The organism is Methylobacterium sp. E-025, assembly GCF_022829705.1.
In the GTDB taxonomy this organism is placed as follows: domain Bacteria; phylum Pseudomonadota; class Alphaproteobacteria; order Rhizobiales; family Beijerinckiaceae; genus Methylobacterium.
This window is the reverse complement of record NZ_JAKSYR010000102.1, coordinates 226,381-281,186: the sequence shown is the minus strand read 5'-3', so window position 1 is coordinate 281,186 and position 54,806 is coordinate 226,381. Positions and strand designations below refer to the sequence as shown.

Genomic DNA, 54,806 nt, shown 5'->3' with positions numbered 1-54,806 from the left:
GCTCGTCGACATCCTCGGCGCCGACAAAGCCGGCAGCGTCGTCTACCCGACGCAGGAGGTGAAGGACGGGGCCGAGGTCGACCTCGGCGATCGCACCCTGCGCTTCGCCGCACACGCCACCGCGCACACCTCCTGCGATCTCTCGATGATCGACAGCGCCAGCGGCCTGCTGTTCACCGGCGACCTGCTCTCGGTCGGCCGCATCCCCTCGCTCGACGGCAACCTCAACGGGTGGCTGAAGGAGATCGAGGGCTTGCGGGGCTCGGGCGCGACCCGGGCGGTCCCCGGCCACGGCCCGGTGTCCGTCGCGCTGGCGCCGGGGCTCGATGCGCTCGCCGGCTATCTCACCACGCTGCGCGACGAGACCCGCAAGGCCATCGCCGCCGACGTGTCGATCGAGAAGGCAGTGGGGACCGTCGCGCAGTCCGAGCGCGGCAAGTGGGACCTGTTCGACAGCTACAACGGCCGCAACGTCACCGAGGCCTACAAGGAGCTCGAGTGGGAATGAGGCCCGGCACGACTTATCTTTCACGCCATCGGAGGAACGCCATGAAGTCCGCCCTTTCGTTGATCCTGAGCGCGAGCCTGTCGGCCGCCATCCTCGCCGGCCCGGTCCTGTCCGGACCCGTCCTGGCGGCCGGTGCCTCGGACACCGACGCCGAGCGCGCCGCGCGCTGGCAGGAGATCGCCAAGTCGGTGTTCGGCGACCGCAAGATCGCGCCGACCGACACCCTCATCCGGATCGACGCGCCGAACCGCGCGATGGATGCGGCGCTGGTGCCGATCACCCTGACCATGCCGGAGAAGGACAAGATCAAGGCGGTGCACTTCGTCATCGACGACAACCCGTCGCCCTACGCCGCGCACTTCACCTTCGGCCCGGCCGCCGACCCGAGCGAGCTGAAGCTCCGGGTGCGCGTGAACAATTACACCAACGTCCACGCCGTCGCCGAGACGAAGGACGGCGGCCTCTACGAGGCGGTCAAGTTCGTGAAGGCCTCGGGCGGCTGCTCGGCTCCCATGGGCATGAGCGACGAGGAGGCGATGAAGGGCATGGGCGACATGCGGATGAAGTTTTCCGGCGAGGCCCAAGCGGGCAAGCCCGTCGAGGCGACGCTGATGATCCGCCACCCGAACTTCTCGGGCATGCAGATGAACCAGGTGACCCGCGACTACACGCCGGCGCGCTACATCAACAAGCTCGTCGTCACCGCCGGCGACAAGACCGTGTTCACCATGGACGGCGACATCTCGATCGCCTCGAACCCGGTGATCAATTTCGGCCTCATCCCCGAGCCCGGCAAGCCGATCAAGGTCGCCGCCACCGACAGCCAGGGCGGCTCGTGGGAGCACAGCTTCAACGCGCCGAGCCCGAGCAACTGATGCCCGCGCGCCGATCCCATCGCCTTATCCGCGTCGGCACGGCGCTGGCCGCCGTGGGTCTCCTCGCCGCGGCTCCGGCGGACTCACCGGTGAACGTGCCGGAGCCGGCGGGCCTGCACGAGGGCGTGCAGCAGGGCTACACGCCGAAGACGCTGAGCGGCGCCGTCGTCGTCGACATCGCCGCCCTCGACGCGCTGATGCCGAAGCAGCCGCTGCTCATCGACGTGGCTTTGGCCGACCGGAAGCCCGCGAACTTCCCGGCGGACCGGCCCTGGCTTCCGGCCCACCGCTCGGTGCCCGGCGCCGTCTGGATGCCGAATGCGGGCGCGGCGCCCCTCGATCCCGTACGGGAGGACCTGTTCCTGAAGCGGGTCGAGGCGCTGACCGGCGGCGACAAGGCGAAGCCCATCGTCACCTTCTGCCATCCCGATTGCTGGGGCAGCTGGAACGCCGGCAAGCGTCTCGTCCGGCAGGGCTACACCGCGGTGCACTGGTTCCCCGACGGGATCGAGGGCTGGCAGGACAAGCACGAGACCGCGGTGGTCCGAGAGGACCCCGAATGGGCGCGCAAGCCGGTCTCCGCCGGCGAGCGGTAGCGCCTTCTCGAGCGCGCCGCATGCCGGCTCGCGTGGACGCGTCCCGCCCGGCCGAGCCTGACACCCTCCCGCAAAGGAAAAGCGGCGGGCGGGATTCTCGACGCCGGACGGTGTAGAGGAGGCGCGCGGGCGATCCTGATCGGCCGCGAGCCTCCGGCCCGTCAGCCGCGGGCGAGGTGACGAGAACGGAGTCCAAGACCATGTCGCAGGTCGTGCAGTCGCGGCGCGTGATGGCGGTGGATCTCGCCAAGCGGAAGGCCGAAGGCGCCAAGATCATCGCGCTGACCGCCTACCACGCCCACACCGCCAGCATCCTGGATCCGTATTGCGACTTCATCCTCGTCGGCGACTCGCTCGGCATGGTGATGCACGGCCTCGAATCGACCCTGCCGGTCACGCTGGAGATGATGATCCTCCAGGCCCAGGCGGTGATCCGCGGCACCTCGCGGGCGCTGGTGGTGGTCGACATGCCGTTCGGGTCTTACGAGGCGTCGCGCGAGCAGGCGTTCATGAACGCGGCGCGGGTGCTGAAGGAGACCGGGGCCGGCGCGATCAAGATGGAAGGCGGTGCCCGCTTCGCCGACACCGTCGCGTTCCTGACCCAGCGCGGCATTCCGGTGATGGGCCATATCGGCCTGACGCCGCAATCCGTGAACACCATGGGCGGTTTCCGCGTCCAGGGCCGCGGCCCGGACGGCGAGCGCATCCTGATGGAGGATGCCCGCGCGATCAGCGAGGCCGGCGCCTTCGCGATCGTGCTGGAAGGCATCGTCGAGCCGGTGGCCAACGCCATCGCCCGGTCGCCGGCCGTGACCGCGCCGACGATCGGCATCGGCGCCTCTGCGGCCTGCGACGGCCAGATCCTGGTGCTCGAGGACATGCTCGGCCTGAGCGACCCGGCGCCGAAATTCGTGAAGAGCTTCGGCTCGCTGCGCGCCCACATCGAGGAGGCGGTGCGCACCTACGCCGACGAGGTCCGGTCCGGGCGCTTCCCCGCCGAGGATCACACCTACGGGCCGCGTTGAGGGCCGGTTCACCCTGTTCGGGGCGAAAACCCTCGGTCGCGCATACCGGGCGATCGATCGGGCGTGGTCGTGCGTTACCCTCCCGATCATTCGGAGACGGCATGGACGCGCGCTGCATCACCCTGAACAACGAGGCGGTCCGCATCGGATCGGGGCGGCTGCTCAGCCACCTCCGCAGCGAGGGCTTGAATTACGACCTCTGGGTCACCGGCACCGATTGCGGGAGCACGGTGCACCTGCGGGTCGACGACCTCACCGACAGCCTGGACAGCCGGATCCGCGCGGTGCTGGTCGGAACCGCCACGACGCTGGACCTCGCGACCCGGCCCCACACGTGAGGCGCGACGCCGTCGATTGACGCATCCCGGTCGATCCCCGACAAGGCGGCCGCCCGACGCTCGGTCCGAGCGGCGCGGCATCCCCCCGCCGCGCCGCCCCGGCCGATGCTGTTCAACTCCTTCGTCTTCCTCCTCGCGTTCCTGCCCGCGGCGCTCGCGCTGCACGCCCTCGTCGAGCGGCATCGGCCGGGCCTGCGGCTGCCGCTGCTCGTCCTGCTGTCGTTCGTGTTCTACGGCTGGTGGGACGTGCGGTTCGTGCCGCTGCTGCTCGGCTCGATCCTGGCGAACTGGCTCGTCGCCCGCGCCTTCGTCAGGGCGCCGATCCGCTGGCTGATCCCGGGAGCGATCGCGGCGAACCTCGTCGTCCTGGCGCTGTTCAAGTACCTCGATTTCTTCGCCGATCTCGCCGGCCTGATCCCGGGGATCGAGGCGCCGCGGCTCGGCTGGGTGCTGCCGCTCGGGATCTCGTTCTTCACCTTCCACCACATCATGTACCTGACCGACCTTCGGGCCGGCCGCGCGCCGGCCTTCGGGCTGACCAAGTACGCGCTCTACATCGCCTTCTTCCCGCAGGTTCTCGCCGGCCCGCTCGTGCGCTGGAGCGAGATCATGCACCAGTTCGACGAGCGCCCCTATGCGCGCCCGGATGCGGCGGAGCGGATCGGCCGCGGGCTGATGCTGCTCACCGTCGGCCTGTCGAAGAAGGTCTTCTTCGGCGATCCGCTGGCGGGCTACGTCAACCCGGTGTTCCAGGCCGCCGCCGCCGGCAAGGCGGTGACGACCGCCGAGGCGTGGCAGGCCACCCTCGGGTTCACCTTCCAGATCTACTTCGACTTCTCGGGCTACACCGACATGGCGCTGGGCATCGCGCTGCTGTTCGGGCTCGTGCTGCCGCAGAACTTCGACGTGCCGTACCGGTCGGCGTCGCTGCGCGACTTCTGGCGGCGCTGGCACATGACGCTGTCGCGGTTCCTGCGCGACTACCTCTACATTCCGTTCGGCGGCAACCGCCGCGGCCTCGCCATCCAGGTCGCGGCCCTGTTCGCGACGATGACGCTCGGCGGCCTCTGGCACGGGGCCGGGCTGACCTTCGTCGCCTGGGGAGCGCTGCACGGGGCCGGCCTCGGGGCGGGCATCCTGTTCCGCCGGGCGAACCTTCGGATGCCGATGGTCCTCGGCTGGGCGCTGACGTTCCTGTTTGTGGTGCTGACCTGGGTGCTGTTCCGCGCCACCAGCTTCGAGGCGGCGCTGATCGTGTTCAAGGGACTGGCCGGCTTCGGTCCGTCCGGCACCGGCTTCAAGTGGCGGACCATCGCCGTCGCCGCGGCCGTGGCGACGGTCGGGCCGAGCGCCTGGGCCGCGGTCCACCGCATGCCGCCGAGCCGGCTCATCGCCGCCGCCTTCGCGCTGCTGTTCGTCGTCGTGCTCCTGAAGATCGGCGACGACGGCAATTACGACTTCATCTATTTCCAGTTCTGAGCCGATGCGGACCCCGTCGCCCGACACGGCCTGGCACGATTTCGCCCGTACCGCCGTGCTGACGGCGATCGGGCTCCTGTACGGCTACCTCGCCCTCGCGATCGCGATCGATCCCTACGACAGCGGGCGCTCCACGCTGTTCTCCGTCGGCGGCGTCCGGCCCCAGGGGCCGCGCACCGCGCTCGCGGTCCGCGGGCGCGACCCGGCCTTCACGGGGGCCGTCATCGGCAATTCGCACATCCAGCTCGTCGAGCCGGCTCGCCTCTCGGCCGCCACCGGCATTCCGTTCGTGCAACTCTCCGTGCCGGCGACGGGCCCGGGCGAGCAGCTGCTGGTTCTCGACTGGTACCTGCGCCATCATCCGAAACCCGCCGCCTTGGTGATGGCGGCCGACGACTTCTGGTGCACCGACGATCCGGCGCTGCCGCCCGGCAAACCGTTCCCCTTCTGGCTCCTGGAACGCGACCCCGTCGCCTACGCCTTCGGCCTGCTGCGCTTCAACGTGGCCCAGGAGGTCGTCGGCCGGATCGGGTGGCTGCTGCGCAGGAAGCGGCCGATGGCCCGCGCCGACGGGTGGTGGGATTACGAGCCGGATTATCTCAAGCTCGGGTTCGGCGGCGGCGACCGGCGCGCGCCGAGCGCGGGGCCGCCCGTGCCGGACACCCCCGATCCGCACAAGGCCGGCCCGTTCCCCGCGGCCGCGCGCCTGACCGTGATGCTCGCCCGCGTCCCACCCGCGACCCCCGTCGTGCTGGTGTTTCCGCCGATCCATGCCTCGGCCCTGCCGCGCCCGGGGACCGCCCGCGCGGCGGCCGAGCAGGCCTGCAAGGCCGCCATCGCGGCGGCGGTCGCGACCCATCCGCTCGGCAGCGTGCTCGACGAGCGCCGCGACACGCCCGAAACGCACGAGGATGCGCAGTTCTTCGACCAGAGCCATTACCGGCACCCGATCGCCCGGGCGCTCACCGATGCCGTCGCCGCGGCGATCGTCCGCCTTCGCGGTCCGTCGGCAATCCACGATTGAGCAAACCAATCTCCGTCGCACGCGCGCGACCGTGGCACCTTTGCCGCATCAATTGGCGCAGCGTGTGCAAGCACCGCAGCTTGAACGCGGGTGCGTTGTAGCAGCAATCCACCTCGACTATACGGCAGGCAATTATCGCCGCGGACCGGCCGTACGGGACTATGGAAGGGCGACGAATGGCGAAGGTGACGCTGGAGGACGGCTACGTTCCGTCCGACGACGAGCCCTTCATGAACGAGCGTCAGCGCGAGTATTTTCGGCGCAAGCTGCTCGGCTGGAAGAGCGACATCCTGCGCGAGGCGCAGGACACCCTGGTTGCGCTGCAGAGCGAGAACGAGAACCACCCCGACCTCGCCGACCGCGCCTCATCGGAGACCGACCGGGCGATCGAGCTGCGGGCCCGCGACCGGCAGCGCAAGCTCACCGGCAAGATCGATGCGGCCTTGGCGCGGATCGAGGACCGCTCCTACGGCTATTGCGAGGAGACCGGCGAGCCGATCTCGCTGCGCCGGCTCGATGCCCGGCCGATCGCGACCCTGTCGCTGGAGGCGCAGGAGCGCCACGAGCGCCGCGAGCGCGTCTACCGCGACGACTGAAGTCTCTCGCGGTGCAGCATGCGGTTTTTCAGTAACCGGACGGTCTCGACTGTGCCGTCGCCCTGAAATCGCAAGCTGAGCCGCGGGAACCCTCGGGCTTGACCGTGCTTTACCCGATCACATCATCGGAGGCACGTCCATGGACAACGATGTTCTGATTCCGGTCCTCGCCATCGGAACGATCGTAGTCGCGACGGTGATCGCCGTCTGGCAGCGGACGCGCGTCGCGAAGATCAAGCACGATCCCACCCGCTCGGCGGTGATCTCGGGGCACGGCGAGGCGCCGCGCCCCAACCGGCCCGGCACCGAGCACACCTGATCGGAGCGTTCGGCCCTGATCAGAACGGCAGCAGGATGTCGACGATCTGCTGGCCGTAACGCGGCTGCTGCACGTCGGTGATCTGGCCGCGTCCGCCATAGGCGATGCGCGCCTGGGCGATCTTGGTCGATTCGATGGTGTTGTCCGACTCGATGTCCTCCGGGCGGACCACGCCGGCCACGATCAGCTCGCGCACCTCGAAGTTGATCCGGATCTCCTGCTTGCCCTCGACCACCAGGTTCCCGTTGGGCAGGACCTGCGTCACGATCGCGGCGACGTTGGTCGACACGGTCTCGTTGCGCTGGACCGAGCCGACGCCGTCGTTCGAGGAGCTCGACGTGGCGGCGAGCAGCTTGTCGGGCGACACGCCGGCGGCGAGCACGGCGGCGTTCTTCTCCAGGCCGCCGGCATTCGGCAAGCCGAAATTCTCGGTGTTGCTGCGCGAGCGCTTGGTCTCGTTCGAGATGTTGGCCTGATCCGTGACGTTGACCTTCACCGTGACGAGGTCGCCGATCCGCGCGGCGCGCTGGTCCTTAAAGAAGGCGCGCGAGCCGGTGCGCCAGAGCGAGTTCGGCGCATACGAGACCGGCTGCACGTCGGGCATCGGCAGGCGGACCGGCTTGTAGCCGGCCTGCGCCGTCGGATCCTCGATCGCCGACAGGTTGGGCTGCGCGCCGACCTGGGACAGGCGGTCCATGGTGTTGCAGGCGCCGAGCCCGGCGCAGGCGACCAGCGCCGCGGCGAGGGGCAGGGCGCGGCGCGGGGAGCGCGAAGGATGACGCATCGGATCGTCTCTGCCTGATCTTGATGGGTGCGGTCAGCGAAGCGTGGTCGGCGGCTCGGCGCTCGCCTGCCGCTGCGGTGGGGCCGGGCCGACCGAGACGCGGCCCGGGCCGATCACGATCGCCTGGAGAACCTTCTTCGAGGCGATGTTGACGACGTTGACCGTCGCGCCCAGCCGTCCGGCATCGGTGGCCTGGCCGCGCATCGCCAGGCTGATGCCGGGGGATTCGTAGACGATGGTCACCGCCTCGCCGCGGGCGACGAGTTCCGGCGGGGCGGTATCGCCGGTGCGGAGGATCGCGCCCTGGCTCAGCGTGCGCTGCGCGACCTCGCCGACCAGCGTCGCGCCCGAGGCCAGTGCGTCCGGCGGCGAGCCCTCCCGCGGGCGGCGCTCGATCGTCAGGTCGGCGGCGGTGACCGGCTCGCCGCGGTTGAGGGTGCGGTTGACGATGGCGACGTCGCGCATCTCGATCACCACGCCGGAGACCCGCAGCGAGGCCTGGCGCTCGCCGAGCGTCATCAACCCGCCGACGCGGCGCGAGCGCGGATCGTAGTTGAGATCGAGGGCGACGACCTGGCCGTCGAGATCGACCGGTGCCAGCAGCATCGGCCCGTCCCCGTCGAGGCGCACGCTCACCGATTTCGCGTCGACCCCGTAAGCGGTCTCGAGCGCGCGGCGCAGCGCCGCCTCGATCTCCTGGGCCCCGACCCGGCGCGCGGCGCGCTGCACCGCAACTTGGAGCCGGCCGCCCGTCTCGACGGCGCCGAGGTTGAGGGCCGCGACCGCCTCGAGGATGCGGCGGGCCTGAATCGTGCCGGTGGCGCCGAGCGCGGGCGCCCGGAACAGCGGGCGCTTGGCCGCCGAGCTCGGCGCGCCTTCGACGAGATCCTCGAGGGTGAGCACGTCGCCGCGCGCGGTGACGTCGCCGCGCAGGCGCATCGCCTCGTCGGCGAACGCCGGCAGCCTGTAGGCGCCGAGAACGGCCAACGCGAGGAAGGCGAAGGCCGCGCGCAGCAGCACCGCGACGCCGAGCGGGGCGGTGCGCAGGCCGGCGGAACGCGTGATCGGCCGCAGCTCGGCCTCCTGGCGCGGTTCGTCGTAGGCGGGGGAATGGAACATGACCGTCGGGCTCCGGGCGGCGCTAGCTGCGGAACATCTGCGAGGTGGTGGAGAGCATCTGGTCGGCGGCGGTGACGACCTTCGAGTTCATCTCGTAGGCGCGCTGCGCGGCGATCAGCGACGAGATCTCGGTGACGGCGTTCACGTTCGCCTCTTCCAGGTACGATTGCTGGAGGTTGCCGAAGCCCTCGCCGCCGGGCAGCCCGCTGACCGCCGGACCCGAGGCCGCGGTCTCGATGAACAGGTTGTCGCCGATCGATTCGAGGCCGGTCTTGTTGACGAAGCGGGCGAGCTGGAACTGGCCGAGCGATTGCGGTGCGGTCTGCCCGGGCAGCGTCGCCTGCACCGCGCCGGTGGCGCTGATGGTGACGGCGGTGGCGGTGTTCGGCACGGTGATGCCGGGATCGACGAGGTAGCCGTCCCGGGTGACGAGCTGCCCCTGCGCCGACAGGTCGAAGGAGCCGTCGCGGCTGTAGGCGGTGCGTCCGTCCGGCATCGTCACGCGGAAGAAGCCCTCGCCGCGGATCGCGACGTCGTAGTCCTTTTCCGTCGAGGTCAGCGTGCCCTGCGACATGATGCGGGCGGTCGAGACGGTCTTCACGCCCGAGCCGATGGCGAGGCCGGCCGGAAGCTGCGTGTTCTGGTCCGAGGTCGAGGCGCCGGCGCGGCGCAGGTTCTGGTAGAGCAGATCCTGGAAATGCGGCTGCTGGCGCTTGTAGCCGGTGGTGCGAAGGTTGGCGATGTTGTTCGAGATGACCTGGACGTTGAGTTCCTGGGCCGCCATGCCGGTGGCGGCGGCGTAGAGCGCGCGCATCGTCTAGCTCCCGCTCAGGCGACGTCGGCGAGGCGGCGGATCGCCGTGCCCCGCAGATCGTCGAGCCGCGTGATCACGCTGGAGACCATGGCGTAGGTCCGGTTCACGTCCATCAGCCGGGTCATCTCGAGCACCGGGCGCACGTTCGACTTCTCCAGCGCACCCGATTCGAGGCGCCCCCTGATCCCCGCGGGCTGCGGCTGCGCGCTCGATTCGTAGAGGTTGGCGCCGGCATTGGTCAGGGTCTGCGGGTTGGCGAAGGTCACGAGCCGCACCTTCCCGCGCACGCCGAGATTGGTGGAGACCGTGCCGTCGGGGCCGATCGAGAGCCCGGTCTCCTGCGGGTTGACGGTGATCGGGCCGCCCTCGCCCTGCACCGCGTAGCCGTCGCTGGTGACGAGGGTGCCCTGCGCGTTCACCTCGAAGGCGCCGTTGCGGGTGAAGCGCACGCCCTGCGGCGTCTGCACCGAGAAGAACGCCTCGCCCTGGATCGCCACGTGGGTCGGGTTGCCGTCGGGCTCGATCGCGCCCTGGCCGAGGTCGAGCGCGGTGCCCTGGTCGATGACGTAGGAGAGGCGGCGATCCGAGCCGGCGAAGGTGTCGGCGCTCGCCGTCGGCATCAGGTATTCCTGGAAGCGCGTCGAACGGCCCTTGAAGCCGGTGGTCGAGACGTTGGCCATGTTGTTGGCGATGACGTCGAGCTCGCGCTGAAGCGCCATTTGGCTCGACACGCCGACGAGGAGGGCATTCTGCATCGTGGACTCGATCCGTCGTGCCGCGGTGGCGGCGAGGGGATATCCGCATCCCCTATGCCAATGTGCGAAAACCGATTTTCGTTTTTCAAGGCAACGGCTTGGCTGGGCGATTGCGGGTCGGCCGGAACGACCGGATCGGTCCGGCGGCAAAGCCGACCCGGCAGATTGTGCCGGCTTAACGGCGCGTTAACCCTGCCGGCCGATACCAGAGTCTCGAAGGGACCCGCACCCGATAGGCGTGGGCCCGGATGCTCACCCGACGGATCGCGGACCACCGCTCATGGCCAAGAAGCCCAAGAAAGCGGATGCCGCCGAGGGTGCCGGCGGCGAGGCCGCAGCCCCGAAGAGCAAGAAGAAGCTCATCATCATCGTCGCGGCCGCCGTGATCCTCCTCGGCGGGGGAGGGGGCGCGTTCATGCTGAAGAAGCGCGCCGCCGCCGAGGCCGAGGCCGAGCACGCCGCCGAGGTCGCCGAGGTGAAGAAGCCGTCCATCTTCCTCGACGTCCGCGAGATGGTGATGAACCTCAGCCCTGAGGCCGGCGTCGAAAAGGCCAAGTTCGCCAAGGTCCGCATCGCCCTCGAGCTCAAGGACGCGAAGGTCGAGAGCGAGGTGAAGCCGCTGATGCCGCGGGTCGAGGACGCGCTGCAGATCTACATGCGCGACCTGCGCGGCAGCGACCTCTCCGGATCGCTCGGCCTGTATCGCCTCCGCGAGGAGCTGCTGAAGCGGGTCAACGTCGCGGTCTATCCCGCCCGCGTCGAGGCGGTGCTCTTCAAGGACGTGATCGTCCAGTAGCGACCGGCCGCAAACCCGAGCCCGACCGCGCCTCTCTGCAACCGAGCCCCTCATGGAACCCGACGACCCGAACGTGGAGGACGACTGGTCGGCAGCCCTGATCGAGCAGGGCGCCGAGGGCGGGGACGCGTCGCTCGCCGACGAGTGGGGCGCCGCGCTCGCGGAGCAGGGCACCACCCGCAACGCCAGCGACGTCGCCGCCGAGTGGGCGACGATGATCGAGGACGGGGAGAGCGACAACCTTCCCGAACTCGCCGGCAACGACCGCATCCTCAGCCAGGACGAGATCGACGACGTCGTCGGCTTCTCGCTGCGCGAGCTGTCAGCCTCGGGCGCCGGCGGCGTCCGCGCCATCGTCGATTCGGGCGTCGTCCAGTACGAACGCCTGCCGATGCTGGAGATCGTCTTCGACCGGATGATCCGGTTGCTGTCGACCTCGCTGCGCAACTTCTTCCAGGACAACGTCGAGGTCACCCTCGACAACATCACCTCGGTCCGCTTCGGCGACTACCTCAACGCCATCCCGCTGCCGACCCTGCTCGGGGTGTTCAAGGCCGACGCCTGGGAGAATTCCGGGCTGGTCACGGTCGAGTCGAACCTCGCCTACTCGACGCTCGACCTGCTGCTCGGGGGCAAGCGCGGCGGCTCGTCGAGCCGCCTCGACGGGCGTCCCTTCACCACCATCGAGATGCAGCTGGTCCGGCGCCTGGTCGAGATCATCCTCGGCGACCTCGAGCTGTCGTTCCAGCCGCTGTCGCCGGTGCGGTTCGCGATCGACCGGATTGAGACCAACCCGCGCTTCGCCACCATCACCCGGCCGGCCAACGCGGCGATCCTGATCTCGCTCCGCCTCGACATGGACGGGCGCGGCGGCCTGCTGCAGATCCTGTTCCCCTACGCCACCATCGAGCCTATCCGTGAACTGCTCATGCAGAGCTTCATGGGCGAAAAGCTCGGCCGCGACCACGTCTGGGAAGGGCACCTCGCCACCGAGATCTGGCAGGCGGACATGACGATGGAGGCGGTGCTCCACGAGATGACGCTGCCGCTGAAGCGCGTCATGGCGCTGAAGGTCGGCGACACGCTGATGTTCGACGCCAAGCCGAGCGACCTCATCACGGTCCGCTGTGGCGAGTGGGCGCTGACGCAGGGGCGGATCGGGCGCGTCGACGACAGCATCGCCGTGCAGGTGACGCGGCCGCTGCGGCGCTCGCGCACCACGCTCCAGGCCTACGAGGCCTCGATGAACAACCGAAGCGACACCTGAGCGATGGATTTTCGGTCATGAGCCTCCTCGTCACGCTCGCCGCAGACGGCCTCGTCGCCGTCCTGCTCGTCGCCACCATCGTGTCGTCGATCAAGCTGTCGCGCCGCATCGCGCAGCTGAAGGGCGACGAGGCCGCCCTGCGCCAGACCATCGGCGACCTGATGGTCGCCACCTCGACCGCCGAGCGCGCCATCGCCGGCCTGCGCAGCACGCTGGACGAGTGCGACCGCACGCTGGCGGAACGCCTCGGCACCGCCGAGCGCTACGCCGCCGACATCGCCGCGCAGGTCGAGGCCGGCGAGGGCGTGATCGCGCGCATCGGGGCGATCGTCACGCAGATGCGCGGCGCCGCGCCTCGGCCCGTCGCGCCCGAGCCGGCCGTGCAGCGCCCGACGATGCGCGTCGCGAGCGAGACGCCGGCCTCCGACGGCCCGAACGGCGAGCGCCTCGGCGCCGCCGCCGCCGCCGCCCTCGCGATGACCGAGCGCGCCCTCCACAGGGTGCGGAGCCGCGCCGCATGAGTGCTGGGCCTCCCGCCCGGACCGACCCCGCCCGAACCGCGCTCGCCGCCGCCGAGGGCGCGCGCGCGGCCAAGGTCGTCCGGGGCGCCAACAACGCGAAGGCCCTGACCGCCCTGGCGCGCGCGCGCATGCACGCGATCCGTCCTCTGCGCCTGAGGATGATCGATGCGGTCACGCTCGCCGCCGCCGGGCTGCTGGTGCTGAAGCTCATCGCGATGTCGGTCGAGACGCCGCAGGTCGGCACCGAATTGCCGGCCCTCGCCCAGGTGCTCGCCAAGGCCCGCGCCGGCTACGAGCTGGCCGACCCCGCCACCACCGGATCGGTGACGCCCAAGGACGAGACGAAGGCGGACGCCAAGAAGCCCGAGCCGCCGCCCCAGGCTCAGCCGCCGATGCCCGAGCCAGTCTCGCCGAGCGAGCGCGCCCTGCTGGAGAAGCTCGGCGCCCGGCGCGACGCGCTCAAGCAGAAGACCGACGAGCTGGAGCTGCGCGAGAAGATGCTCGGCGAGGCCGAGCGCAAGCTCGAGACCGGGCTCGGCGACCTCAAGCAGGCCGAGGACAAGGTCGACACATCCGGCAAGGCCAAGGCCGAGGCCGAGAAGGCCGGCCTGAAGAACCTCGTGACGATGTACGAGACGATGAAGCCGAAGGAGGCCGCCCGGGTCTTCGACCGTCTCGGCCAGGACGTCTTGGTATCGCTGGTGCTGGCGATGAATCCGCGCAAGATGGCGGAGGTGCTGGCCGTGATGCAGCCGGATGCTGCCGAGAAGCTGACCGTGGCCCTGGCCAATCGCGCCCGCGGCGTCGCCGGCCCGCAGGCCGCGGCCGGCGGAAGCCTCGGCCCGAACGAGCTGCCGGCGATCGAGCCCGGCGGCCGCTGAGCCGTTCGGCTACGCTTCCGTCGCGCCACCCGGGTACGCGGCCGTGCCGCCCCGGCCGGCCCGGTCGCGCTCAGGCGGCGCGTCGTCGGCCGTCCGCCGCGCCCGCCGTGCCGAGATCCGCCGGGGCATCGAGGACGCCCGTCGCCCGCACCAATCCTTCGGCGCCGGTGAGCGCGTCCGCCCGCAACTCGAGGCCGAGGAAGCGTTCGCGCGCGAACGGGCCGGGCAGCGTGAGGCCGGCCGCCAGCGCCCCCGAGAAGCCGAAGCGGTCGTAGTAGGGCGCGTCGCCCACGAGCAGCACGGCGCCGTGCCCGAGGGATTCGGCGCGTCCGAGGGCGGCATGCATCATGACCCGGCCGAGGCCCTGTCGCTGCAGCGCCGGGTCGACGGCGAGCGGCCCGAGAAGCAGGGCCGGCCGGGCGCCGGCCTCGACGGTCCAGAGCCGCAGCGTCCCGATCAGGCGCCCGTGGCGGGTCGCCGAGAAGGCGAGGCCGCGGGCGGGCAGGCGGCCTTCCCGCAGGCGCTCCGATGTCTTCGCGCGGCGGTTCGCGCCGAAGCAGGCGTCGAGCAGGCGCTCGCGCGCCGCGACGTCGAGATGATGCTCCGCCCGGATCTGGATCATGACCGTAACCGCCCCGTCATGGCGTGACGCTCGAGGATCCGCGCATCCCCGCCGGCGACCGGATGAGAGCCGGCCGATCGGGATGCGCGGTCTGGGTTCAGATGCCCTAACGACCCGCGGCCGCCGAAGGTGCGGATCGGGTCAGATCACGATCTGTTGCAGCGGCGGGAAACCGTTGAAGGCGACCGCGGCGTAGGTCGTGGTGTAGGCGCCGGTGCCCTCGATCAGCACCTTGTCGCCGATGGAGAGGGAGACCGGCAGCGGGTAGTGATCGCGCTCGTAGAGCACGTCCATCGAGTCGCAGGTTGGGCCGGCCAGCACGCACGGCGCCATCCGGTCGCCGTCATGCGCAGTGCGGACGGGATAGCGGATCGACTCGTCCATGGTCTCGGCCAGCCCCCCGAACTTGCCGATGTCGAGGTAGACCCAGCGCACCTCGTCCTCCGCGGCCGACTTCTTCGAGATCAGCACGACCTCGGCCTCGATCAGGCCGGCGTTGCCGACCATGCCGCGGCCCGGCTCGATGATCGTCTCGGGCAGCCGGTTGCCGAAGTGCTTGGTGAGCGCGCGGAAGATCGCGTCGCCGTAGGATTCCACGCCCGGCACCTGCTTGAGGTACTTCGTGGGGAAGCCGCCGCCGAGGTTGACCATCGACAGGCCGATGCCGCGGAGCGCGCACTCGCGGAAGATGGTCGAGGCGGAGGCGAGCGCTCCGTCCCAGGCCTCGGTGTTGCCCTGCTGCGAGCCGACGTGGAACGAGACGCCGTAGGCCGAGAGGCCCTGACGATGGGCGTGATCCAGCACGTCGACCGCCATCTCCGGCTCGCAGCCGAACTTGCGCGACAGCGGCCAGTCGGCGCCGGCTCCGTCGCACAGGATGCGGCAGAACACCTGCACCCCCCCGGCCTCGATCCCGGCGGCGGCGGCGGCGCGGACGATCTTCTCGACCTCGGCCTCGCAATCGACCGCGAACAGGCGGATGCCGAGACGGAGCGCGCGGCCGATGCAGCGCTCCTTCTTGATGGTGTTGCCGAAGGAGATCCGCTCGGCGGTGGCGCCGGACGCGAGCGCCATCTCGATCTCGGCGACCGACGCGGTGTCGAAGCACGAGCCCATGTCGGCCAAGAGGCGTAGCACCTCGGGGGCCGGATTGGCCTTCACCGCGTAGAACACGCGGGTGTCGGGCAGCGCGCGGGCGAACGCGGTGTAGTTGTCACGGACCACGTCGAGGTCGAGCACCATCACGGGGCCCTCGTCGCGGCCGAGGTCGCGGCGGACGCGGAGGAAGTCGCGGATGCGATCGGTCATGTCGATTCCAACCCACAGGTTCGCGGGGCCGCCCACGGGGGAGCGCGCCGTCGAAGATGTGACGGTCCAGGCGGACCGCCGGCGTCTGGGGCCGATGCGTCGCGCGGACCCGCGCGCTGTGGAGACGCGACGATCCGTGCGGGCGCGAAGAGCACCCGGAGGCTGCCGTGGATTGGACGGGGTTTTCCCATCCGCACGCCGGGCAAGGAGAAACAAGCCTCTTCGGTGCCGGCCTTTGGAGGGCCGACGAGACCAAAAAAGCCCGTTCGTCGTTGCTTTAAGCTGCGTCCCCCGTGGAGAGCGGGGTTCGCCGGTTTCGCCTCCGGCTGCCGGTTGTTGTCGGGGTCCGGTGTCGCCACCTGGATGCCGGCCGGAGGGGATCCACCCTGTCGACCATCGATCCTTTAAGACCCCTGGCGGCTGTCCGGCAGTTGGCCGGATGCCCACCAACCGACACGCGGCCACAGGCACGTGCGAAATTGGGCAGGGCGGATATACGGACGCCGCCGCGCCATCACAAGGAGAAATCGCCGCCACGCGGTGGGATTCCCTGTGCAGAGTGGGCAGCTGTTGCCAAAACGCAGCGCTCGGCCGTAGCCGGGCTTCCCAAGCGCGCGAAGAGGGGGCATCTGACGCCGGTCGACGGTGGCGACGCCCTGCCGGTCCGCGGCATCCGGGCGTCGTGCTGCGCGTGCGGCGGGCGGTGAGCGGCGGTCATCATGGTCGGGGTGAGACGGCGGACGATTCGGCCCCGGGGGACCGCGTGAGCCCGCAAGCCGACGGCGAGCTGAAGATCCGCCCCGCGCGCCTCGACGATCTCGATGCCCTAGTCGCCCTGGAGAACGCGACCTTCTCGACCGACCGCGCGGAGCGGCGTGCGATCCGGCACGCGATCCGCTCGCCCTCGATGAGCGTGCTGGTCGCCTTGCTGGAGGAGGAGGACGGGACCAACGTCCTCATCGGCGCGGCGACGCTGGAGCGCCGCCGCAACAGCCGCAACGCGCGGCTCTCGTCGATCGCGGTGTCGTCGTCCCGTTCGGGTCTCGGCCTCGGCGGGCGGCTGATGCAGGCGGTGGAGGACGAGGCCCGCCGCCACGGCTGCACCCGCCTGCGCCTCGAGGTCCGCGCCGACAACGGCGCCGGCCTGCGCTTGTACGAGCGGCGCGGCTACACCCGCTTCGACGTGCGCGAGGATTATTACGAGGATGGGATGGAAGCGTGGCGCTACGAGCGCCTGCTCGTCGACGACGCGCCGGGCACGGCGCAGGTGCCGCCCCGGCAGCGCCGGAGCGGCTGAGGCCGAAAGATCAGTCGCAGCGCTCCTTGCGCACCGTCTTGCGGTCGCCCTCGTCGTTGGTCGACGTGACCGTCTTCGTGGAGCAGCCGTCGCTGCTCTCGCGGGTCTCGACCGTCTTGCTCTCGGTCGCCGGCCGGTCGACGACGACGGTGTCCGGCGCGCCGCGCTCGATCACGGTGGTCTGGGCGGTGGCGGCCTGAACGCCCGCGAGGGCGAGGATTGCGGCGGCGGGAACGAGGATGCGCATCTGACGGGGACTCCGGGGAAGGTTTGGACCGGACGCGGAAACGGCCTTCGGCGCCAAACCGTTCCGGCGTGCCCTCGTCGTGCCGGATTCAGGGAATCTTACCGGCGCGGCGCTAGATCGAGGCCGCAGGCCGCGCTCGCCCGTGCCGGTTCGTCCCCGAAGGCTCGTTCGTCTCCGAAGGCTCGTCCATGGCCGTGATCGCCGCTTTCGTCCTGAATGCTGGGCTGAACTTCGTCCTCGGCCTGCTCATCGCCAAGCTGCTCGGGCCGGCCGACTTCGGACGGTTCGCACTGGCCACCGCCGGCACCCTGGTGATCACCACCGTGCTGTTCGAATGGCTGCGCCTGTCGGCGACGCGGTTCTATTCCGTGCGCGTGCGCCTCGACGAGCCGTGGATCCGCCACGGCCTCGACCGGGCCTACGCCATCCTCGCGGCGCTGCTGTTGTCCGCCGCGGCCATCGCCGGCGGCCTCGGTCTCGGCGACGGTCCCGACGGCCACGCCGCGATCCTGTCCGGCGCGATGCTGGCGGCGCTCGGCATCGGCGTGTTCGACTACCACGCCGCGCTCGCCCGCGCCCGCTTCGACGGCAAGCTCTACTTCGGCCTCGTCGCGGTGAAGAACGTGCTGGCCTTCGCGATGATGGCGGCGGCCGCCTGGTATCTGCGCCAGCCTGCCTGGGTGCTGGCCGCCGCCGGGCTGAGCCAGCTCCTCGCGGTGCTGATCCTGCGCCACCCGCTGCGCGACCCGGTGACGACGGTGGAGCATCATCGCCGGCGCGAGACCTGGACGCTGTTCCTGCGCTACGGACTGCCGCTGATCGCGGCCAACGCCGTCTACCAGCTCCTGCCGTTCCTCAACCGCGGCACCATCGCGGCGCAGGCGGGATTCGCCGAGGCCGGCTACTTCGCCCTCGCCGCCGACGTGACCGCACGCAGCCTGACCATGCTCGGCACGGCGCTCGACCTGCTGCTGTTCCAGCTCGCGGTCCGCGTCGAGGAGCTGCACGGACGTGCGGCGGCCGAACGTCAGGTCGCCGCCAACGCCGCCACGGTCTTCGCGCTGCTGCTGCCCTGCGCCGTCGGGTTCTGGGCGGTGCTGCCGGCGCTCGAGGCGCTCGTGGTGCCCGAGGCCTATCGCGGGCCTTTCGCCCTCTACGCGCTGCTGCTCATCCCGGGCCTGTTCTGCCTCGCGATGATGTTCTTCGCGATCAACCCGGTGTTCCAGATCCGTCGCCGCACCCTGCCGGTGATTGCGGCCGCGGCGGCCGGGCTCGCCGTCAACGGGCTCGGCCTGCTCGTCCTGCCGCCGCTGCTCGGCGGCGCCGGCGTGGCGCTGGCCCAGACGCTGGCGCTCGGCGCGGCCTTCGCCTGGCTGGCCGTGCGGGCCCTGACCGGACGCGACCGGCTCGTGCTGCCCTGGAGCGAGATCCTGTCTGCGAGCGCGGCCTGCGGCGCCATGGCCCTGGCGCTCACGCCGTTGCGCCATCTCGATCCGCCGCTCGCGCTCGGCCTCGCCGTGCCGCTCGGCGCCGGCCTCTACGCGGCCGTAGTGTGGATCTTCGACATCGCCGGCCTGCGCAGCCAGGTGGCCGGGCGCGTCCGTTCCGCCCATCCCCTGGCCGCAGAGTAGAGCGGTTCCACTTTGCAAGGCGGCCGCGATCCCGCATGATCGCGGCCACAAGGATGCCGCGCAGAAGGCATCCGCCGAAAACACGCGACCGGGCAGGAAACGATGCCATTCTACGAGCCCCGCGACGAGGGCGAGGCGGCCGAGATCGTCGGTGCGGCCGCCGGCCGGTCCGAGCGCCTGCGCCTCGTGGGCGGTGACACCATGGCCGGGATCGGCCGGCCGGCGCAGGACGAGGCGACCCTGTCGGCGCGGGCGCTCTCCGGGATCACCCTGTACGAGCCGGCCGAGATGGTGATCGCGGCGCGCGCCGGCACGCCGCTCTCGGAGGTCCAGGCGCTGCTCGCCGCGCGCGGCCAGATGCTGCCGTTCGAGCCGATGGACGCCCGGGCCCTGATGGGCAGCGCCGGCGCGCCGAGCTTCGGCGCGGTCGCGGCGGCCAACAATTCCGGTCCGCGCCGCATCAACGCCGGGGCCGCCCGCGACAGCCTGATCGGCGTGCGCTTCGTCAACGGCCGCGGGCAGGCGATCAAGTCCGGCGGCCGGGTGATGAAGAACGTCACTGGCCTCGACCTCGTGAAGCTGATGGCCGGCTCCTGGGGCACCCTCGGGCTGCTGACCGAGGTCACCTTCAAGGTGCTGCCGGTGCAGGAACGCGTCGCGACGCTGGTCTTCTCGGGCCTCGACGACGCCCGCGCCGTCGCCGCGCTCGCCGCCGCGCTGGGCTCGCCGTTCGAGCTCACCGGCGCGGCGCACCTCCCCGCGGGGATCGACGGCGAGGACCCCCGCACGCTGATGCGCCTCGAAGGCTTCTCCGACTCCCTCGACTACCGCATCGGCGAGCTGCGCAAGCTCCTGAAGCGCTTCGGCGCCGCCGAAATGCTGGATGGCGAGCCCGGAGCCGCCCTGTGGACGGCGATCCGCGACGCGACGCCGTTCGCCGGCTCGGCGGACGCCGTGTGGCGCCTCTCGACCGCTCCGACGCGCGGGCCGGCGCTCGCCGCCGCGATCGGCCGCACGATGCCGGCCCGCTGGTTCTACGACTGGGGCGGCGGCCTGGTCTGGCTCGCCGTGCCGAGTGCGGGCGATGCCGGGGCCGCGGCGATCCGCGCCGCGCTCGCCGAGCACCGCGGCCACGCCACGCTGATCCGCGCGCCCGACGCGGTGCGCGCCGCGGTGCCGGTGTTCCAGCCGCTGTCCGAGCCGCTGATGCGGGTGACGCAGGGGATCAAGGCGGCGCACGATCCTGCGGGAATTTTCAACCCCGGGCGGATGTACGCGGGGGTTTAGCGCTTCCGCGCGGGGGCCCGACCTCGCGCGGGCCGTCCGCCGCATCGTGCCCGGCGCGAAACGGTGGCACAGACGATCGAAAGACGGGGCCGACGCGATCGGCCTGAGACAGGACGCATCCAGAACGCGCCATGCAAACCAATTTCTCCCTCGCTCAGCTCGCCGACCCGGCGATGGCGACCTCCGAGAAGATCCTGCGCACCTGCGTGCATTGCGGGTTCTGCACGGCGACCTGCCCGACCTACCTGCTGCTCGGCGACGAGCTGGATTCCCCGCGCGGGCGGATCTACCTGATCAAGGACATGCTCGAGGGCGGCAAGGCGGCGAGCGCCGAGGTGGTCAAGCACGTCGACCGCTGCCTGTCGTGCCTGTCCTGCATGACGACCTGCCCGTCGGGCGTGCACTACATGCACCTCGTCGACCACGCCCGCAGCCATATCGAGGAGACGTTCTCCCGGCGGCTCGACGACCGCGCGCTCCGGGCGATCCTGGCCTTCGTGCTGCCCCATCCCGGCCGGTTCCGGCTGGCCCTGTGGGCGGCCAAGCTCGGCGCGCCGTTCAAGCCGCTGGTCGCGCGCCTGCCGCGGGTCGGCAACCGCCTCGCCGCGATGCTCGACCTCGCGCCCGCCGCGCTGCCGCGCCGCGAGCCGACGAACCGGCCCGCGACCTTCCCGGCCGTCGGCGCCCGGGCCGAGAGGAAGCGCGTGGCGCTGCTGCGCGGCTGCGCCCAGAGCGTGCTGCGCCCCGATTTCAACGCGGCGGCGATCCGCCTGCTGACCCGGCACGGCGTCGAGGTGGTGCATGCGGACGGGGAGGGCTGCTGCGGCGCGCTCACCCACCACATGGGCAGGACGGACGATTCGCACGCCCAGGCCAAGCGCACCATCGACGCCTGGATCGCGGAGGCCGACGGCGCCGGGCTCGACGCGATCCTCGTCACGGCGTCCGGCTGCGGCACGACGATCAAGGATTACGGATTCATGTTCCGCGACGACCCGGCCTATGCCGACAAGGCGGCGCGGGTCTCGGCGCTGGCCAAGGATGTGACCGAGTTCGTCGCGACGCTCGGCATCGCGCCGGTGATCGAGAGCGACCTCGTCGTCGCCTACCATTCCGCCTGCTCGATGCAGCACGGCCAGGGCATCCGCACCGAGCCGAAGGCCTTGCTGAAGCAGGCGGGCTTCACCGTGAAGGACGTGCCCGAGGGGCACATCTGCTGCGGCTCGGCCGGCACCTACAACATCCTGCAGCCGGAGCTGGCAGGCAAGCTCAGGACGCGCAAGGTCGCCAACATCGAGCGCATGCGCCCCGACGTGATCGCCACCGGCAACATCGGCTGCGCCACCCAGATCGGGAAGGGCACCGCGATCCCGATCGTCCACACGGTGGAGCTGCTGGATTGGGCGACCGGCGGACCGCGGCCGGCCGCGATCGGGCGATCGGCCGAGCCGGCGCTGCAGGCGGCGGAGTGACGAACCTCAGCGTTCGAGCTGATAGGTGACCGGGATCCAGCGATAGCCGGTGCCGCTGCGCCCGACGTAGCCGAGCGAGGGGAACGCGGTGTGGTAGCCGGCGACGACGAGGTCGTCGGTGGCTGCCATGTCGTAGATCCGCCGGCGCGTCGCGGCGCCCGCGGCCTTGTCCATGTCGAACAGGGCGTGCCAGCCTGGCTCGGCGAGCGACGCGACCTCGTGGTGGGCGCAATCGCCCCAGATCAGCATCCGCCGCCCTTCGCTCTCGACGTGGAAGGCAAGGTGGCCGGGCGTATGCCCGTAGGCCGCGAGCGCGTGGATGCCCGGCACGACCTCGTCGCCATCCTTCACGAAGCGCGTCCTTGCGGCGAGCGGCATGAGGTGGGTGCGGAACACCAGCGCCGAGGCGTGCTCGTTGCCCGATGGCGCCGCCGCGAGCCGTTCGGGCTTCGCCCAGAACTCGTACTCGGTCGCGCCGACGACGAGGCGCGCGTTCGGGAATGCCGGATGCCCGTCGCGCATCAGCCCGCCGATGTGGTCGGTGTGGCAATGGGTGAGCACGACGACGTCGACCGCCTCCGGCGCGGTGCCGGCCGCCTCGCTCAGCCTTCGCGACATCCGGCGCTGACGACCGGTCAGGGCGCCCGCTCGCGAAACGCCGCCAGCACGAAGACCCGGATCGCCGAGGACAGGTTCTGGCCGTCGCGGCCGGCATCGATCGCCCCGATCAGCGCCTGCACCGATTGGCCGCGTGCTGCTGCGATCTCGCCTAGAGCGGTCCAGAACGGATCCTCCAGCGACACGCTGGTGCGGTGGCCGGCGATCATCACCGAGCGCTTGGTGATGCTCATCGCGGGCTCTTCCCTCCCCTCCCAACCTTCCCCGTCATCCCGGGGCGCCGAAGGCGAGCCCGGGATCCAGAACCGCAGGTCGTGCCTCGGATGGCGCCGTCGGCGGCTCTGGATCCCGGGCTCTGCTGCGCAGCCGCGGGATGACGGAGTGAAGCGGTATCAGAAGCAATCCACTTGGATCGGACGAGATCGGTGAACGCCGTGGCCCCCTCCAAGGGAACGGACATCGCGCGGCGGCGCACCCTCGCTCAGGTCTCCGGATCCGGCCCGACCAGCTTGTGGCCCTCGTGGCGGGCGACCTCGATCGCCGTCTTGCGCTCCTGCAGGGTCCGGGCCTTCTTCGGGCGGCCGAAGGCGATGCGGTTGTCGGCCGCCTTCTCGTCCTTCTCGACCCGCAGGCGTGCCTTGCGGGCCTGGCGCAGGTTGATGATCTCGGCCATCAGGTCGATCTCCCGGGTCTCGGCTTCGGCCTACTCGGCGCTCGGGGCCAGCATGGTCTCGGGCCGCACCACGCGCTCGAACTCGGCCTCCGTCACGTAGCCGAGGCGCAGGGCCTCTTGCTTCAGGGTGGTGCCGTTCTTGTGCGCCGTCTTGGCGATCTCGGCGGCCTTGTCGTAGCCGATCGAGGGCGCGAGCGCGGTCACCAGCATCAGCGAGCGGCTCATCAGGTCGGCGATCTTGTCCTCGTTGGCCTTGATCCCGACGACGCAGTTGTCGGTGAAGCTCACCGCCGCGTCGGCGAGCAGGCGGATCGACTGCAGCACCGCGTTGGCGATCACAGGCTTGAACACGTTGAGCTCGAAGTTGCCCTGGCTGCCGGCGAAGCTCACGGTGGTGCCGTTGCCGATCACCTGCGCGCAGACCATCGTCAGCGCCTCGCACTGGGTCGGGTTGACCTTGCCCGGCATGATCGAGGAGCCCGGCTCGTTCTCCGGCAGCGACAGCTCGCCCAGCCCGGAGCGCGGGCCGGATGCCAGCAGGCGGATGTCCTGCGCGATCTTGAACAGGCCGGCGGCGAGCGCCGAGAGCGCGCCCTGCGTGAACACCAGCGCGTCGTGGGTCGCCAGCGCCTCGAACTTGTTGGCGGCCGAGGTGAAGGGCAGGCCGGTCAGCTCCGCGACCTTGGCGGCGAAGCGCTCGGCGAATTCCGGATGCGCGTTCAACCCGGTGCCGACGGCGGTGCCGCCCTGCGCCAGCGCCAGCACGCCGGGCAGCGTCGCCGCGATGCGCGAGCCGCCGAGCGCGACCTGCGCGGCGTAGCCCGAGAATTCCTGGCCCAGCGAGACCGGGGTCGCGTCCTGCAGGTGGGTGCGGCCGATCTTGACGATCGATTCGAAGGCCTTCGCCTTCGCGTCGAGCGCGGTGTGCAGGTGCGTCAGCGCCGGCATCAGGCGCTCGGTGATCTCGCGCGAGACCGCGATGTGCATCGCCGTCGGGAAGACGTCGTTCGAGGACTGGCCGCGGTTGCAATGGTCGTTGGGGTGGACCGGCGACTTGCCGCCGCGCTTGCCCCCGAGCCGCTCGTTGGCGAGGCTGGCGATCACCTCGTTGGCGTTCATGTTGGACTGGGTGCCCGATCCGGTCTGCCACACCACCAGCGGGAACTCGTCGTCGTGCCGGCCCTCGACCACCTCGGCCGCCGACGCCGCGATCGCCTCGGCCACCTTCGGGTCGAGGCTGCCGAGATCCTGGTTCACCAGGGCGGCCGACTGCTTGACGAGGCCCAGCGCGTGGACGAGCGGCGCCGGCATGTGCTCGGTGCCGATCTTGAAGTTCTGGATCGAGCGCTGGGTCTGCGCCCCCCAATACCGGTGCGCCGGAACCTCGATCGGCCCGAAAGTGTCGGATTCCGTGCGGGTGGCGGTCTCGGGCTGCGGCGACATCGTGGCCTCTACGTTCGGTGCGGTGCGGTGCCTACCTACGACAGGCGGCGGCAAATCGCGAAGGCGCTTTTCCGGCCGTGTCCCGACAAACGCGGCGGCCTGTTCCCCGTCGCGCCAAGCAAGGATGGCGCCCGAATGACGGCGACGATCGCGATCGACACGGATGCGCCGGTGGCGTCCCGCTTCCGGCCGCCGGTGCCGGCGCCGCGCCGCACGGCGATGGGCCTGTTCGAGTTCCTCAAGGCGGCGCGCAAGAACCCGATCACCACCTGGATGGAGGATCACTTCACCGCCCCCGTGGTGGCCGGCGACGGCGCCATGGGCCGCATCACCGTGGTCAGCGACCCGGCACTGATTCGCTACCTCCTCGTCGAGAACGTCGGCAACTACCGCAAGGACGACCTCCAGCGCCGCGTCCTGGCGCCCGGGCTTGGCAACGGCCTGCTCAGCGCCGAGGGCGACGCCTGGAAGCTGCAGCGGCGGACGCTGGCGCCGATCTTCTCGGCGCGCACCGTGCAGGGTTTTTCCGATGCGATGAACGCGTCCGGCGCCAAGCTCGCCCGCCGCCTGGTCCGGCGCGACGGCACGCAGGTCGACGTCGCGCTGGAGATGACCCGCGTGACGCTGGACGTGCTGGAGCGGACGATCTTCACCCAGGGCCTGCCCGGCGATCCCGATGCGCTCGGGCGGGCGATCACCCGCTTCCTCGAGGCCGTCGGGCCGATCGACCCACTCGACGTGTTCGGCGTGCCCGATTTCGTGCCCCGGCTCGGACGCCTGCGGGCGCGGCCGGCGGGGCGCTACTTCGCCGAGGTGGTCGAGGAGCTGATCGCCCGCCGCAAGGCGCTGTTGGCGGCCGGCGGCGCGCCGCAGGACCTGATGACGCTGTTGCTGGCGGCGCAGGACCCCGAGACCGGCAAGGGCCTCACCGACCTCGAGGTTCAGGCCAACATCGTCACCTTCATCGCCGCCGGGCACGAGACCACGGCGAATGCCCTGACCTGGGCGCTGTACTGCTTGGCGAAGGACGACGCCGCCCGCGAGCGCCTCGAGGCCGAGGTCGACGCGGCGGGCGACGGCGACGTCGCGATCGAGGCGCTGCCCTTCGCCAAGGCGGTGATGGAGGAGGCGATGCGCCTGTTCCCGCCGGTGCCGTTCCTCAGCCGCCAGGCGATCCGCGACGATCGCCTCGGCCGCATCAAGGTGCCGCGCGGGTCGATGGTGCTGGTCGCGCCCTACGTGCTGCACCGGCACCGCACCCTATGGGACGATCCGGACGCCTTCGTGCCGGAACGGTTCCTCGGTGCGAACCGCGACGCGATCCCGCGCTTCGCCTACCTGCCGTTCGGGGCGGGCCCGCGCGTCTGCATCGGTCAAAGCTTCTCGCTGCAGGAGGCGGTGATCGTGCTGGCCCACATCGTCCGCGCCGTGCGGTTCCGGATGCCGGCCGACCATCCGCCGATGACGCCGCTGCACCGGGTGACCTTGCGGCCCGAGCACGGCCTGCGCATGGATGCGACCCGCCGCTGAGTCGGGCCGTCCCTATCGTGCGACCGCCCCGACCATCGGCCCGAGCGGGCGGCTGATGTCGCTGCGCTTGAGCGCCGGCGCGTAGAGGCTCGACACGCTGCCGTCGAGGAACAGCGCGTTGCGGCAGCCGAGGTCGTCCCGGAACAGGCGCGCGAAGGCGCCGAAGGTGACGGGATGCTCCGAGATCGCGAACACCGCCACCCGCCCGTCGTCGCGGACGCCGACGCCGTTGCGGATCTTCTGGCTCGGCCCGTCGGCGGAGATCTTGGGGTGGATCTGCCCGTCGATCACCAGCATCGGGCCGGACTGCGTCGCGAAGTCGGGCCTCAGGCGTGCCTTGAGGTAGTGCCCGGTGTCGAGCACGCCGGCGCGCTCGCCCTTCACGTAGAACACGCCGTTCGGCTTGAGGTGGAAGTTGCCCGGCCCGTTGGCGGTCGAGACGCCCTTCATCTCGCGGCCGTCCTCGACGTAGAGGCCGACCGGGGCCTGGCCCTTGTCGTACATGCCGGCGTTCATCGCGAAGCTCAGGCGCGGGCCCTGCTTCTCGGCGAGCGCCGAGAGCGACGAATAGGGCTGCCCGTCGGCGCCGAGCCAGAACAGCCGCACGCGCTGGCGGCGGAGATCGACGGTGCACACGGTGAAGCTGTCGCCCTGCGCCTGGACCGGCCGGCAGGCCTCGGGGACGGCCGTCTCCGCGCGCGTGCCGCCGCTCGAGACGGCCAGGAAGGCGAGAGCCGCCGCTAGGGTCGAACGTAACATCATCGTGAGGCCCCGAAGCAGCCGAGCCATTCGCACGCCTGCGGCGCGTCTCCTCACCTTAGAAAACGACGCTTTTCAAGCAGCCGCGATGGCCGCAGCGAGGAGGCGGTTTCGAATGTCGCAGCCTGAACCGAAATCGGCGCCTGCGCGTTTCTCGGACGATGGGGGTTAAGGTCACGACTCTTCTGGAGATGGTTTGATGAAGCGTCTTCTTCTTGCTTCGACGTTGATGGTCGGAGCGCTCGCTTACCTGCCGGCGTCGGCCGAGGCGCGCGGCTTCGGCGGTGGCTTCCATGGCGGTGGGTTTCACGGCGGTGGCTTCGGCGGGTTCCGCGGCGCCGGCTTCCGGGGCGGGTTCGGCGGCTATCGCGGCGGCTTTGGCGGATATCGGGGCTACGGTTACGGCCGCGGCTACGGGTACGGCCTCGGCGGCCTGGGTCTCGGTGTCGGCCTCGGCCTCGCCGCCGGCGGCCTCTACGGGGGATACGGCGGCTACGGCTACCCGGGTTACGGCTACGGCTATGGCTACGCCCCGGCCGCCTACGGCGGCTATGGTTACGGTTACGGTGGCGAGTGCGTGACCGTTCCCCGGGTCCGCTGGACGCCGTACGGCTATCGCCGCGTGCTGGTCGAGCGCTGCTACTGAGCGGATCGACGACGGAAACGAGAAAGAGGGCTGCCCGCGGGCGGCCCTTTTTTGTTTCGGCTCAGCGCTGGCGGCGCATCTCGTCCCGGCGCATCGGCATCGCGTCGATCGTCGAGAACAGCCGCAGTGCCGGGATCGGCTCCGCCGCCGTGATCTTGGCGCCGCCGTCCTTGCCGACGAGCACCGCGCGGAACGCGTCGGCCGGAAGGCGCAGCTGCCGCCGGATCACCGCGGCGCTTTCCCCATCACCCACCACCTCGACCACCACGAGATCCCGCTCGCCGAACCCGGCACGCGCCGCCTCGACGGCGGCGCGCTGCTCGGCGAGCCGGCGATCGTCGGCATCCGGGGCGGACAGGACGAGCACGCGCGACGCCTGGCGATAGCGCGCCAGCGGGTCCTGCGCCGCGGCGGCCTGGCCGGCGAGGGCGATCGACGCGATGGCGAGGGCGAGGCCGGATCCGACGCGCATGCGGTTGCTCTCGTGTTTGGGGATCGGTTCGATCGGGCAACGCGGAACGCGCGCGACGGTGACATCGGGCCTCGCCGCTGCGACATGATAGGCCGATCGATCCTCGACCCTCACGGAGACCCGGCATGGCCGCCAAGAACCGCCGCATCGTCCTCGCCGCGCGTCCGCACGGCGAGCCGACCTTGCAGAACTTCCGCCTCGAGGAGGCCGTCGTCCCGACGCCGCGCGCCGGCGAGATCCTGCTGCGCACACGCTGGCTCTCGCTCGACCCCTACATGCGCGGCCGGATGAGCGCGGCGAAATCCTACGCGCAGCCGGTCGGCATCGGCGAGCCGATGACCGGCGGGACGGTGAGCGAGGTGATGCGCTCCGAGCACCCGGACTTCCCCGTCGGCACCCTGGTCCAGGCCTTCGGCGGATGGCAGGAGTTCTCGGTGTCCGACGGCAAGGGCCTGCGAAAGGTCGATCCCGCGGTCGCACCGCCGACGACGGCGCTCGGCGTCCTCGGCATGCCCGGCATGACCGCCTATACCGGGCTCCTCAACATCGGCGAGCCGAAGCCCGGCGAGACCGTGGTGGTGGCCGCCGCCGCCGGGCCGGTGGGGTCGCTCGTCGGGCAGATCGCCAAGCTCAAGGGTGCGCGCGCCGTCGGCATCGCGGGCGGCCCCGAGAAGTGCGCCTACCTCACGCGCGAGCTCGGCTTCGACGCCGCGGTCGACCATCGCTCCGACGACCTCCCCGGCGCGCTGGCCGCCGCCTGCCCGAAGGGCATCGACGTCTACTTCGAGAACGTCGGCGGCGCGGTCTTCGAGGCGGTGCTGCCGCTGCTCAACGACTTCGCGCGCATGCCGGTCTGCGGCCTGATCGCCGGCTACAACGCCACCGAGCTACCGCCCGGCCCCGACCGGTCGCCGCTGCTGATGCGCGCGGTGCTGACCAAGCGCCTGCGGATTCAGGGCTTCATCGTCTGGGATTTCGCGAGCCAGATCGACGCCTTCGAGCGGGAGGTCGGCGGCTGGATCGCGGATGGATCGGTGAAGTACCGCGAGGACGTGATCGAGGGCCTGGAGAACGCGCCCGAGGCCTTCATCGGCCTGCTGAAGGGCCGCAACTTCGGCAAGCTCATCGTCCACGTCGCCTGAGCGGGACTTCGCAGCCGGCGCCGCGCGATGCGGCACCGGCTTGCCGCGTAATCGGAACAAAGATAGAACACAGGAGGCCGGCGCCGCGTGTGGGTGATGGGGACAAGCGCCGCTGCGCCGGTTGCCCGGGCTCGTCCCGAGGCTCATGAAGAGCACCCGCGGGTTCGGCCGGACCGAGCCCTGTGAGATCCGACGGCGAAGGAGAGAGCGATGGCGGGCAGCGTCAACAAGGTCATTCTGGTGGGCAATCTCGGGCGCGATCCCGAGACGCGCCGCCTCGGCTCCGGCGATCCGGTGGTCAACCTGCGCCTCGCGACCTCCGAGTCGTGGAAGGACAAGGCGTCGGGCGAGCGCAAGGAGAAGACCGAGTGGCACTCGGTCGTGATCTACAACGAGAACCTCGCCCGCGTGGCCGAGCAGTACCTGCGCAAGGGCTCGAAGGTCTACATCGAGGGCCAGCTCCAGACCCGGAAGTGGACCGACAATTCCGGCGTCGAGAAGTACACCACCGAGGTGGTGCTCCAGCGCTTCCGCGGCGAGATGACGATTCTCGACGGGCGCGGCGGCGGTGGCGAGATGGCGGCCGACGACGAGGGCGGCGGCCAGGTCAGCCGCGGCGGCGGCGGCGGCGAGTATGGCGGCGGCCGTTCCCAGGGCGGCAGCGAGCGGCGTCAGCCCCCGGCGCCCGCGGGCGGTGGCGGCGGTTCGCGCGGCAACTACGACCTCGACGACGACATCCCGTTCTAGGCAGCACCCGCCCGCCGGGCGCCGTCGGCACCTTGCTCCTGATATTGTGAAGGCCCCGGATCACGCATCCGGGGCCTTTTTCGTTCCGGGTTCCAAAGCATCGTCGCTCACGGTTCGAGCAGATCGCGAACGGCGGAAAGTCATTTTTTCCCGGCCGACATGATGCGCCGCTCTCCGCAAGTCTTTATCCCGGCCGATCGCCTTATTGTCCTAGATGAGGGGGCGTTCCGTGCGACCGAGGGTTGTGCTCATGTCGCAATGACGCCGCAGGATGTCATCTAGGGTTGGTAGGGCGATTCAACTTTGGTTTAGATCTTCGGGTGGATAGCGACTGAATAACGTATCTCATCCGCCTCAGGTGTCATGCCTCGCCGCCTCGTCCGCGCATTTCGTCCGTCACCGATCCGCACGTTCGCCGCCGCCGCCGAGGGGGCCGCCGCGGTCGAGTTCGCCCTCGTGTCGTTGCCCTTCCTGGCGCTGGTCGGCGCGATCATCCAGATCGCGTTCGTGATCTGGGCCGGCCAGAACTTCGACCGCACCGTCCAGAACGCGGTGCGCGGCCTGTTCACCGGCCAGTTCCAGATCGCCAACAGCGGGACGACCAGCGCAGCGGTCCTGCTGCAAAAGCTCAACGACGCGATGTGCGGAACCGGCGCCAACCGGGCCTTCACGCTGTTCGACTGCTCGAGCGTGAAGATCGACGTGTCGCTGGCGAGCTCGTTCGCGGCCGGGTCGAGCGCGACGCCGATGAACGCCACCACGAGGACCTGGAACAACGGCTTTGGGACGAGCTACGCCTGCGCGAAGCCGGGATCGATCGTCGTCGTCACCGCGGCCGTCAAGGTGCCGGTGTTCTTCAGCCTGCTCGACCTCGCCCAGATGAGCTTCGCCGATGGGACGCATCTGCTGCAGTCCACGGCCGTGTTCCGCACCGAGCCGTACCAGACCACCGCCTCGACCGGATGCTGAGGGCCGGGATGGTGCGGTGTTCCCCTCTTCATAGCTCAGGCGCGTCCGAGCGGGCCTTCGCTCGGTTCGCACGCGCGTCCGGCGGCGTCTCCGCGATCGAGTTCGCGTTGATCCTGCCCGTGCTGCTCGCGATCTTCGTGGGCCTTTCGGAGTACGCCCACGCGGTCGACAACTGGCGGAAGGTCACGCAGCTCGCCCGGACGGTGTCCGACCTGACTGCGCAGGGCGACGCCCAGAACCCGATCGACGCGTCGCTGATGCGCGACATCCTCGCCACCTCGACCCTGGTGCTGAAGCCGTTCGACGCCAGCGGCGTGAAGATCGTGGTGAGCGCGATGGCGGTCGACCTCACGAACCTCAACCTGATCCCGCGGGTCTGTTCCAGCACCGCCAACGCCAACGCGTCGCCCCGCGCCACGGGCGCCGCCTCCGACCTCACCGTGCCGACCGGATTCCGCACCAACGGGGTCCGCTACGTCCTCACCGAGGTGAGCATGCCCTACACGCCGATGCTCGGCTCGGCGCTGGTCAAGCTCGTCAACGGAGCCACGAGCACGATCACGCTCAAATCCAGCATGCCCTGGCCGGCGCGCGGCGGGCAGCCCGCCAAATCCACCTACACCGAAGTCTGGATGCCGGGAGGCGCAGCATGCCCGTGACCCCGGCCCGCTCGACACCTCGAAGGATCTCGATGCGCCGACATCTCGGCCGCTTCGCGCGGCAGCGCGACGGCAACGTCGTCCTGCTGTTCGGGCTGCTCGCGCTGCCGCTCCTCGGCTTCACCGGCGCCGCGATCGATTACGGCTTCGCCACCTATATGGAGACCAAGCTCCAGGCCGCGACCGACGCCACCGCCCTCGCTCTGTGCCAGACGCCGATGGCGACGACGAACCCGGCTCTCCAGGCCCAGGCCGTCGCAATGATGACGGGCTACATGGGCGCGACCGGCCTCACGGTCGACCCGCTGGCGGTGACGGCGAACCCGCGCCAGATCACCCTGACCACGCACATGGTCTCGCCGGTCTTCTACAGCCGCATCACGGGCGTGACGGCCCCGCGCCCGGGCGGGTCGGCGCGCTGCGCCACCCCGGTGCCCAAGACCTTCGAGATCGCCCTGGTGCTCGACAACACCGGCTCGATGGCGGAATCGAGCGGCGGCCAGAGCAAGCTCCAGGCGGTGCAGACGGCGGCGACGAACTTCGTCGACTACGTGTACACCAACGCCGCCTTCGCCACCGGCACCAAGATCTCGATCGTGCCGTTCGCCGCCGCGGTCGCGGTCGATCCGGCCGCCTACCGCTATGCCACCTGGATCGACCAGAACGGCAAGTCGGCCTATCACTGGACCAACGTGATCGCACCGGCCTCCGCCGGCTTCACCAACCGCTTCGGCCTCTTCACGGCGCTGCAGAGCGCCTACTCGGGCTGGGGCTGGGCCGGGTGCCTGGAAACGCTGCCCTATCCGCTCAACGTCCAGGACGGCGCGCCGACGAGCTCGAACCCAAGCTCGTACTACGTGCCGATGTTCGCGCCCGACGAGCCGGGCGATGGCAGCACGACCTTTGCCGGCTACAACAACAATTCCGCGTTCAGCTTCAACAGCTACATCGACGACTACACCAACGCCAACAGCTGTGCGAGCCAGTCGCAGTCGAGCACCACCTTCGCCGCCGCCGAGGGCCGCGCCTGCAAGTACGTCAACGCCCGCGACGCATCGCCGACCGCGTCGAACAGCTATACCGGCATCCCGAACGGCCCGAATTTCGGCTGCACCACCCGCCCGCTCCAACGGCTGACCAGCAGCACGGCGACGCTGAAGGCGCTGATCAACGCGATGGCGCCGCTCGGATCGACCAACATCCACGAGGGCCTGATGTGGGGCTGGCGGACGCTGTCGCCGAGCAGCGTCTTCGCCGACGGTGCGCCCTACGCGTCGAGCACGGTCAACAAGATCATCATCCTGATGACCGACGGCGCCAACAGCTGGGCGACGAACGGCTACTCGCCGTTCAATCAGTCGATGTATTTCGCCGCCGGCTACTTCCAGAACGTCGACGGTTCGACGCCGAATCCGCGGCTCCCGCCCGGCAACCAGAACGTCACGAACGCGAGCAACGCACGCGCCGCCCTCGACGCGCTGACGGCCCTGGCCTGCAGCAACGCCAAGAGCGCCGGCATCTCGATCTACACGATCGGCTTCAGCGTGCCCTCGGACCCGATCGACAGTGCCGGCCTGAACCTCCTGAGCAACTGCGCGACGACGGCGTCCCAATCGTTCGTCGCCAACGATTCGAACAGCCTCATCTCGGCCTTCAACCAGATCGCGGCCAGCATCGGCACGCTGCGGCTCACCCAGTAGTCACGAGGCGCCCGAGGGCGACAGCGCGTGGATCGGACCGAGCGCGCATTGCTGGATCAGCAGCGCGATCAGGCCCGACCAGCCGGTTTGATGCGAGGCGCCGAGGCCCCGGCCCGTGTCGCCGTGGTAGTACTCGTAGCAGAGCACGTGGTCGCGGAAATGCGGGTCCTCCTGCTCCAGCCTGCTCGTCGCCTGGAACGGGCGCGTCCCGTCCGGCCCGCGGGTCGAGAGCCCGATCATGCGGTTCGCCAGCTCGTCGGCGATCTCCTGCAGCGACAGGAAGGTCCCTGAGCCGGTCGGGGCCTCGACCCGGAAGTCGGGCCCGTAATAGCGGTGGAACCGGCGCAGGCCGTCGATCAGCAGGTAGTTGATCGGCAGCCAGATCGGCCCGCGCCAGTTCGAGTTCCCGCCGAACAGCCGCGTCCGCGACTCGGCCGGCTCGTAGGGCAGGGTCAGGTCGGCCCCGTCCCAGACGAAGTGGAACGGCGTGCGCTCGTAGACCTTGGAGACGCCGCGGATACCGTGCGGCGACAGGAACTCGCCTTCGTCGAGCATCCGCCGCAGCAGCGCCTTGAGGCGATGGCCGCGCAGCAGCGACAGCAGGGCCGTGCCGCCTTCGCCCGGCTCCTGCCAGCGCGAGACCAGGGATGCGAGGTCGGGCCGGTTCTCCAGGAAGAAGCGCAGCCGCTTCTGCAGCCCGGGCAGCTTCACCAGGTCGGTCTCGCGCAGCACGGCGACCGCGCAGATCGGGATCAACCCGACGAGGGTGCGGGCGCGGATCGGGATGCGCTCGCCGCCCGGCGTCTCGATCACGTCGTAGAAGAACTGGTCGGCCTCGTCCCAGAGGCCGCCCCTGCGCGCGGCGGCATCGGCGATCAGCAGGAAATGCTCGAAGAACTTTTCCGCCATGTCCTCGTAGGCGGGATCGCGCAGCGCAAGCTCCACCGCAATCCGCATCAGCTCGAGCGCGTTCATCGCCATCCAGGCGGTCGCGTCCGACTGCGTCAGCGCCCCGCCCGCGATCGGCTTCGAGCGGTCGAACAGGCCGATGTTGTCGAGCCCGAGGAAGCCGCCCTGGAACAGGTTGCGCCCGGATGCGTCCTTGCGGTTCACCCACCAGGTGAAGTTCATCGTCAGCTTGTTGAACACCCGGAGCAGGAAGTCGTGGTCCGGCCGCCCGGTCAGCGCCTGGTCGAGGGAGAACACCCGCCACGCGGCGAAGGCGTGCAGCGGCGGATTGGCATCGGAGAAGTTCCACTCGTAGGCCGGCACCTCGGCATTGGGGTGGCCGTAGGCGTCGTCGAGCAGCAGCAGGATCTGCCCCTTGGCGAAATCGGGGTCGATCGTCGCGAAGACGAGGCTCTGGAGCGCGAGGTCCCAGGAGGCGAACCACGGGTATTCCCAGGCATCCGGCATCGAAATGATGTCGTGCGCCCGCACGTGGCGCCAATCGGCGTTGCGGCCGGCCTTGCGCGCCTCGGGCGGGGCCGGCTGGGCCGGGTCGCCGTCGAGCCACTCGCGCACGTCGTAATGGTAGAGCTGCTTCGACCACAGCATCCCGGCCAGGGCCTGTCGCTGGACCGCCCGGCGGTCGGCATCCGCGATGTCGGCCTGCAACGCGGCGTAGAATGCGTCGGCCTCGGCGATGCGGGCGGAAAACACCGCGTCGATGTCGGCGAAGGCGTCGCCGGACGCCTCCGCGATGCGGAAGCGCAGGCGCACGCTTTGCTCGCCGCCCGGCGCGATGGTCAGCCGGTGCACGCCGGCGCATTTGGTGCCGGACCGGTCAGGATTGACCGCATCCAGCTCCCCGTCGACCACGCGACGGCCGATTCCGTCCTTCGGGTATCCGGATTGCGGCGCGCCGAACAGGCGGTGGGCGTTGGTCTCGTTCTCGCAGAACAGCCATTCCGGTGCCCCGTCGGCATGGAGCCGCATCGCCGGCATGGCATGGTGGACGGCGAGCACGGTGCCGTCGGCGGCGAGCCGCAGGTCGGGGCGCGGGCCGTTCGCCCACGACCACGTGTTGCGCGAGAACAGCTGCGGCAGCAGCGCCAGCGTCGCTTCATCCGGGCCGCGGTTGGTTGCGGTCACCCGCATCAGCACGTCGTCGGGCCCCGCCTTGGCGTACTCGATGGTGACGTCGCAGTAGCGGCCCGCGTCGAACAGGCCGGTATCGATCAGCTCGAACTCGCGGTCGTCGAGGCCGCGGCGCGCGTTCTCCTCGGTCAGGCGAGAATACGGAAACGCGTCGTGCGGGTACTTGTACAGCATCCGCATGTAAGCGTGGGTCGGGACGCCGTCGAGGTAGTAGTACAGCTCCTTGACGTCTTCGCCGTGATTGCCCTCGGCATTGGTCAGGCCGAATAGGCGTTCCTTGAGGATCGGGTCGCGGCCGTTCCATAGGGCGAGCGACAGGCACCAGTTAAGGTCCTTGTCGGCGAAGCCGCCGATGCCGTCCTCGCCCCAGCGATAGGCGCGCGAGCGGGCATGGTCGTGGGGCAGGTAGTCCCAGGCCTCGCCGTCGGCGCTGTAATCCTCCCGCACCGTGCCCCATTGCCGATCGCTGAGATACGGCCCCCACAGGCGCCAGGCGGGGTCGGTCCGCGTCTCGGCGAGGCGCCCTCCCTCGACGGTCTCGAAGATGCGCGGCGGTCGATGGGTGTGGGACACGTCGAGAATCCCTCGCTTCACGTTCGTCGGATCGAGCCGGGCCTGCGGACCGCGCGCAGGTCGGAGCGGTTTCATGAGCGGCGCCGTCCTGCAAGGTTCGCGCCCCGCATCGGAGGGGGGGCTGGTCACGCCGCGTGCGCTGGTTCACACCGCGTCCGGTCGTCCGCGCAGCCTGATGGAGCAACCCGGTTTGGACACGGTATCCCTCGCCCCGCACGCCCAACAAGTCCTCGAGGACGCGACGCTGCCGGAATGGCCGAACCATTATCGTGGCAAGGTGCGCGACAACTACGACCTGCCGGACGGGCGCCGCATCCTGATCAGCAGCGACCGGATCAGCGCCTTCGATCGGGCGCTCGCCGCGATCCCCTTCAAGGGCCAGGTGCTGACGCAGACCGCCCGCTACTGGTTCGAGGCGACCGCCGACCTCTGCCCGAACCACGTCCTCGCCTATCCCGACCCGAACGTGCTCGTCGGGCAACGCCTCGACATCCTGCCGGTGGAGATCGTGGTGCGGGGCTACCTCGCCGGCAGCACTGCGACCTCGATCCTGACGCAGTACAAGGCCGGCGCGCGCACGATGTACGGCCATACCCTGCCGGACGGGATGCGCCCGAACGAGCGGCTGCCGCAGGCGATCATCACCCCGACCACCAAGGCCGCCGACGGTGCCCATGACGCGCCGCTGACCGCCGACGCGATCCTCGACCAGGGCCTGCTTACGCCGGCGCAGTGGCGGACCGTATCGGAGACGGCGCTCGCGCTGTTCGCCCGCGGCCAGGACCTCGCGGCGCGGCGTGGGCTGATCCTCGCCGACACCAAGTACGAGTTCGGCACCGACGCCGACGGCCGTATCGTGCTCGCCGACGAGATCCATACCCCCGACAGCAGCCGCTACTGGTTCGCGAAGACCTATCCCGAGCGCTTCGCCGCCGGCGCGGCCCCGGAGAGCTTCGACAAGGATTTCGTCCGCAACTGGGTGGTGGCGCGCTGCGACCCCTACAACGACCCGATCCCGGAAATCCCGGCCGAGATCGTGCTGGAGACGGCGGCCGTCTACATCAACGCCTACGAGGCAATCACCGGCGCCACGTTCACCCTGCCGGACCCGGCCGAGGTCCCGCTCGACCGCATCCGCCGGAACCTGAAGGCGTATCTGACTTAGGAGGTCGGATCGAACCGGAAGGTCGGGTGCGTTTCCCCTCCCGCAAAGGATGGAGGGAAGACCGCGCCGCCATCACGCCGAGATCACGATCTTCGCGGTCAGCCCGCGGCTGCGAAGCGCGTTGCGGCAATCGACGACGATCCGGGCGCTCCCGCAGATCGCGGGGTAATCGACCGCGTCGTGGTCGGTCACGATCAGCACGGCGTCGAACGACGCCGGCGTCCCGTCCGTCAGCGCGACCGATCTCGCCCCCTGAAGCGTCCTGTATTCCCGTGTCGCGGGAACCGCGGGCACGAACGGGTCGTGGTAGGCGACCCGCGCGCCGCGCGCCTCCAGCATCGACCAGAGCCTGAGCGCCGGGCTCTCGCGGATGTCGGAGATGTTCTTCTTGTAGGCCAGGCCGACGATGAGGATCCGGCTGCCCGACAGGCCGCGTCCGGCGTGGGTGTCGAGGGCGCGGATCAGCTTGTCGAGCACGAAGCCCGGCATCTGCTGGTTGATCTCGCCGGCGAGCTCGATGAACTTCGTCGCGATCCCGAACTCGCGCGCCTTCCACGTCAGGTAGAACGGATCGATCGGGATGCAGTGCCCGCCGAGGCCGGGGCCCGGATAGAACGGGGTGAAGCCGAACGGCTTGGTCTTGGCCGCTTCGATGACCTCCCAGACGTCGATCCCCATTGCGTCGAAGATCACCTTCAGCTCGTTGACCAGGGCGATGTTGACGGCGCGGAAGATGTTCTCGGTGAGCTTCGTCGCCTCCGCCGTCGCGGTAGACGACACCATCACCGTGCGGGCGACGAACGGCGCATAGAGCGCCTCGGCGAGCCGCGCCGCCGCGGGGCCGTCGCCGCCGACGATCTTCGGGATCGTCGCGGTGCTGAAGGCACGGTTGCCGGGATCCTCGCGCTCGGGCGAGAAGGCGAGGAAGAAGTCCGATCCGCTGCGATAGCCGGTGAGCGCCTCGAGCAGCGGTCGCACGACCTGATCGGTCGTTCCCGGCCAGGTGGTGGATTCGAGCACGACCAGCTGCCCCGGCCGCAAGCGCTTCGCGATCTCCTGCGTGGTCGTGCGCACAAACGACAGGTCGGGCTCGCGCTGCCGGGTGAGCGGCGTCGGAACGCAGATCAGGATCGCGTCGACCTGCGCCAGGTTGTCGAAATCGGTCGTGGCGCGGAAGCGGCCGCTTCCCGCCATCGCCGCCACCGCCCGCGCGGGGATGTGCTCGAGATAGGTCTCGCCGCGCATCAGCATCGCCGGCTTGTCGGCGTCGATGTCGAAGCCGACGACGGCGAAGCCGGCCTCCGTCGCCGCGAGGCAGAGCGGCAGGCCGACATAGCCGAGCCCGACGACCCCGATGGTGGCGGCGCAGCGCTCGAAGCGCGCGGCGATCGCGTCGATCGAGACGTGGGGGACGGCGGCTGGGTCTTCGGTCATCGCATGCGTTCCAGCGCCGGGCTCGTCGCAGCGGCCCGGCGATCGTGTCTTACCCGGTCCGCGGCCTCAGGCCAGGGCGTCGGCATCCGCAGGGCGGTTTTCCTGACGTACAGATGGCAATGCCCTTGCCGGTCTTGACCCGTCTTGGCGCCTATGAGTTATGGCCCCCATTCGAGAGTAGAGGCGGCCATGGCAGAAGATCACACCATCACGAAGGCACTTGCGGAAATCAGCCAGCGCCGTGATCTCCTTCAGGCCGAGTACGAGCGGATCGGGACCGAGCTGGCAAAGCTGCAGATGGCCGAGGGGGCGCTGCGGTCGATCGTCGACAACACGCCGCTCGATGCCGCCGTGTCGCTCGGCGACGGCCCGGCCCGAAGGAGCGCCGAGCGCGTCGCGACGCCCGGCCAGACCTCGACGCGCGGCCCGCGCGGTCCCCGGGCGAACTCGGCGAAGGGCCGGCTCCGCGCCCTCCTGGAAAGCGCCGGCCCGCAGGGCCTGTCCACCGCCCAGATCGCGCAGCGCCTGCCCGACGTCGCGCCGGCCACGCTGAACGCCTACCTCAGCACCATGGCCTCGGGCGGCGAGGCGATCCGCCGGGGCGACTTCATCAGCATCGCCAAGGCGACGTCCGCCGACGCGGATGCGGAGGCCGATGCGGAACTCGAGAACGAGGACGCGTCCGAGGACGAGGCGGCTTCGGAGACCGACGAAGCGACCGCCGAGAACTGAGAACGCGCAGCCCGCGATCGTGCCGGTCGCCGGCCGACGCACCGGCGGGTGACGGTCGCCGCGGTCGGCCGATCCGCGCTTCGTCGCGCAGGCCGCCCTGTCCCGGCCGGCGAAGGTCGCCGTCGCGATCAGGCCCCGCCCTCCGACGGAGCGTCCGGGCTCTGCCGGTTCGCGGCGCCCGCCGCCGGCAGGGCGATCGCCACGCGCAGGCCGGGCGCGTTGTCCTCCAGCGTCAGGCGCCCCTGATGCAGGCGCACGACGGCGGCGACGAGGCTCAGGCCCAGGCCGAAGCCCGGTGCCGATCGGGCGTCCTCCAGGCGCACGAAGCGGTCGAGGACGCGCCCGCGCTCGGCTTCCGGGATGCCCGGGCCGCGATCGGCCACCGTGACGACGATCTCCGCACCGATCCGCGACGCCGCCATCACGATCCCGCCCGGCGACCCGCCGCGGGCCTCGGCGCCGTACTTGATCGCGTTGTCCAGGAGGTTGGCGAGCGCCTGTCCCGCCAGCTCGCGGTTGCCGTCGACGATCAGGCCGTCCGGCGCCGACACGTCGAGGCGCTGGCCGCGCTCCTCGGCCAGCGCCTCGTAGAGCTCGCCGATCGCCCGCACGGACGGTCCGAGATCGAACGGCGCCATCATCTCGCGGGCGTTGCCCGCCTCGAGCCGCGCGATCATCAGGAGCGCGTTGAACACCCGGATCAGGCCGTCGCTGTCCTCGATCACCCCGTCCAGCGCCGCGCGCAGGGCGTCCGGCGAGCGCTCGCCGCGAAGCGCCTCGTCGGCGCGGTTGCGCAGGCGCGTCAGCGGTGTCTTCAAGTCGTGGGCGATGTTGTCGGAGACCTCCCGCAGGCCGCGCATCAGCTCGCCGATCCGCTCCAGCATCAGGTTCAGATTCTGGGCGAGGCGATCGAGCTCGTCGCCGTTGCCCGCGACCGGCAGGCGGCGGCCGAGATCGCCCGCCATGATGGTGCCGGCGGTCTCGGTCATCGCGTCGACCCGCTTGAGGACCCGGCCGGCGACCACCCAGCCGCCGATCACGCCGAGCAGCACCACGACCGCGAGCGAGGTGCCGAAGGTGCTGGCGATCACCCCGCGCAGGCGGTCGCGCTCCTCGACGTCGCGGCCGACGAGCAGCCGGAAGCCGCCGGGCAGCGTGAAGATGCGCACGATCGCGCGATGGGTCTCGCGCCCTTGCGTCTCGCGGCTGCGGCCGTAGACGGTCTCCGCTTGTCCCGGCGTCGCCAGCACGCTCGCGGGCAGGTCGCCGACGTTGCCGACCACGTGGTCGCCGTTGGCCGTGGTCACGAGGTAGAGCGAGGCGCCGGGCTCGGCCGCCCTTCGCTCGACCGCGGAGATCAGCCGGCGCAGACCGCCGCCGTTGTACTGCTCGGCGAGCCCGTTGATCTCGGCGTCTATCGTCGAGACGATCTGGTCGTCGAGGACGCGACGGGCGCTCCAGGCGATGGTGCCGAGCGCCACCCCGGCGCAGGCCGCGAACACGACGAGGTACGCGATCGACAGCTTGAACGCCGTCGTCCGGAACAGCTTCTGGATGCGGACGAAGGCGCTGTCCGGGGTCGGGACGTGCGGCGTCACGGGACGAGGATGCCGGCGATCGCGCGGGCTCGATCCGTCCTCGCGGGCATCATGATGGCGGTCGCGCCTCGTCGGCGCGCAGGATGTAGCCGGCGCCGCGGATGGTGTGGATCATCGGCGTGCCGAAACCCTTGTCGAGCTTGGCCCTGAGGCGCGAGACGTGCACGTCGATGACGTTGGTCTGCGGGTCGAAGTGATAGTCCCAGACGTGCTCCAGGAGCATGGTCCGGGTCACGACCTGGCCGGCATGGCGCATCAGGTACTCCAGCAGCCGGAACTCGCGCGGCTGTAGGGCGACGTCCTGGCCCGCCCGCGTCACCCGGTGGGAGAGCCGGTCGAGCTCGAGGTCGCCGACGCGGTAGGCGGTCGCCTCGGCGCTCGCGGCCGACGAGCCGCCGCGCCGTGCCAACACCTCGACGCGGGCGAGCAGCTCCGAGAAGGCGTAGGGCTTCGGCAGGTAGTCGTCGCCGCCGGCGCGCAGGCCCTTCACCCGGTCGTCCACCTGCCCCAGCGCCGACAGGATCAGCACCGGCGTCGTCACCCTCTGCTCGCGCAGGGAGCGGATCAGCGAAAGCCCGTCGAGCTTCGGCAGCATCCGGTCGACGATCAGCACGTCGTAGGCGCCGTCGCAGGCGAGGCCGTAGCCGTCGAGGCCGTCGGTCGCGTGGTCGGCGAGGTGCCCGGCCTCCCGGAACGCCTTGACGAGGTAGGAGACCGCCTCGCGATCGTCCTCGATGATCAGGAGCCGCATGGGTTCGGTCCATAGCGCGGACCGGGACGGGGCGGAATGGGCTTGGACGGTCACGGTCGGGCTGCCCTCCATCATTCGGTCGTCCGCATCCTGCACCCGCCCGGATGACCGGGAGATCGCGGGAAGATGACCGTTCGGACAGGTTCGCCCGCCACGCGTTGCAGCCATGCCGGGAATGGCGGGATCGGATCGCAACCATGCGGCTTGTCCTGCCGCGCACGCCGTCGCCACGCCGACGATCCACCCACTGACCCGGGCCGGGCGACGGCGCACGACCCATCGCATCCACGGACAGGCCGCATGAACGACATCTCACGCCGTACCCTGATCGCCGCCGGCACCGCGCTCGCCGCCGGCGGCGCCCTCGCCGCCGAAGGGCCGATGCCCGAGCGCGCCGGCAAGGGGGCGGACATCCTCGGGCCGCGCAACCCTGCCCGCGAGGCCGAGGATCCCTACACCGTCGCGCCGCCCGCCACCGACCACGGCACGATGCCGAACCTGAAATGGTCGTTCGCCGACAGCCACATGCGCCTGGAGGAGGGCGGCTGGGCCCGGCAGACCACGGTGCGCGAGCTGCCGATCTCGAAGGCGATGGCGGGCGTGAACATGCGCCTGAAGGCCAACGCGGTGCGCGAGATGCATTGGCACAAGGAGGCCGAGTGGTCCTACATGATCAAGGGCCGTGCCCGGATCACCGCCATCGATCCGGACGGGCGGACCTTCGCGGACGACGTCGGCGAGGGCGACCTGTGGTACTTCCCCTCCGGAATCCCGCACTCGATCCAGGCGCTGGAATCCGACGTCGACGGCTGCGAGTTCCTGCTGGTGTTCGACGATGGCGGCTTCTCGGAAGACTCGACCTTCCTGATCACCGACTGGCTGGCGCACACCCCGAAGGAGGTGCTCGCCAAGAACTTCGGCCTGCCGGAAAGCGCCTTCGCGAACATCCCCGAGCGCGAGCTCTACATCTTCCCCGGCCCGAAGCCCGGCCCGCTGGCGGGCGACCGGATGGGGGGCGCCGGGCCGATCCCGAAGTCGTTCAGCCACCGGATGCTGGCGCAGGAGCCGATCCGCACGAAGGGCGGAACGGTGCGGATCACCGATTCGACCAACTTCCCGGCCTCGGAGACGATCGCCGCGGCGCTGGTCGAGCTCGAACCCGGCGCGATGCGGGAGCTGCACTGGCACCCGAACGGCGACGAGTGGCAGTACTACCTCTCCGGCAAGGGGCGGATGACGGTGTTCGGCTCGGAGTCGAAGGCGCGGACCTTCGACTACCAGGGCGGCGACGTCGGCTACGTGCCGTTCGCCATGGGCCACTACATCGAGAACACCGGCGACACGCCGCTGACCTTCCTCGAGATGTTCAAGAGCCCGCGCTACGCCGACCTGTCCCTGCGCCAGTGGATGGCGCTGACGCCGCACGCGCTCGTCCAGGCCCACACCAAGCTCGATCCGAAGCTGATCGACGGGCTGTCGGCGAAGAAGGACCCCGTGGTGCCGCTCTGAGGCGGCGTCCCTACACGTCGTTGCCGAGCCGGGCCGAACGGCCCGGCGTCGGGGCCGGAGCCGGGGGGCTCTGCTGGGCGACGCTCGGCGGCGCGTCCTGGCCGCGGCCGGGCACGACGACGAGGCGCTGGACCTCGCCGCGCAGGTAGGCCTGCAGGAAGGCCTGGTAGTCCTTGAACGACACGCAGCCGTTCGAGGCCCCTGTCGGCCCCAGCATGTAGGTGTGGGCGAGGAGCCCGACCCGGCCGTAGACCGCGGCGGTGCCGCCGACCGGCGTGAGCCGGATCGCGCGGACGCCGTGGAACAGGTCCTCGCGCTCGGTGAGGTCGTAGGTGCCGGGCGGCGTCGCCCCCCGCATCCGCACGTGGACGTTGCGCGGGTCGTCCATCATCTCGCCGAGGCCGGAATGCGCCTCGAGCTTGGTGCCGTTGGGCAGCGTGACGATCCGCGCGCTGATGTCGTAGATCGCGACCGCCGCCGGGTCGGGGTTGGCCGGGGGCACGATCCGCTGGCGCGGCAGGTTCGCGGGGGAGGGCGTCTCCAGCGCGGCATAGGCCAACGCCGGCGTCGCGGTGCGCTCGATGCCGAAGAACTTCTCCAGGAAATTGCGATCGTCGGGGGCGGGCGCCGGGATCTCCGCCGTCCGGCTGCGGCGGGACGCCTGCCGGTCGGCGCGGCGGGTCGTCTCGGGACCGATCGGGCGCCGGAACTCCGGCGGCCGCGGCACCGGCAGCGGCACGGTCTGCGCCAGCAGGTTGGGCTCGGCAGCAGGCGGCGCGCCCGGAGGCGGCGCGTCCTGCGGGACCGGCTCCTGCTGCGCGAACGGGGTCGCCGGCTCCGGCGGCGCCTGCGGGCGCTCGGCGGACCAGTCGGGGAACGCTTCGAGCAGGGCTTCCCGCCACCGCGCGCGGGCGTCCGCTCCGAGCGTCGGCGCCGGGTCCTGAGCGACCGCGCCGGGCACGGCGCCGGCCGAGGCGACGAGGGGGTCCGATGTCGGTGCGGTGCGCAGACCGCCGAGGACGACGCTGCCCGAGACGAGGGCGGCGACGGCTGCGACCGAGGCCGCCCTCAGCGCGACGCGGCGCAGGCTCGCGCTCGACCGAAACCGTTGCGACTGTGGGCCGGAGGAGGGAACTTCGACCATGCGGACACCGCCTGTTGCCAAACGGATGCCGTCGATCCGATCCCGCGACTGCCGGACGTATCCCTGCAAGCGGGCTGATCCGCACCCTCCCGGCCCGATCGGCCGAGCGGTGAGATGGCTCAGCCCGCCCGGTTTTTGTGGGGCGGCTTTATGGTTAACCGGCGACGAATCGTGGCCGTTCTCGGCCGGGGTTCGTCGCCGTGGCGGCCTGTCCGATCGCCGAGGTCAGTCCCCGTCTATCTGCCGGCCCATCAGGGCGATGGCGCGCTGGTACACCGAGGCGGCGTTCCAGCCCTGGAGCGCGGCGAAGTTGGGCTCGCCGGGCTGGTATCCGGCGCCGGCCTGCCAGCCGTGACCCTTCAGGAAGTTCGCCGTCGAGCTGAGCGCCGCGCCGACGTTGTTGAGGTCGCCGGTGCCGTAGGTCAGCACGTTCTTCGGCAGGAACTGGGTATGCCCGACCTCGCCGTGGGCCGCGCCGCGCGTGGCGGACGTGATCAGGCCGCGGTCGACCAGGGTGAGGGCCGCGTAGAGCTGGTCGGTGAAGTAGGCCGAGCGGCGGCAATCGTAGGCCAGCGTCGCCACCGCGGACAGCGTGTTGACGTTGCCGCGCACCGCGCCGAACCCGGTCTCCATGCCCCAGATCGCCAGCAGCGGGCCGGGGGGAACGCCGTAGCGCTGCTCGATCTGCGCGAACAGCGCCGCGTTCTGGCGCTTGAGCGCCCGCCCGCGCGAGACGATGGTGGTGGCGCCGCGCTTGGCCAGGAACTGGTCGAGCGAGAGCTTGAAGCTCTTCTGGCCGCGGTCGGCCGAGATGGTCGGCGTCGAGTAGGAGGTCTCCTGCAGGGCGGCGAGGCTCGCGGCGCTCGCCCGGCCGCGGGCTTCCTCGGCGAACTGGGTCTTCCAGGCCTCGAAGCCGCTCGCCGAGTTGCCGCACTGGGCCGCCTCGGCGCCGCCGGCGAAACAGGCGAGCGCCACCGCGGCAACGGCCGCCAGGGAGGCGCGGCGCTTGGGGTCGGTCACGGAGATCTCCATCGACAGTCGGTTGGGTTGGGGGTTGGGTCGGGCTGGGAAACGCGGCACGGTTCGGCCAGAACGGCGCGGTGCCGGCTTCCTGCGGTCTGGCTCGCTATGTAGCGGGCGTTGCAGCCGGACATAACCCCGCGCCCGCCACCGAGGACAAGTTCATGAAGGTTGTTGCAGATCTGTGCATCGTGCCGATGGGCGTCGGCCCCTCGGTCTCGCCCTACGTCCGCGAGATCAAGACGATCTTGGAGACGAGCGGGCTCGACGCCGAGATGCATGCCAACGGCACCAACATCGAGGGCGAGCTCGCCGACATCTGCCGGCTGATCGAGCTGTGCGAGGAGCGGCTGAGCCAGATCGGCGTGCAGCGCGTGTTCTACACGATGGCGTTCTCGTCGCGCCGGGACAAGGCGCAATCGATGGCCGACAAGCTGACCGCGGTCTCGTAGCGCTCGGAGATCCCCACCGCGCGCGGCAACCGGGCCGGCTCAGAGATAGTGGCGGAACACCGTCTGGCCGACCGTCGACTCGTGCTCCGCCGACAGCAGGTCGGCGAGGCACCGATAGGCCAGCAGCAGGCCGGTCGCGAGGGCGGCCAATGCCAGGAGGAGCGGGTTGGCGAGCGGCGTGACGGCGAAGGCCAAGGCCACGAGGACGACGGGAAGACGCAGGAGCCGGGTCGCGATGGTCATCTGTGCTGCCTCGCCGTCGTCGGGTCATCGAACGCACCCACGGTAGGCGCCGCGGGTTGCACGAATGTTTCCTGCGCCCGACGCAGCCGCTTCGGGGTGCTCCAGCGCACCTCGGCCCTCCGAAGCCGGAAATTTCGTGCCGAATGCGTCGGCGCGGCTCGACGAGCCCTCGCCGGGCCGGCGCATCGGCAGGATGCCATCGCGACGGCTCGGCCAGTCGTCGGCGTCGCTGTTGCTGCCCGCCCCGCCGAGACGTTGTGGATTGCCGGTATGATGCGAGACAAACGCCACGGTCGAGCGACGCTCGAGACCGAGGGCGCCGTGCCCCGGGAGACGGCGAAAAACCGAAAGTCAGCGGTCCGTGGCGGAGGGAGCGGGATTCGAACCCGCGATACCGTTTCCGGTATACACACTTTCCAGGCGTGCGCCTTCAACCACTCGGCCACCCCTCCGTGCCCGGCAAGCGTCGGCGCCGCGCATCGCGCGGGCGGCGGACGGTTCGACCGGGTGGCGTGCTGTACCCGCCGCGTCGCCCGGGTGCAAGCGGCTTGACCGCTCCGGTCTAGGAGCGTGCGCGGCGCGACACGAGCGTGGTGGTGGCGATGGCGAGGCCGGTCCCGAGCATCGCCGCGCCGCCCTTGACGACGAAATCGGCGAGGCGGCCGTGCCGGGTCAGGGTGAGACCCTGCCCTAGCTCCAGGATGGCCGCGAGGGCGACGACGCCGACGAGGACGACGAGCCATCGGCGCGGATAGGCGAGGGCGAACAGCATCCCGAGCGCGCCGTAGGCGAGCGCGCGCTCGACGTTCGCGGGCGCCACGGACGGCCGCAGGTCGATCGGCGACAGGGTGACGAAGACGAGCGCGGCCACCACGAGCCAGGCCGTGACGCGGAAGAAGGATTGCATCGGGTCGTGTCGCCCGAGACCGGCCTGCGGGTCAATGCAGGCGATCGATGAGCTTGGCGTGCGGACGCGAAGCTAAGTCACCGCCCGTGGGCGATCGGCCTCCATGGCTGCCGAGCCTCACGGTTCTCGATGCGGGCGCCCGACGCTCCGGCCGACGCTCACGGTCGCCCGCGAGCCGCCTCGGACGTCGGTGCGGCAGGAGGGGCCGTCTGCCGGACGCGCCGACGGTCGGCGCGCGCTCAGAACCAGGACCGCGTGGCGAAGGAGTAGTCGACCTTCAGGCCGAACAGGAACTGGTCCGGGTTGCCGAACGGGCGCCGCACCAGCGGGCTGTCGCCGGAGGAGCCGAGGATGCGCGAGTAGCCGGCGTAGCCGGTATAGGCCCAGGTCGCGTCCTGGGTGTAGGTGACCGCGCCGAGCACGCCCGCGGAGAAGAAGCTGCCGGGGTCGTAGGCGGCGACGCGACCGTTCACGGCGGCCTCGTCGGCGGTGACGCCGAAGTACTTCCGCGCGTAGGAGGCGTCGCCGATGTTCAGGCGCGGTCCGATCGAGAACTGGAAGCGGTCGACCGGCAGGATGTAGTCCGCCCCGACCGAGCCGACGGTGCCGTGGTGCCCGTACACGCCCTGCCGGACTTCCACCCGCGTGCGGATCGACGGGATCGGGTAGAACTCGATGAACAGGCCCGGCTCGACGGCGAAGCGCGCATCGCGGAAGCCGAACAGGTGCCGGCGGTCGTCGCCGTAGTAGCGGCCCGGCACGAAACGCGCGGTCGGGCCGATGCGGAACACCGCGTTGTCGTAGAGCGAGAAGCTGAACCCGTCGTCGGGCGCGGAGAAGCGGCGCGGCTCGCCGGCGCGGCGCACGTCGATCGCCGGGTAGCCGATCACCGTGTAGTCCTCCGAGCCGGGATAGCGCGGCGTGAACTGGAGGTTGCCGGTCAGGGTCACGATCCAGGTGTCGGGATCGACCTGCGCGAAGGTCGGCACTGCCCGCGGCATGATCGCGCCGAGGTCGGCGGCGAGGGCCGATCCGCCGAGGCCGATCGCGAGGGGGAGGGCGAGGAAAGCCGCACGCGGCTTCGAGGAGGGGCGAACCGCATTGCTCATGGCCGATCTTATAGACACGCCGAACCGCGCTCCGCCCGCGTTTCATCCCGTCGCGGCCGCAAAAATCCCAATTGTGTCCGCGCCGCAACGAACGCTTGCAACCGGCCGAACGGGTGATCGCGTCCGGTGCCTCTCAGGATTGCAGGGCTTCGGGTCGAAGGGTCGGGATCATGCCCCGAGCAGCGGCGGCGGCCGGCGCGAGACCCAGCCGGCCGCCGCGTCGTAGGCGGCGCCGAGCTGCAGGCAAGCCAGCTCGCCTCGGTTGGGGCCGACGATCTGGATGCCGGTCGGCAGCCCGCCGGGGCCGAACCCGGCCGGAACGTTCAGGGACGGCAGGCCGCTCATGGTCGCCGGGATCACCACCTGCATCCAGCGGTGATAGGTGTCCATCGTGCGGCCGCCGACCTCTTTCGGCCAATCGAGGCCGATCGCGAACGGGAACACCTGCGCGCTCGGCATCACCAGGAAGTCGAAGCGCGCCATGAAGGTCCGCGCGGCCTCGTACCAGGCGGTGCGGCCCTCCTGCGCCGACCTGATCTGGTCGGCGGTGAGGGCCAATCCCCGCTCGACCTCCCAGATCGCCTCGGGCTTGAGCAGGGCGCGGTGCACCGGGTCGTCGTAGAGCGGGCGGAGGCTCGACGCATTCATCCAGGCGCGCAGCAGGACGTAGTCCTGCCACAGCCGCTCCATGTCGAAGGCGGGCCGGGCGTGCTCGACGCGGCAGCCGACCGCCTCGAAGGCCGATAGCGCCTCGACCCCGCATTCCAGCACCCCGGGATCGAAGGGCAGCTGCCCGTCGAGGTCGCCGAGCCACGCGATCCGCGTGCCGGAAAAATCGCGCTTCAGGTCCTCGGCGAAGATCGCCGGATCCTGCGGGATCGAGAACGGCACGCGCGGGTCGGCGCCGGCCTGAACCGACAGCATCAGGCCGATATCGGCCGGCGAGCGGCCGATCGCGCCGGAGACGCCCAAGCCCGGCGTGAACACGTCCGGTGCGGCGATCGGGATCCGGCCGTAGCTGGTGCGCAGGCCGAACAGGTTGTTGAAGGCCGGCGGGTTGCGAAGGCTACCGGCATGGTCGCTGCCGTCGGCCACCGGCTGCATCCGCAACGCCACCGATACCGCGGCGCCGCCGCTCGAGCCGCCCGCGGACCTGCTCTGGTCGTAGGCGTTGGCGGTGGCGCCGTAGACCGGGTTGAAGGTATGCGAGCCGAGGCCGAATTCCGGGACGTTGGTCTTGCCGATGAACACGGCGCCGCCGCGGCGAAGCCGTCCCGCCATGATCGAGTCGGCCGGCGCGATCCGGTCGCGGAAGATCGGCGAGCCCTGCGTGAACGGCAGGCTGCGGACCGCATCGAAGTCCTTCACCGCCAGAGGAAACCCGTGGAGCGGGCCGGCGCTCTCGCCGCGGGCGAGGCGGGCGTCGCGCTCCGCGGCTTCCGCGATCAGGCGGCCCGGGTCCTGCAGCGCGACGATCGCGTTCACCGCCGGGTTCAGCCGCGCGATCCGCGCGAGCGCGGCTTGCATCACCTCGACGCAGGACACCGCCTTCCGGTGGATCGCGGCGGACAGCGCGACCGCGCTCATGTCGAGGATGTCGGACGGCGCGCTGGATGTCATCGGAACTCCACCGGGCAAGCGGTCAGGTCAGCCGCCCTTCCTGATAGGCGTGGCAGGCGACGCCATCGATCAGCGTCGGCACCTCGGCCCGGCAGCGGTCGTCGGCGAAGGGGCAGCGCGGGTTGAAGCTGCAGCCCGGCGGCGGGTCGATCGGGTTGGGGATCTCGCCGGAGACCGGCGTGCGCTGCCGCCCTGTCAGGCCGATATCGGGCACCGCGTCGAGCAGCATCCGGGTGTAGGGATGCTTCGGATGCGTGAATAGCTCGCGCCCGCCGCCGATCTCGACGACGCGGCCGAGATACATCACGCCGATCCGCGTCGCCATGTGGCGCACCACGGCGAGGTTGTGGCTGATGAACAGGTAGGTCAGCCCGAGCCGGTCCTGCAGGTCGCGCATCAGGTTGAGGATCTGTGCCTGCACCGACACGTCGAGCGCCGAGGTCGGCTCGTCGCCGACCAGGAACTCCGCTTCCGAGGCGAGCGCGCGGGCGATGGCGATGCGCTGGCGCTGCCCGCCGGAGAAGGCGTGCGGGTACTTCACCCGGTCGTCGGGATGCAGGCCGACCAGCGTGAGCAGCTCCCCGACGCGGTCGGCGATCGCCGCCTCGCCCCGGAGCAGGTCGAAGGCCCGAATCGGCTCGGCGACGATCCGTCCGACCCGCCAGCGTGGGTTCATCGACGCGTAGGGATCCTGGAACACCATCTGGATGCGTCGCCGCAGCCGGCGGCGGGCCGCGTTCTGCGCCGGATCGGTCATCGAGACGCCGGTGATGCGGACGTCGCCCGCACTCGGCGGAAGCAGGCCGACCACCATGCGCGCGACCGTCGACTTGCCGGAGCCGGATTCGCCGACCAGGGCGAAGGTCTCGCCGCGCTCGATCGTGAAGGCGACGCCGTCGACCGCCTTCAGCCACTGCTTCGGCTGCCGCTCGATCATCCGGTTGAGCCACGGCTTCGACACGTCGAACAGCCGTCGCAGGCCCTCGACCTCGACGTACGGCGCGGGCGTGCTCATGCCGCCACCTCGGCGCGATCGTAGAGGTGGCAGGCGACGCGGTGCTCGCCCACCGGGATCGGGTCGGGGCGCTCGACGCGGCAGCGGTCGAACACCTTCGGGCAGCGCGGGTTGAAGGCGCAGCCGGCGGGAATCGCGGTCAGGCGCGGCATCGCACCGGGGATCTGCGCCAGCCGCCCGGTCTCCTGCGTCAGGGTCGGGATCGCGCCCATCAGGCCCTTGGCGTAGGGATGCAGAGGGTCGCCGACCACGGCGCGGACCGGGCCGATCTCGGCGATGCGGCCGGAATACATCACCGCGACCCGGTCGGCCGCCTCGGCGATCACGCCCATGTCATGGGTGATCAGCATCACGGCGGTGCCGTGATCGCGCCCAAGGCGCTTGAGCAGTGTGATGATCTGCGCCTGCACCGAGACGTCGAGCGCCGTCGTCGGCTCGTCGGCGATGATCAGCTCAGGCTCGGCCGCCAGCGCGAGGGCGATCACCACGCGCTGGCGCATGCCGCCGGAGAACTCGTGCGGATAGCCGTCGATCCGCCGCTCGGGCGCCGGGATGCCGACCTCGGCGAGCAGGTCGATCGCCCGCGTCCGCGCGGCCTTGGCCGAGAGGTCGGTATGCGTCTGCACGGTTTCGATGATCTGCCGTCCGATGCGGTAGAGCGGGTTGAGGCTGGTCAGCGGGTCCTGGAAGATCATGCCGATGCGCCGGCCCCGGATGCGGCGCAGCCGCTCGGGCGGCAGGTCGTCGATGCGTTCGCCGCCGAGCCGGATCTCGCCGCCGCTGATCCGGCCGGGCGGGTCGATCAGGCCGATCACCGCCGCGCCGGTCACCGATTTCCCGGCGCCGGATTCGCCGACGACGCCGAGGATCTCGCCGCGGGCGATGTCGAAGGACACGCCGTCGATCGCCTTCAGGATGCCGCGCCGCGTCGCGAACTCGACGCGCAGGTCGCGGACGGAGAGGACGGGTTCTGTCATTGCAGCTTCGGGTTCAGCGCGTCGCGCAGCCAGTCGCCGAGCAGGTTGATCGCCAGCACCAGCCCGGCGAGCGCCAGGCCGGGGAAGGCGACGATCCACCACTCGCCGGAGAACAGGAAGCGGTTGCCGGTGCGGATCAGCGTGCCCAGCGACGGCATGGTCTCGGGCAGGCCGGTCCCTAGGAACGACAGCGTCGCCTCAGTGATGATCGCGAGCGCGAGGTTGATCGTCGCGATGACGAAGACCGGTCCCAGCACGTTCGGCAGGACATGGCGGACCATGATCACGGGCGACGACAGCCCGATCAGGCGCCCGGCCTGGACGTAGTCCTTGTTCTTCTCGACCATCACCGAGGAACGGACGGTGCGGGCGTACTGCACCCAGAACGACAGCCCGATTGAGACGACGATCAGCCCGATGGTCGCGTTGGTGTCGAGGCCGCCGCCGGCCGCGGCCTTCGCCACGCCGTCGACGACCAGCGCGATCAGGATCGCCGGGAAGGTCAGCTGCACGTCGGCGACGCGCATGATGACCGTGTCGACGAGGCCGCCGAAGTAGCCGGCGATCAGCCCGAGCGCGAGGCCGAGGCCGCCCGAGACGAGCACGCCGAGAAGGCCGACGACGAGCGAGAGGCGCAGGCCGTAGAAGACGGCCGAGAGCACGTCGCGGCCCTGGTCGTCGGTGCCGATCAGGAACGGCGCCTGCCCCTCCGCCGACCAGATCGGCGGCAGGTTCGAGTTGATCAGGTCGAGCTCGGCCGGATCGTAGGGATTCTGCGGCGAGATCCACGGCGCGGCAATGGCGAGCGCGAAGAATAGCACCGTGACGGTGAGCGCCGCCATCGCCAGCTTCGAGCGGCGGAAGCTCGCGAAGACGTCGGAATCGAGGAACCGCGCCCAGCGCGAGGGCGTCGCGGCGAGGGCGCTCATGCGGTGCGTCCCGCCAGCCGCAGGCGCGGGTCGACGATCGTGTAGAGCACGTCGACCGCGAGGTTGATCGCCACGAAGATCGCCGCGACCAGCACCAGGTAGGCGGCCATGATCGGGATGTCGACGTTCTGCACCGCCTGCACGAAGAGCAGGCCCATGCCCGGCCACTGGAACACCGTCTCGGTGATGATCGAGAAGGCGATCACCGAGCCGAGCTGAAGCCCGGCGATGGTGATGACCGGGACGAGGGTGTTCTTCAGCGCATGCCCGAAATGGATCGAGCGGGTGGTGAGGCCGCGCGCCCGGGCGAAGCGGATGTAGTCGGCGCGCAGCACCTCCAGCATCTCGGCGCGGACGAGCCGCATGATCAGCGTCATCTGGAACAGCCCCAGGGTGATCGAGGGCAGGATCAGGGCACGGAGCCCCGAGACCGTGAGGAAGCCGGTGGTCCACCAGCCGAGGCGCACGGTGTCGCCGCGGCCGAACGACGGCAGCCAGCCGAGCGTCACCGAGAACAGGAAGATCAGCAGGATGCCGATCAGGAAGGTCGGCAGGCTGACGCCGGCGAGCGAGATCGCCAGGAAGAGCTTGGCCAGCGCCCTCTCGCGGTGCAGCGCGCAGTAGACCCCCATCAGGATCCCGACGACGAGGGCGAAGATCGTGGCGCACAGCGCCAGCTCGAGGGTCGCGGGCATCCGCTCCGCCAGCAGGTGCGAGACTGGCTGGCGGAACTGGTACGAGATCCCGAAATCGCCTCGCAGCACGTTGGCGGCGTAGCGCGCCGCCTGCACCGCGACGGAGTCGTCGAGCCCGAGGTTCCTGCGGATCTCGGCCCGCTCCGAGACCGGGGTGTCGACGCCGACGATCTGGTTCACCGGGTCGCCGGCGAAGCGGAACATCGAGAACGCGATCACCCCGACGACGGCCAGGACCACGACCGATTGCAGCAGGCGGCGGAGGATGAAGGCGAGCATCGGGTCAACCGTTCACGCCGCGCCTCAAGGCTTCTTCGACACCCAGTAGAGCAGCAGGAGGTTGTCGGGCCGCTGCGTCAGCGTCACCGTCTTCGAGACGCCCCAGGCCAGCGCCTGCTGGTGCAGCGGGATGACGGCCCAGTCCTTCTGCAGGATCTCGAAGCCCTCCTTGATCTCGGCGTCGCGCTTGGCCTGGTCGGTCTCGCCCTCGACCTGGTCGGCGATGGCGTCGAGCTTGGTGTTGCAGTAGCCGCCGAGGTTCCAGCCGCCGCGGCTCGACTTCGGATCGGTCCGGCAGCCGACCATCTCGTAGAGGATGTTGTGGCTGTCCTGTGACGACGGCGTCCAGCCCAGCAGGTAGAACGCGGTGTCGTAGTTCGGCGCCAGCACCTTGGCGAAGTACTTGGCCTTCGGCTGGGCGTTGAGGTTCACCTTCACGCCGACGCGGGCGAGCATCGACACGACCGCTTGGCAGATCGCCTCGTCGTTGACGTAGCGGTCGTTCGGGCAATCCATCGGGACGGTGAAGCCGTCCGGGTAGCCGGCCTCGGCGAGCAGGGCCTTGGCCCGTTTCGCGTCCGTTGCCGGCCGCTTGAACTCGGCCGAGCGCGCGTAGAGCGAGGGCGCAATCATCAGGGCGGTCGGCGTCGCCTGCCCGCGCATGACGCGCTTGGCGATCGTGTCCTCGTCGATGGCGAGGTACATTGCCTCGCGCACGCGCACGTCCCTGAACGGGTTCTTGCCCTTGATGCTCGAGTCCTTGAGCTCGTCGCGGACCTGATCCATTCCGAGAAAGATCGTGCGCAGCTCCGGCCCGGTCATCACCGTGGCGTTGCCGCTGGCGTTGACGCGCTGCTGATCCTGCAGCGGCACCGGGTCGATCCAGTCGACCTCGCCGCCGAGCAGGGCCGCGACGCGGGTGGCGTCGTTCGAGATCGTGGTGAACACCGCCTCGTCGAGGTTCGACTCGACCTTGCCCCAGTAGCCGGGGAACTTCTTGAAGATGGTGCGGACGCCGGGCTGGTGCTCGGTGATGACGAACGGGCCGGTGCCGTTCTCGTGCAGGGTGGCGTAGCTCGGCGACGCCGCGCTCACGGGCGAGGGCGCGACGGCGTTGTTCTTCTCCGCCCAGGCCTTCGACATGATGTACCAGGTCGAGAACTGGTAGACCGCGATCGGGTTGGGCTTCGACAGCACCATGTCGACGGTGTGGTCGTCGACCTTCACGAACTTGGCGTCGGACGGGATGTTGGTGGTGAAGCTCGATCCGGCGGCCCGGACCCGGTCGGCGGAGAACAGCACGTCGTCGGCGGTGAAGGGCGAGCCGTCGTGGAAGCTGACGTTCTTGCGCAGGTGGAAGCGCCAGCGCGTCGGCTCCGGCGTCTCCCACGATTCGGCGAGGCCGGGCGCGAGGTTAAGATCCTTGTCGCGGGTGATCAGCGCCTCATAGACTGCGGCGTGCATGCCGATCGTGAAGCTTTCCTTCAGCGAATACGGATCGAGGGACTTGATGTCGCCCTGGAAGGCGAAGCGGAAGACGTTGGCCGCCTGGGCCGGCGCCATCCCGAAGGCCAGGGCAAGGCCGGCGGCGGCCGCGAACGTCCGGATCCGTGACATCGACAAACGCAACTCCCT

The 54,806-nt window shown here is 70.5% G+C and carries 55 protein-coding genes, 1 tRNA gene and 1 pseudogene (1 of these 57 running past the window's edge); 28 read left to right on the top strand and 29 right to left on the bottom strand.

Translation table 11 applies throughout. The features are described 5' to 3' along the window. The 9 genes from MKK64_RS13575 to MKK64_RS13535 form a co-directional block, all read left to right on the top strand. Nucleotides 1-508, top strand: partial view of a quinoprotein relay system zinc metallohydrolase 2 gene (locus tag MKK64_RS13575; RefSeq protein ID WP_243935457.1) — the 3' portion only. The gene continues 425 nt to the left of window position 1, outside the view; only the last 508 of its 933 coding nucleotides appear in the window; its start codon lies off the left edge, out of view; it ends in the stop codon at nt 506-508. 41 nt (nt 509-549) lie between these two features. Further along, entirely contained in the window at nt 550-1,383 is an 834-nt protein-coding gene (locus MKK64_RS13570; protein WP_243935456.1) for a quinoprotein dehydrogenase-associated SoxYZ-like carrier, read from the top strand. Next, nucleotides 1,383-1,979, top strand: a complete 597-nt coding sequence (locus MKK64_RS13565; RefSeq protein WP_243935455.1) for a rhodanese-like domain-containing protein — start codon at nt 1,383-1,385, stop codon at nt 1,977-1,979. Before MKK64_RS13570 ends, MKK64_RS13565 begins: the two co-directional genes overlap by 1 nt. A 200-nt stretch (nt 1,980-2,179) precedes the next feature. Then, nucleotides 2,180-3,004, top strand: coding sequence for a 3-methyl-2-oxobutanoate hydroxymethyltransferase (gene panB, locus MKK64_RS13560; protein ID WP_243935454.1), 825 nt, complete (start codon nt 2,180-2,182; stop codon nt 3,002-3,004). A 101-nt stretch (nt 3,005-3,105) separates the two neighbouring features. Beyond that, entirely contained in the window at nt 3,106-3,342 is a 237-nt protein-coding gene (locus MKK64_RS13555) for a hypothetical protein (protein WP_243935453.1), read from the top strand. 105 nt (nt 3,343-3,447) lie between these two features. After that, nucleotides 3,448-4,821: an MBOAT family O-acyltransferase gene (locus MKK64_RS13550; RefSeq protein ID WP_243935452.1), complete on the top strand. Its 1,374-nt coding sequence runs from the start codon at nt 3,448-3,450 to the stop codon at nt 4,819-4,821. Between the two features lie 4 nt (nt 4,822-4,825). Then, nucleotides 4,826-5,845, top strand: coding sequence for a hypothetical protein (locus tag MKK64_RS13545; protein ID WP_243935451.1), 1,020 nt, complete (start codon nt 4,826-4,828; stop codon nt 5,843-5,845). 176 nt (nt 5,846-6,021) lie between these two features. Continuing rightward, nucleotides 6,022-6,441 (top strand): RNA polymerase-binding protein DksA, encoded by a 420-nt coding sequence (gene dksA, locus MKK64_RS13540; RefSeq protein ID WP_147728054.1) that lies wholly within the window; start codon nt 6,022-6,024, stop codon nt 6,439-6,441. Nucleotides 6,442-6,580: 139 nt separating this feature from the next. Next, entirely contained in the window at nt 6,581-6,760 is a 180-nt protein-coding gene (locus MKK64_RS13535) for a hypothetical protein (protein WP_147728053.1), read from the top strand. Between the two features lie 19 nt (nt 6,761-6,779). On the opposite strand, the gene flgH is transcribed toward MKK64_RS13535, so the two are convergent. The 4 genes from flgH to flgF are packed head-to-tail and all read right to left on the bottom strand — an operon-like array spanning nt 6,780 to nt 10,232. Continuing rightward, nucleotides 6,780-7,544, bottom strand: a complete 765-nt coding sequence (gene flgH, locus MKK64_RS13530) for a flagellar basal body L-ring protein FlgH (protein WP_147841768.1) — start codon at nt 7,542-7,544, stop codon at nt 6,780-6,782. A 33-nt stretch (nt 7,545-7,577) separates the two neighbouring features. After that, nucleotides 7,578-8,663, bottom strand: coding sequence for a flagellar basal body P-ring formation chaperone FlgA (gene flgA / locus MKK64_RS13525; RefSeq protein ID WP_243935450.1), 1,086 nt, complete (start codon nt 8,661-8,663; stop codon nt 7,578-7,580). Nucleotides 8,664-8,685: 22 nt separating this feature from the next. Then, complete coding sequence (gene flgG, locus MKK64_RS13520) at nt 8,686-9,477, bottom strand: flagellar basal-body rod protein FlgG (protein ID WP_147728051.1); 792 nt, start codon at nt 9,475-9,477, stop codon at nt 8,686-8,688. A gap of 14 nt (nt 9,478-9,491) precedes the next feature. Further along, on the bottom strand, nt 9,492-10,232 hold the full coding sequence (gene flgF, locus MKK64_RS13515; protein ID WP_147841770.1) for a flagellar basal-body rod protein FlgF: 741 nt from the start codon (nt 10,230-10,232) through the stop codon (nt 9,492-9,494). A gap of 280 nt (nt 10,233-10,512) precedes the next feature. Between flgF and fliL the strand changes: the two genes are divergently transcribed. The 4 genes from fliL (at nt 10,513) to MKK64_RS13495 (ending at nt 13,697) form a co-directional block, all read left to right on the top strand. Continuing rightward, a complete protein-coding gene (gene fliL, locus MKK64_RS13510) occupies nt 10,513-11,028 on the top strand; it encodes a flagellar basal body-associated protein FliL (protein ID WP_243935449.1) in 516 nt (171 codons plus the stop codon). Between the two features lie 52 nt (nt 11,029-11,080). Then, a complete protein-coding gene (gene fliM, locus MKK64_RS13505) occupies nt 11,081-12,295 on the top strand; it encodes a flagellar motor switch protein FliM (protein ID WP_147728048.1) in 1,215 nt (404 codons plus the stop codon). 17 nt (nt 12,296-12,312) lie between these two features. Beyond that, a complete protein-coding gene (locus tag MKK64_RS13500) occupies nt 12,313-12,816 on the top strand; it encodes a DUF6468 domain-containing protein (protein ID WP_147858121.1) in 504 nt (167 codons plus the stop codon). Nucleotides 12,817-12,944: 128 nt separating this feature from the next. Next, the gene (locus MKK64_RS13495; protein WP_243935591.1) at nt 12,945-13,697 is read left to right on the top strand and encodes a MotE family protein; all 753 of its coding nucleotides are present in this window, start codon (nt 12,945-12,947) and stop codon (nt 13,695-13,697) included. A gap of 70 nt (nt 13,698-13,767) precedes the next feature. On the opposite strand, the gene MKK64_RS13490 is transcribed toward MKK64_RS13495, so the two are convergent. After that, nucleotides 13,768-14,319, bottom strand: a complete 552-nt coding sequence (locus tag MKK64_RS13490; RefSeq protein ID WP_243935448.1) for a GNAT family N-acetyltransferase — start codon at nt 14,317-14,319, stop codon at nt 13,768-13,770. 141 nt (nt 14,320-14,460) lie between these two features. Further along, nucleotides 14,461-15,627, bottom strand: coding sequence for a type III PLP-dependent enzyme (locus MKK64_RS13485; RefSeq protein ID WP_243935447.1), 1,167 nt, complete (start codon nt 15,625-15,627; stop codon nt 14,461-14,463). Nucleotides 15,628-16,390: 763 nt separating this feature from the next. Between MKK64_RS13485 and MKK64_RS13480 the strand changes: the two genes are divergently transcribed. Further along, on the top strand, nt 16,391-16,924 hold the full coding sequence (locus MKK64_RS13480; protein ID WP_243935446.1) for a GNAT family N-acetyltransferase: 534 nt from the start codon (nt 16,391-16,393) through the stop codon (nt 16,922-16,924). 10 nt (nt 16,925-16,934) lie between these two features. Here MKK64_RS13480 and MKK64_RS13475 read toward each other — a convergent pair whose 3' ends face one another. Next, entirely contained in the window at nt 16,935-17,171 is a 237-nt protein-coding gene (locus MKK64_RS13475) for a hypothetical protein (protein WP_147728402.1), read from the bottom strand. A 188-nt stretch (nt 17,172-17,359) separates the two neighbouring features. Between MKK64_RS13475 and MKK64_RS13470 the strand changes: the two genes are divergently transcribed. From MKK64_RS13470 to glcF, 3 genes are all read left to right on the top strand, one after another. Next, a complete protein-coding gene (locus tag MKK64_RS13470; RefSeq protein WP_243935445.1) occupies nt 17,360-18,802 on the top strand; it encodes a lipopolysaccharide biosynthesis protein in 1,443 nt (480 codons plus the stop codon). Between the two features lie 102 nt (nt 18,803-18,904). Beyond that, the gene (locus MKK64_RS13465; RefSeq protein WP_243935442.1) at nt 18,905-20,089 is read left to right on the top strand and encodes an FAD-binding protein; all 1,185 of its coding nucleotides are present in this window, start codon (nt 18,905-18,907) and stop codon (nt 20,087-20,089) included. 131 nt (nt 20,090-20,220) lie between these two features. Beyond that, complete coding sequence (gene glcF / locus MKK64_RS13460; RefSeq protein WP_243935439.1) at nt 20,221-21,561, top strand: glycolate oxidase subunit GlcF; 1,341 nt, start codon at nt 20,221-20,223, stop codon at nt 21,559-21,561. A gap of 6 nt (nt 21,562-21,567) precedes the next feature. On the opposite strand, the pseudogene MKK64_RS13455 reads toward glcF, so the two are convergent. From MKK64_RS13455 to fumC, 4 genes and pseudogenes are all read right to left on the bottom strand, one after another. After that, nucleotides 21,568-22,194: pseudogene (locus tag MKK64_RS13455) on the bottom strand (MBL fold metallo-hydrolase); the annotation flags it as partial. 2 nt (nt 22,195-22,196) lie between these two features. Next, nucleotides 22,197-22,412: a ribbon-helix-helix domain-containing protein gene (locus tag MKK64_RS13450; RefSeq protein WP_147727339.1), complete on the bottom strand. Its 216-nt coding sequence runs from the start codon at nt 22,410-22,412 to the stop codon at nt 22,197-22,199. A gap of 248 nt (nt 22,413-22,660) precedes the next feature. After that, the gene (locus tag MKK64_RS13445; RefSeq protein WP_147727338.1) at nt 22,661-22,852 is read right to left on the bottom strand and encodes a DUF4169 family protein; all 192 of its coding nucleotides are present in this window, start codon (nt 22,850-22,852) and stop codon (nt 22,661-22,663) included. A gap of 30 nt (nt 22,853-22,882) precedes the next feature. Then, nucleotides 22,883-24,295, bottom strand: coding sequence for a class II fumarate hydratase (fumC, locus tag MKK64_RS13440; RefSeq protein WP_243935437.1), 1,413 nt, complete (start codon nt 24,293-24,295; stop codon nt 22,883-22,885). 135 nt (nt 24,296-24,430) lie between these two features. Between fumC and MKK64_RS13435 the strand changes: the two genes are divergently transcribed. Then, complete coding sequence (locus MKK64_RS13435) at nt 24,431-25,825, top strand: cytochrome P450 (protein ID WP_243935435.1); 1,395 nt, start codon at nt 24,431-24,433, stop codon at nt 25,823-25,825. 12 nt (nt 25,826-25,837) lie between these two features. Here the strand turns inward: MKK64_RS13435 and MKK64_RS13430 are convergent, their stop codons facing one another. Further along, nucleotides 25,838-26,587 carry a phosphodiester glycosidase family protein gene (locus MKK64_RS13430; protein ID WP_409567339.1) on the bottom strand — a complete coding sequence of 250 codons (750 nt, stop codon included), beginning with the start codon at nt 26,585-26,587 and terminating at the stop codon, nt 25,838-25,840. Nucleotides 26,588-26,783: 196 nt separating this feature from the next. Between MKK64_RS13430 and MKK64_RS13425 the strand changes: the two genes are divergently transcribed. After that, on the top strand, nt 26,784-27,230 hold the full coding sequence (locus MKK64_RS13425) for a hypothetical protein (RefSeq protein ID WP_243935433.1): 447 nt from the start codon (nt 26,784-26,786) through the stop codon (nt 27,228-27,230). A gap of 61 nt (nt 27,231-27,291) precedes the next feature. Here the strand turns inward: MKK64_RS13425 and MKK64_RS13420 are convergent, their stop codons facing one another. Then, the gene (locus MKK64_RS13420; protein WP_243935431.1) at nt 27,292-27,702 is read right to left on the bottom strand and encodes a DUF4174 domain-containing protein; all 411 of its coding nucleotides are present in this window, start codon (nt 27,700-27,702) and stop codon (nt 27,292-27,294) included. A 125-nt stretch (nt 27,703-27,827) separates the two neighbouring features. On the opposite strand from MKK64_RS13420, the gene MKK64_RS13415 reads away from it, so the two are divergent. The 5 genes from MKK64_RS13415 (at nt 27,828) to MKK64_RS13395 (ending at nt 32,919) form a co-directional block, all read left to right on the top strand. Further along, nucleotides 27,828-28,844: an NADP-dependent oxidoreductase gene (locus MKK64_RS13415; RefSeq protein ID WP_243935429.1), complete on the top strand. Its 1,017-nt coding sequence runs from the start codon at nt 27,828-27,830 to the stop codon at nt 28,842-28,844. 210 nt (nt 28,845-29,054) lie between these two features. After that, nucleotides 29,055-29,591, top strand: a complete 537-nt coding sequence (gene ssb, locus MKK64_RS13410; protein WP_243934693.1) for a single-stranded DNA-binding protein — start codon at nt 29,055-29,057, stop codon at nt 29,589-29,591. 363 nt (nt 29,592-29,954) lie between these two features. Then, complete coding sequence (locus tag MKK64_RS13405; protein ID WP_147727330.1) at nt 29,955-30,560, top strand: TadE/TadG family type IV pilus assembly protein; 606 nt, start codon at nt 29,955-29,957, stop codon at nt 30,558-30,560. Beyond that, on the top strand, nt 30,554-31,219 hold the full coding sequence (locus MKK64_RS13400; protein WP_409567338.1) for a TadE/TadG family type IV pilus assembly protein: 666 nt from the start codon (nt 30,554-30,556) through the stop codon (nt 31,217-31,219). The genes MKK64_RS13405 and MKK64_RS13400 overlap by 7 nt, the downstream gene beginning before the upstream one ends. 32 nt (nt 31,220-31,251) lie before the next feature. Further along, on the top strand, nt 31,252-32,919 hold the full coding sequence (locus MKK64_RS13395) for a vWA domain-containing protein (protein WP_243935425.1): 1,668 nt from the start codon (nt 31,252-31,254) through the stop codon (nt 32,917-32,919). On the opposite strand, the gene MKK64_RS13390 is transcribed toward MKK64_RS13395, so the two are convergent. Then, on the bottom strand, nt 32,920-35,592 hold the full coding sequence (locus MKK64_RS13390; protein ID WP_243935424.1) for an MGH1-like glycoside hydrolase domain-containing protein: 2,673 nt from the start codon (nt 35,590-35,592) through the stop codon (nt 32,920-32,922). Between the two features lie 175 nt (nt 35,593-35,767). On the opposite strand from MKK64_RS13390, the gene MKK64_RS13385 reads away from it, so the two are divergent. Continuing rightward, the gene (locus tag MKK64_RS13385; RefSeq protein WP_243935589.1) at nt 35,768-36,757 is read left to right on the top strand and encodes a phosphoribosylaminoimidazolesuccinocarboxamide synthase; all 990 of its coding nucleotides are present in this window, start codon (nt 35,768-35,770) and stop codon (nt 36,755-36,757) included. 72 nt (nt 36,758-36,829) lie between these two features. Here the strand turns inward: MKK64_RS13385 and MKK64_RS13380 are convergent, their stop codons facing one another. Next, complete coding sequence (locus MKK64_RS13380; protein ID WP_243935423.1) at nt 36,830-38,191, bottom strand: nucleotide sugar dehydrogenase; 1,362 nt, start codon at nt 38,189-38,191, stop codon at nt 36,830-36,832. A 189-nt stretch (nt 38,192-38,380) separates the two neighbouring features. Here MKK64_RS13380 and MKK64_RS13375 point away from each other — a divergent pair, with 189 nt between their 5' ends. Beyond that, nucleotides 38,381-38,923, top strand: coding sequence for a hypothetical protein (locus MKK64_RS13375; protein ID WP_243935422.1), 543 nt, complete (start codon nt 38,381-38,383; stop codon nt 38,921-38,923). Between the two features lie 128 nt (nt 38,924-39,051). On the opposite strand, the gene MKK64_RS13370 is transcribed toward MKK64_RS13375, so the two are convergent. After that, a complete protein-coding gene (locus MKK64_RS13370) occupies nt 39,052-40,521 on the bottom strand; it encodes a sensor histidine kinase (RefSeq protein WP_243935420.1) in 1,470 nt (489 codons plus the stop codon). Between the two features lie 49 nt (nt 40,522-40,570). Next, on the bottom strand, nt 40,571-41,272 hold the full coding sequence (locus MKK64_RS13365; RefSeq protein WP_243935262.1) for a response regulator transcription factor: 702 nt from the start codon (nt 41,270-41,272) through the stop codon (nt 40,571-40,573). 300 nt (nt 41,273-41,572) lie between these two features. Here MKK64_RS13365 and MKK64_RS13360 point away from each other — a divergent pair, with 300 nt between their 5' ends. Continuing rightward, nucleotides 41,573-42,781, top strand: coding sequence for an oxalate decarboxylase family bicupin (locus tag MKK64_RS13360; RefSeq protein WP_279593161.1), 1,209 nt, complete (start codon nt 41,573-41,575; stop codon nt 42,779-42,781). A gap of 10 nt (nt 42,782-42,791) precedes the next feature. Here the strand turns inward: MKK64_RS13360 and MKK64_RS13355 are convergent, their stop codons facing one another. Together MKK64_RS13355 and MKK64_RS13350 are read right to left on the bottom strand one after the other, a co-directional pair. After that, complete coding sequence (locus tag MKK64_RS13355) at nt 42,792-43,925, bottom strand: DUF2778 domain-containing protein (protein ID WP_243935417.1); 1,134 nt, start codon at nt 43,923-43,925, stop codon at nt 42,792-42,794. Between the two features lie 225 nt (nt 43,926-44,150). Beyond that, a complete protein-coding gene (locus MKK64_RS13350) occupies nt 44,151-44,957 on the bottom strand; it encodes a lytic transglycosylase domain-containing protein (RefSeq protein WP_147725576.1) in 807 nt (268 codons plus the stop codon). Between the two features lie 152 nt (nt 44,958-45,109). Between MKK64_RS13350 and MKK64_RS13345 the strand changes: the two genes are divergently transcribed. Further along, nucleotides 45,110-45,397 carry an MTH1187 family thiamine-binding protein gene (locus MKK64_RS13345; protein WP_147725575.1) on the top strand — a complete coding sequence of 96 codons (288 nt, stop codon included), beginning with the start codon at nt 45,110-45,112 and terminating at the stop codon, nt 45,395-45,397. A gap of 39 nt (nt 45,398-45,436) precedes the next feature. On the opposite strand, the gene MKK64_RS13340 is transcribed toward MKK64_RS13345, so the two are convergent. From MKK64_RS13340 to MKK64_RS13295, 10 genes are all read right to left on the bottom strand, one after another. Continuing rightward, nucleotides 45,437-45,640 carry a hypothetical protein gene (locus MKK64_RS13340; protein ID WP_147725574.1) on the bottom strand — a complete coding sequence of 68 codons (204 nt, stop codon included), beginning with the start codon at nt 45,638-45,640 and terminating at the stop codon, nt 45,437-45,439. Nucleotides 45,641-46,002: 362 nt separating this feature from the next. Next, a tRNA-Ser gene (locus tag MKK64_RS13335) sits at nt 46,003-46,092 on the bottom strand. A gap of 110 nt (nt 46,093-46,202) precedes the next feature. Further along, nucleotides 46,203-46,547 carry a hypothetical protein gene (locus MKK64_RS13330; RefSeq protein WP_147841394.1) on the bottom strand — a complete coding sequence of 115 codons (345 nt, stop codon included), beginning with the start codon at nt 46,545-46,547 and terminating at the stop codon, nt 46,203-46,205. Nucleotides 46,548-46,786: 239 nt separating this feature from the next. Further along, nucleotides 46,787-47,656 (bottom strand): MipA/OmpV family protein, encoded by an 870-nt coding sequence (locus MKK64_RS13325; protein WP_243935415.1) that lies wholly within the window; start codon nt 47,654-47,656, stop codon nt 46,787-46,789. A 168-nt stretch (nt 47,657-47,824) separates the two neighbouring features. Next, entirely contained in the window at nt 47,825-49,276 is a 1,452-nt protein-coding gene (locus tag MKK64_RS13320; protein WP_243935413.1) for an amidase, read from the bottom strand. 22 nt (nt 49,277-49,298) lie between these two features. Beyond that, nucleotides 49,299-50,291, bottom strand: coding sequence for an ABC transporter ATP-binding protein (locus tag MKK64_RS13315; RefSeq protein WP_243935411.1), 993 nt, complete (start codon nt 50,289-50,291; stop codon nt 49,299-49,301). After that, nucleotides 50,288-51,268 carry an ABC transporter ATP-binding protein gene (locus MKK64_RS13310; protein ID WP_243935409.1) on the bottom strand — a complete coding sequence of 327 codons (981 nt, stop codon included), beginning with the start codon at nt 51,266-51,268 and terminating at the stop codon, nt 50,288-50,290. The genes MKK64_RS13315 and MKK64_RS13310 overlap by 4 nt, the downstream gene beginning before the upstream one ends. Further along, nucleotides 51,265-52,197, bottom strand: coding sequence for an ABC transporter permease (locus MKK64_RS13305; RefSeq protein ID WP_243935407.1), 933 nt, complete (start codon nt 52,195-52,197; stop codon nt 51,265-51,267). Before MKK64_RS13305 ends, MKK64_RS13310 begins: the two co-directional genes overlap by 4 nt. Further along, the gene (locus MKK64_RS13300) at nt 52,194-53,171 is read right to left on the bottom strand and encodes an ABC transporter permease (protein ID WP_243935406.1); all 978 of its coding nucleotides are present in this window, start codon (nt 53,169-53,171) and stop codon (nt 52,194-52,196) included. The genes MKK64_RS13305 and MKK64_RS13300 overlap by 4 nt, the downstream gene beginning before the upstream one ends. A 24-nt stretch (nt 53,172-53,195) precedes the next feature. After that, nucleotides 53,196-54,788 (bottom strand): ABC transporter substrate-binding protein, encoded by a 1,593-nt coding sequence (locus MKK64_RS13295; RefSeq protein ID WP_243935404.1) that lies wholly within the window; start codon nt 54,786-54,788, stop codon nt 53,196-53,198. Nucleotides 54,789-54,806: the final 18 nt, after the last annotated feature.

Bases quoted from the DNA above. Each gene is read 5' to 3' on its own strand.
- MKK64_RS13570 (WP_243935456.1), top strand. From the start codon at position 550: ATGAAGTCCGCCCTTTCGTTGATCCTGAGCGCGAGCCTGTCGGCCGCC.
- MKK64_RS13565 (WP_243935455.1), top strand. From the start codon at position 1,383: ATGCCCGCGCGCCGATCCCATCGCCTTATCCGCGTCGGCACGGCGCTG.
- panB (WP_243935454.1), top strand. From the start codon at position 2,180: ATGTCGCAGGTCGTGCAGTCGCGGCGCGTGATGGCGGTGGATCTCGCC.
- MKK64_RS13555 (WP_243935453.1), top strand. From the start codon at position 3,106: ATGGACGCGCGCTGCATCACCCTGAACAACGAGGCGGTCCGCATCGGA.
- MKK64_RS13550 (WP_243935452.1), top strand. From the start codon at position 3,448: ATGCTGTTCAACTCCTTCGTCTTCCTCCTCGCGTTCCTGCCCGCGGCG.
- MKK64_RS13545 (WP_243935451.1), top strand. From the start codon at position 4,826: ATGCGGACCCCGTCGCCCGACACGGCCTGGCACGATTTCGCCCGTACC.
- dksA (WP_147728054.1), top strand. From the start codon at position 6,022: ATGGCGAAGGTGACGCTGGAGGACGGCTACGTTCCGTCCGACGACGAG.
- MKK64_RS13535 (WP_147728053.1), top strand. From the start codon at position 6,581: ATGGACAACGATGTTCTGATTCCGGTCCTCGCCATCGGAACGATCGTA.
- flgH (WP_147841768.1), bottom strand. From the start codon at position 7,544: ATGCGTCATCCTTCGCGCTCCCCGCGCCGCGCCCTGCCCCTCGCCGCG.
- flgA (WP_243935450.1), bottom strand. From the start codon at position 8,663: ATGTTCCATTCCCCCGCCTACGACGAACCGCGCCAGGAGGCCGAGCTG.
- flgG (WP_147728051.1), bottom strand. From the start codon at position 9,477: ATGCGCGCGCTCTACGCCGCCGCCACCGGCATGGCGGCCCAGGAACTC.
- flgF (WP_147841770.1), bottom strand. From the start codon at position 10,232: ATGCAGAATGCCCTCCTCGTCGGCGTGTCGAGCCAAATGGCGCTTCAG.
- fliL (WP_243935449.1), top strand. From the start codon at position 10,513: ATGGCCAAGAAGCCCAAGAAAGCGGATGCCGCCGAGGGTGCCGGCGGC.
- fliM (WP_147728048.1), top strand. From the start codon at position 11,081: ATGGAACCCGACGACCCGAACGTGGAGGACGACTGGTCGGCAGCCCTG.
- MKK64_RS13500 (WP_147858121.1), top strand. From the start codon at position 12,313: ATGAGCCTCCTCGTCACGCTCGCCGCAGACGGCCTCGTCGCCGTCCTG.
- MKK64_RS13495 (WP_243935591.1), top strand. From the start codon at position 12,945: ATGCACGCGATCCGTCCTCTGCGCCTGAGGATGATCGATGCGGTCACG.
- MKK64_RS13490 (WP_243935448.1), bottom strand. From the start codon at position 14,319: ATGATCCAGATCCGGGCGGAGCATCATCTCGACGTCGCGGCGCGCGAG.
- MKK64_RS13485 (WP_243935447.1), bottom strand. From the start codon at position 15,627: ATGACCGATCGCATCCGCGACTTCCTCCGCGTCCGCCGCGACCTCGGC.
- MKK64_RS13475 (WP_147728402.1), bottom strand. From the start codon at position 17,171: ATGCGCATCCTCGTTCCCGCCGCCGCAATCCTCGCCCTCGCGGGCGTT.
- MKK64_RS13470 (WP_243935445.1), top strand. From the start codon at position 17,360: ATGGCCGTGATCGCCGCTTTCGTCCTGAATGCTGGGCTGAACTTCGTC.
- MKK64_RS13465 (WP_243935442.1), top strand. From the start codon at position 18,905: ATGCCATTCTACGAGCCCCGCGACGAGGGCGAGGCGGCCGAGATCGTC.
- glcF (WP_243935439.1), top strand. From the start codon at position 20,221: ATGCAAACCAATTTCTCCCTCGCTCAGCTCGCCGACCCGGCGATGGCG.
- MKK64_RS13450 (WP_147727339.1), bottom strand. From the start codon at position 22,412: ATGAGCATCACCAAGCGCTCGGTGATGATCGCCGGCCACCGCACCAGC.
- MKK64_RS13445 (WP_147727338.1), bottom strand. From the start codon at position 22,852: ATGGCCGAGATCATCAACCTGCGCCAGGCCCGCAAGGCACGCCTGCGG.
- fumC (WP_243935437.1), bottom strand. From the start codon at position 24,295: ATGTCGCCGCAGCCCGAGACCGCCACCCGCACGGAATCCGACACTTTC.
- MKK64_RS13435 (WP_243935435.1), top strand. From the start codon at position 24,431: ATGACGGCGACGATCGCGATCGACACGGATGCGCCGGTGGCGTCCCGC.
- MKK64_RS13430 (WP_409567339.1), bottom strand. From the start codon at position 26,587: ATGATGTTACGTTCGACCCTAGCGGCGGCTCTCGCCTTCCTGGCCGTC.
- MKK64_RS13425 (WP_243935433.1), top strand. From the start codon at position 26,784: ATGAAGCGTCTTCTTCTTGCTTCGACGTTGATGGTCGGAGCGCTCGCT.
- MKK64_RS13420 (WP_243935431.1), bottom strand. From the start codon at position 27,702: ATGCGCGTCGGATCCGGCCTCGCCCTCGCCATCGCGTCGATCGCCCTC.
- MKK64_RS13415 (WP_243935429.1), top strand. From the start codon at position 27,828: ATGGCCGCCAAGAACCGCCGCATCGTCCTCGCCGCGCGTCCGCACGGC.
- ssb (WP_243934693.1), top strand. From the start codon at position 29,055: ATGGCGGGCAGCGTCAACAAGGTCATTCTGGTGGGCAATCTCGGGCGC.
- MKK64_RS13405 (WP_147727330.1), top strand. From the start codon at position 29,955: ATGCCTCGCCGCCTCGTCCGCGCATTTCGTCCGTCACCGATCCGCACG.
- MKK64_RS13400 (WP_409567338.1), top strand. From the start codon at position 30,554: ATGCTGAGGGCCGGGATGGTGCGGTGTTCCCCTCTTCATAGCTCAGGC.
- MKK64_RS13395 (WP_243935425.1), top strand. From the start codon at position 31,252: ATGCGCCGACATCTCGGCCGCTTCGCGCGGCAGCGCGACGGCAACGTC.
- MKK64_RS13385 (WP_243935589.1), top strand. From the start codon at position 35,768: ATGGAGCAACCCGGTTTGGACACGGTATCCCTCGCCCCGCACGCCCAA.
- MKK64_RS13380 (WP_243935423.1), bottom strand. From the start codon at position 38,191: ATGACCGAAGACCCAGCCGCCGTCCCCCACGTCTCGATCGACGCGATC.
- MKK64_RS13375 (WP_243935422.1), top strand. From the start codon at position 38,381: ATGGCAGAAGATCACACCATCACGAAGGCACTTGCGGAAATCAGCCAG.
- MKK64_RS13365 (WP_243935262.1), bottom strand. From the start codon at position 41,272: ATGCGGCTCCTGATCATCGAGGACGATCGCGAGGCGGTCTCCTACCTC.
- MKK64_RS13360 (WP_279593161.1), top strand. From the start codon at position 41,573: ATGAACGACATCTCACGCCGTACCCTGATCGCCGCCGGCACCGCGCTC.
- MKK64_RS13355 (WP_243935417.1), bottom strand. From the start codon at position 43,925: ATGGTCGAAGTTCCCTCCTCCGGCCCACAGTCGCAACGGTTTCGGTCG.
- MKK64_RS13350 (WP_147725576.1), bottom strand. From the start codon at position 44,957: ATGGAGATCTCCGTGACCGACCCCAAGCGCCGCGCCTCCCTGGCGGCC.
- MKK64_RS13345 (WP_147725575.1), top strand. From the start codon at position 45,110: ATGAAGGTTGTTGCAGATCTGTGCATCGTGCCGATGGGCGTCGGCCCC.
- MKK64_RS13340 (WP_147725574.1), bottom strand. From the start codon at position 45,640: ATGACCATCGCGACCCGGCTCCTGCGTCTTCCCGTCGTCCTCGTGGCC.
- MKK64_RS13330 (WP_147841394.1), bottom strand. From the start codon at position 46,547: ATGCAATCCTTCTTCCGCGTCACGGCCTGGCTCGTGGTGGCCGCGCTC.
- MKK64_RS13325 (WP_243935415.1), bottom strand. From the start codon at position 47,656: ATGAGCAATGCGGTTCGCCCCTCCTCGAAGCCGCGTGCGGCTTTCCTC.
- MKK64_RS13320 (WP_243935413.1), bottom strand. From the start codon at position 49,276: ATGACATCCAGCGCGCCGTCCGACATCCTCGACATGAGCGCGGTCGCG.
- MKK64_RS13315 (WP_243935411.1), bottom strand. From the start codon at position 50,291: ATGAGCACGCCCGCGCCGTACGTCGAGGTCGAGGGCCTGCGACGGCTG.
- MKK64_RS13310 (WP_243935409.1), bottom strand. From the start codon at position 51,268: ATGACAGAACCCGTCCTCTCCGTCCGCGACCTGCGCGTCGAGTTCGCG.
- MKK64_RS13305 (WP_243935407.1), bottom strand. From the start codon at position 52,197: ATGAGCGCCCTCGCCGCGACGCCCTCGCGCTGGGCGCGGTTCCTCGAT.
- MKK64_RS13300 (WP_243935406.1), bottom strand. From the start codon at position 53,171: ATGCTCGCCTTCATCCTCCGCCGCCTGCTGCAATCGGTCGTGGTCCTG.
- MKK64_RS13295 (WP_243935404.1), bottom strand. From the start codon at position 54,788: ATGTCACGGATCCGGACGTTCGCGGCCGCCGCCGGCCTTGCCCTGGCC.